The organism is Lysobacter daejeonensis GH1-9 (assembly GCF_000768355.1).
Lineage (GTDB): Bacteria > Pseudomonadota > Gammaproteobacteria > Xanthomonadales > Xanthomonadaceae > Aerolutibacter > Aerolutibacter daejeonensis.
Genome location: NZ_AVPU01000001.1, coordinates 113,434 through 171,104 on the forward strand (window position 1 = coordinate 113,434; position 57,671 = coordinate 171,104).

38 protein-coding genes and 1 pseudogene (2 of these 39 only partly in view) are annotated in these 57,671 nt (G+C 64.6%); 22 read left to right on the forward strand and 17 right to left on the reverse strand.

The window, feature by feature from the left end:
- From N800_RS00520 to N800_RS00540, 5 genes are all read left to right on the forward strand, one after another.
- Positions 1 to 762: the 3' portion of a glycosyltransferase gene (locus N800_RS00520; protein WP_036133498.1), read on the forward strand. Its footprint begins 609 nt before the window's first position; 762 of the gene's 1,371 nt are visible here — the last part of the coding sequence; its start codon lies off the left edge, out of view; its stop codon occupies positions 760 to 762.
- Complete coding sequence (locus tag N800_RS00525; protein WP_036133501.1) at positions 755 to 1,918, forward strand: glycosyltransferase; 1,164 nt, start codon at positions 755 to 757, stop codon at positions 1,916 to 1,918. Before N800_RS00520 ends, N800_RS00525 begins: the two co-directional genes overlap by 8 nt.
- 70 nt (positions 1,919 to 1,988) lie before the next feature.
- Positions 1,989 to 3,305, forward strand: a complete 1,317-nt coding sequence (locus N800_RS00530) for an O-antigen ligase family protein (RefSeq protein WP_036133503.1) — start codon at positions 1,989 to 1,991, stop codon at positions 3,303 to 3,305.
- A gap of 112 nt (positions 3,306 to 3,417) precedes the next feature.
- Complete coding sequence (locus N800_RS00535) at positions 3,418 to 4,821, forward strand: hypothetical protein (RefSeq protein ID WP_198032432.1); 1,404 nt, start codon at positions 3,418 to 3,420, stop codon at positions 4,819 to 4,821.
- A 421-nt stretch (positions 4,822 to 5,242) separates the two neighbouring features.
- Entirely contained in the window at positions 5,243 to 7,354 is a 2,112-nt protein-coding gene (locus N800_RS00540; RefSeq protein WP_198032433.1) for a choice-of-anchor Q domain-containing protein, read from the forward strand.
- 89 nt (positions 7,355 to 7,443) lie between these two features.
- Here the strand turns inward: N800_RS00540 and N800_RS00545 are convergent, their stop codons facing one another.
- From N800_RS00545 to N800_RS00570, 6 genes are read right to left on the reverse strand one after another with little or no spacing between them, the layout of a single operon-like run.
- A complete protein-coding gene (locus N800_RS00545) occupies positions 7,444 to 8,964 on the reverse strand; it encodes an oligosaccharide flippase family protein (RefSeq protein WP_084086998.1) in 1,521 nt (506 codons plus the stop codon).
- 48 nt (positions 8,965 to 9,012) lie between these two features.
- Positions 9,013 to 10,758 (reverse strand): glucosamine inositolphosphorylceramide transferase family protein, encoded by a 1,746-nt coding sequence (locus N800_RS00550; RefSeq protein ID WP_036133516.1) that lies wholly within the window; start codon positions 10,756 to 10,758, stop codon positions 9,013 to 9,015.
- Entirely contained in the window at positions 10,755 to 11,597 is an 843-nt protein-coding gene (locus tag N800_RS15120) for an alpha/beta fold hydrolase (protein WP_156962813.1), read from the reverse strand. The genes N800_RS00550 and N800_RS15120 overlap by 4 nt, the downstream gene beginning before the upstream one ends.
- The gene (locus tag N800_RS15125; protein WP_156962814.1) at positions 11,594 to 12,388 is read right to left on the reverse strand and encodes an alpha/beta hydrolase family protein; all 795 of its coding nucleotides are present in this window, start codon (positions 12,386 to 12,388) and stop codon (positions 11,594 to 11,596) included. Before N800_RS15125 ends, N800_RS15120 begins: the two co-directional genes overlap by 4 nt.
- Positions 12,378 to 15,713, reverse strand: a complete 3,336-nt coding sequence (locus N800_RS00565; protein WP_052107768.1) for a non-ribosomal peptide synthetase — start codon at positions 15,711 to 15,713, stop codon at positions 12,378 to 12,380. The genes N800_RS15125 and N800_RS00565 overlap by 11 nt, the downstream gene beginning before the upstream one ends.
- Positions 15,710 to 20,797 carry a type I polyketide synthase gene (locus tag N800_RS00570; RefSeq protein ID WP_084087001.1) on the reverse strand — a complete coding sequence of 1,696 codons (5,088 nt, stop codon included), beginning with the start codon at positions 20,795 to 20,797 and terminating at the stop codon, positions 15,710 to 15,712. Before N800_RS00570 ends, N800_RS00565 begins: the two co-directional genes overlap by 4 nt.
- Before the next feature lie 227 nt (positions 20,798 to 21,024).
- Here N800_RS00570 and N800_RS00575 point away from each other — a divergent pair, with 227 nt between their 5' ends.
- Both N800_RS00575 and N800_RS00580 read left to right on the forward strand, forming a co-directional pair.
- Positions 21,025 to 21,441: a J domain-containing protein gene (locus N800_RS00575; protein WP_036133520.1), complete on the forward strand. Its 417-nt coding sequence runs from the start codon at positions 21,025 to 21,027 to the stop codon at positions 21,439 to 21,441.
- A gap of 171 nt (positions 21,442 to 21,612) precedes the next feature.
- Complete coding sequence (locus tag N800_RS00580) at positions 21,613 to 22,413, forward strand: hypothetical protein (RefSeq protein WP_036133523.1); 801 nt, start codon at positions 21,613 to 21,615, stop codon at positions 22,411 to 22,413.
- Positions 22,414 to 22,462: 49 nt separating this feature from the next.
- On the opposite strand, the gene N800_RS00585 is transcribed toward N800_RS00580, so the two are convergent.
- Together N800_RS00585 and N800_RS00590 are read right to left on the reverse strand one after the other, a co-directional pair.
- Entirely contained in the window at positions 22,463 to 23,860 is a 1,398-nt protein-coding gene (locus N800_RS00585) for a TIGR03013 family XrtA/PEP-CTERM system glycosyltransferase (RefSeq protein WP_052107770.1), read from the reverse strand.
- 181 nt (positions 23,861 to 24,041) lie between these two features.
- Positions 24,042 to 24,845 (reverse strand): 4'-phosphopantetheinyl transferase family protein, encoded by an 804-nt coding sequence (locus N800_RS00590; protein WP_036133526.1) that lies wholly within the window; start codon positions 24,843 to 24,845, stop codon positions 24,042 to 24,044.
- A 180-nt stretch (positions 24,846 to 25,025) separates the two neighbouring features.
- Here N800_RS00590 and N800_RS16505 point away from each other — a divergent pair, with 180 nt between their 5' ends.
- From N800_RS16505 to N800_RS00640, 10 genes are all read left to right on the forward strand, one after another.
- Positions 25,026 to 25,412: a CopL family metal-binding regulatory protein gene (locus N800_RS16505; RefSeq protein ID WP_198032434.1), complete on the forward strand. Its 387-nt coding sequence runs from the start codon at positions 25,026 to 25,028 to the stop codon at positions 25,410 to 25,412.
- A gap of 160 nt (positions 25,413 to 25,572) precedes the next feature.
- Positions 25,573 to 27,477 (forward strand): copper resistance system multicopper oxidase, encoded by a 1,905-nt coding sequence (locus N800_RS00600; RefSeq protein WP_036133532.1) that lies wholly within the window; start codon positions 25,573 to 25,575, stop codon positions 27,475 to 27,477.
- Positions 27,474 to 28,367, forward strand: coding sequence for a copper resistance protein B (locus tag N800_RS00605; RefSeq protein ID WP_036133535.1), 894 nt, complete (start codon positions 27,474 to 27,476; stop codon positions 28,365 to 28,367). The genes N800_RS00600 and N800_RS00605 overlap by 4 nt, the downstream gene beginning before the upstream one ends.
- A gap of 251 nt (positions 28,368 to 28,618) precedes the next feature.
- On the forward strand, positions 28,619 to 29,062 hold the full coding sequence (locus N800_RS16510) for a DUF411 domain-containing protein (protein WP_232227503.1): 444 nt from the start codon (positions 28,619 to 28,621) through the stop codon (positions 29,060 to 29,062).
- Positions 29,063 to 29,091: 29 nt separating this feature from the next.
- Positions 29,092 to 31,449, forward strand: a complete 2,358-nt coding sequence (locus N800_RS00615) for a heavy metal translocating P-type ATPase (protein ID WP_084087003.1) — start codon at positions 29,092 to 29,094, stop codon at positions 31,447 to 31,449.
- A 61-nt stretch (positions 31,450 to 31,510) separates the two neighbouring features.
- A complete protein-coding gene (locus N800_RS00620) occupies positions 31,511 to 31,792 on the forward strand; it encodes a hypothetical protein (RefSeq protein ID WP_036133539.1) in 282 nt (93 codons plus the stop codon).
- 71 nt (positions 31,793 to 31,863) lie between these two features.
- Positions 31,864 to 32,274, forward strand: coding sequence for a hypothetical protein (locus N800_RS00625; RefSeq protein WP_036133542.1), 411 nt, complete (start codon positions 31,864 to 31,866; stop codon positions 32,272 to 32,274).
- A gap of 270 nt (positions 32,275 to 32,544) precedes the next feature.
- Positions 32,545 to 33,750 (forward strand): TolC family protein, encoded by a 1,206-nt coding sequence (locus N800_RS00630; protein WP_036133545.1) that lies wholly within the window; start codon positions 32,545 to 32,547, stop codon positions 33,748 to 33,750.
- Entirely contained in the window at positions 33,747 to 35,270 is a 1,524-nt protein-coding gene (locus tag N800_RS00635; protein ID WP_052107771.1) for an efflux RND transporter periplasmic adaptor subunit, read from the forward strand. The genes N800_RS00630 and N800_RS00635 overlap by 4 nt, the downstream gene beginning before the upstream one ends.
- Before the next feature lies 1 nt (position 35,271).
- Positions 35,272 to 38,391: an efflux RND transporter permease subunit gene (locus N800_RS00640; RefSeq protein ID WP_036133548.1), complete on the forward strand. Its 3,120-nt coding sequence runs from the start codon at positions 35,272 to 35,274 to the stop codon at positions 38,389 to 38,391.
- A 245-nt stretch (positions 38,392 to 38,636) separates the two neighbouring features.
- Here N800_RS00640 and N800_RS00645 read toward each other — a convergent pair whose 3' ends face one another.
- The 5 genes from N800_RS00645 to N800_RS00665 all read right to left on the reverse strand — a co-directional run bounded on the left by N800_RS00645 (position 38,637) and on the right by N800_RS00665 (position 45,985).
- Positions 38,637 to 40,472, reverse strand: coding sequence for a 2Fe-2S iron-sulfur cluster-binding protein (locus N800_RS00645; protein WP_198032435.1), 1,836 nt, complete (start codon positions 40,470 to 40,472; stop codon positions 38,637 to 38,639).
- Positions 40,469 to 41,161: a PepSY domain-containing protein gene (locus tag N800_RS00650; protein WP_036133553.1), complete on the reverse strand. Its 693-nt coding sequence runs from the start codon at positions 41,159 to 41,161 to the stop codon at positions 40,469 to 40,471. Before N800_RS00650 ends, N800_RS00645 begins: the two co-directional genes overlap by 4 nt.
- 80 nt (positions 41,162 to 41,241) lie before the next feature.
- On the reverse strand, positions 41,242 to 43,956 hold the full coding sequence (locus tag N800_RS00655; protein WP_036133556.1) for a TonB-dependent receptor: 2,715 nt from the start codon (positions 43,954 to 43,956) through the stop codon (positions 41,242 to 41,244).
- Positions 43,957 to 44,074: 118 nt separating this feature from the next.
- The gene (locus N800_RS16515) at positions 44,075 to 44,485 is read right to left on the reverse strand and encodes a CopL family metal-binding regulatory protein (protein WP_156962815.1); all 411 of its coding nucleotides are present in this window, start codon (positions 44,483 to 44,485) and stop codon (positions 44,075 to 44,077) included.
- Between the two features lie 198 nt (positions 44,486 to 44,683).
- Entirely contained in the window at positions 44,684 to 45,985 is a 1,302-nt protein-coding gene (locus N800_RS00665) for a hypothetical protein (protein ID WP_052107772.1), read from the reverse strand.
- A 134-nt stretch (positions 45,986 to 46,119) separates the two neighbouring features.
- Between N800_RS00665 and N800_RS00670 the strand changes: the two genes are divergently transcribed.
- From N800_RS00670 to N800_RS00680, 3 genes are all read left to right on the forward strand, one after another.
- Positions 46,120 to 47,637 carry a thymidine phosphorylase family protein gene (locus tag N800_RS00670; RefSeq protein ID WP_036133562.1) on the forward strand — a complete coding sequence of 506 codons (1,518 nt, stop codon included), beginning with the start codon at positions 46,120 to 46,122 and terminating at the stop codon, positions 47,635 to 47,637.
- A complete protein-coding gene (locus tag N800_RS00675; RefSeq protein WP_036133565.1) occupies positions 47,634 to 48,551 on the forward strand; it encodes a ribose-phosphate diphosphokinase in 918 nt (305 codons plus the stop codon). Before N800_RS00670 ends, N800_RS00675 begins: the two co-directional genes overlap by 4 nt.
- A 72-nt stretch (positions 48,552 to 48,623) precedes the next feature.
- On the forward strand, positions 48,624 to 49,397 hold the full coding sequence (locus N800_RS00680; protein ID WP_036133568.1) for an SDR family NAD(P)-dependent oxidoreductase: 774 nt from the start codon (positions 48,624 to 48,626) through the stop codon (positions 49,395 to 49,397).
- 117 nt (positions 49,398 to 49,514) lie between these two features.
- Here N800_RS00680 and N800_RS00685 read toward each other — a convergent pair whose 3' ends face one another.
- Positions 49,515 to 50,360, reverse strand: coding sequence for a universal stress protein (locus N800_RS00685; protein WP_036133571.1), 846 nt, complete (start codon positions 50,358 to 50,360; stop codon positions 49,515 to 49,517).
- A 157-nt stretch (positions 50,361 to 50,517) separates the two neighbouring features.
- Here N800_RS00685 and N800_RS00690 point away from each other — a divergent pair, with 157 nt between their 5' ends.
- A complete protein-coding gene (locus N800_RS00690; RefSeq protein ID WP_036133866.1) occupies positions 50,518 to 52,941 on the forward strand; it encodes a DEAD/DEAH box helicase in 2,424 nt (807 codons plus the stop codon).
- Positions 52,938 to 53,852: a ribonuclease H-like domain-containing protein gene (locus N800_RS00695; protein ID WP_084087011.1), complete on the forward strand. Its 915-nt coding sequence runs from the start codon at positions 52,938 to 52,940 to the stop codon at positions 53,850 to 53,852. The genes N800_RS00690 and N800_RS00695 overlap by 4 nt, the downstream gene beginning before the upstream one ends.
- 34 nt (positions 53,853 to 53,886) lie before the next feature.
- On the opposite strand, the pseudogene ligD reads toward N800_RS00695, so the two are convergent.
- From ligD to N800_RS00710, 3 genes and pseudogenes are all read right to left on the reverse strand, one after another.
- A pseudogene (ligD, locus tag N800_RS00700) lies at positions 53,887 to 56,405 on the reverse strand (DNA ligase D).
- 3 nt (positions 56,406 to 56,408) lie between these two features.
- Complete coding sequence (gene ku, locus N800_RS00705) at positions 56,409 to 57,353, reverse strand: non-homologous end joining protein Ku (RefSeq protein WP_036133574.1); 945 nt, start codon at positions 57,351 to 57,353, stop codon at positions 56,409 to 56,411.
- Positions 57,354 to 57,491: 138 nt separating this feature from the next.
- Positions 57,492 to 57,671 carry the 3' portion of a hypothetical protein gene (locus N800_RS00710; protein WP_036133577.1) on the reverse strand. It continues 261 nt past the right edge of the window, so only the last 180 of its 441 coding nucleotides appear in the window; the start codon falls outside the window, past its right edge; its stop codon occupies positions 57,492 to 57,494.

Consider the following 57,671-nt stretch of genomic DNA (forward strand, 5'->3'; position numbering starts at 1 on the left):
AGTCGGGCTCACGACATCTTCATAGATGACCACATGATGGCACGCAAGCTGGATGCGGCCGCCCTGGCCGTGACCATCACGGAACACAACGTCAGGTTCATGTCCAAGTGGGTGCCGGCAACGAGGGCGAAACCCATCCGGGTCGTGCACTCCTCGCTCAATCTGAAAGAATTTCCGTTTTCCCGAAGCGGACGCATGCCGGGGAAGCTGCTGTCGGTAGGCAGGCTCGTGCCAATGAAGGGGTTCGACGTCTTGCTGTCCGCGCTTGCGGAACTCAATGCACGGGGCGAGACCTTCTCTTGCACCATCATTGGCGAGGGACCGGAGCGGGCCAGGCTCGAGGCCTTGCGCTCTTCACTGGGACTTGAGGGCGTTGTCGACCTTCCGGGGGCGATGCTTCAGGCCGAGGTCGCGCGGCACATGACCGACGCGACGCTAATGGTGCTGCCCTGCGTAGTGGCGCCCAATGGCCAGTCCGACGGAATTCCCAACGTGCTCATGGAGGCCATGGCAAGCGGTCTTCCCGTCATCAGTACCCGGGTCTCGGGTATTCCGGAGTTGGTGGAGGACGGCGTCTCCGGGCGATTGGTCGAGAAGGGAGATGCTGGCCAGCTTGCACAGGCCATCGGCGCCCTGTTGGCCGATGCCGAGCGCCAGGACGCCTTTGCCCGAGCCGGTCGGTCGAAGGTGGAGCAGGATTTCAACGTGCAGATTGAGGCCGGACGGCTGTTGGCGCACTTCAGGGAGGCGTGCCATGGCTGAAAGACGTCGCGTCCTCCTGGTGATCGACAGCATGGAAGTGGGCGGAAGCCAGCGTCAGATTCATCAGCTGATCGAGGGCCTGGACCGGACACAATGGGATCCGGAACTGGCTTTCTTCCGTACGGATTCGTTCCTTGCGGAGTTGGTGCGCAAGACTGGCATTCCGGTGCACTTCCTCCCGAAGCGCGGCCGCGTTGACCTGAGGTTCGTGCTGTCGTTGGCCCGGCTGCTTCGTGGCCGGAACTACGCCGTGGTCCATGCCTACTCGCTGACAGCGGAAGTGTGGACCTTGGTGGTCAAATGGCTTTGCGGCCTGCGGTGTCCCGTCGTCGCATCCGAAAGAAGTGCCGCGCGCGCCGATCGTCCTGCGTGGTTCTGGCTCGTCAAGCGGTTGGCGCTTTCACGCAGTTCGGCGGTGATCGCGAATTCAGAAGTGGGAGCGCGCTCTACAGCCCAGCGAACCGGCGTAGATGAGGACAAGTTCACGACCATTGCCAATGCCGTTGAGGTGCCCGAGCCGCTTGCCCGGGATCACCAAGCGGACCTTCGGCAGTCGTTGTGTATCCAGGACGGGAAGCTGACGGCGCTTTTCGTCGGTCGCATGGTAGACGTGAAGAACCTTCCCTGCCTGGTCAAGGCGCTGTCGCTGATTCCATCCGATAGCCGCCCCCTGACATTGCTTGTTGGCGAAGGGCCTGCAATACCATCAATCCAGGGCTTGGCACGTAACCTAGGCGTCGAGTCTGACGTTCATTTCGTTGGCGCACGAGACGACGTCAGCGATTTGATGCAGGTCGTGGATTACCTGGTGCTGCCGTCGCATTTCGAAGGCCAATCCAATGCATTGCTCGAGGCCATGGCGGCCGGTTGCCCGGTGATTGCGTCGGCCGTCGGCGGCAACATCGAGCTGATCGATCACGAGTCAAGCGGATTCCTGTTCCCCGATGACGATGCCCAGGCGCTCGCCCATGCCATGCGTCGCATGGAGGATCCACGCGTCCGGTGCAAGTTGGCGTGCAAGGCGCTGGGCAACGTCGTGACACGGCACAGTCGCAGCGCATTGGCCGCTGCTACTGCCGATGTGTATCGACGATGCCTCGCGGAGGGAAACCAGCCTGCCGGTCGCATGCCGATCCGCATGGGGCACTCTGGCTGATCGACAACCGGCGGAAATTCGTCCCTGTCTCGTGGCCACTGTTGCACAACCTCACTAGCGTGGTGCGTCAATGCGCTTCCTCTACGCCATCCCTATCGTGCTGCTCCCCAACACGGCACACCTGCCGTCGGACGCCAGCGTCGGGGTTTCGCTGGCCGCGCTCCTCGTCGCGTTGCTTTTTGGCCGGAGGGATAGCGCGTCGATCGACCGGCAATCACTGATGTGGGCGCCACTTGTCGCATTGTTCATTGCGATGTTGGTGGGCTTCCTGGCGGCCCATTGGCACGACCTGTCCGGTGCGGAAAAGGATCTTCGGGAGGCCAAGGTGGCCGTGTTGTTCCCGCTTCTGTATTTGGCGTACCTGCGGTCGGGATTGGATCTGAAGGCAACGCGTCAATTGATCATCGTTGCGCTGGTTGTGGCGGTATTGGCCGGCTTGGAAGCCGTCTTCCAGGCAAGAAGCTTCAACCTCATGGAGTTTTCGGAAACGCAACGCGCGACTGGGCCATTCGGTCAGATCAAGATGGCCAACCGCGCTGGCGTTTTCTTCGCGATGTTCCTGCCCATGCTGGTGGCGATTGCCCTTGAGGCCGGGCAGCGCCGCAATGTTCGCGCCCTGGCTATTGCTGGAAGTCTGGTACTGGCGATGGCCATATTGTTCACCTACTCGCGCCAGTCCTACCTGATCGGAATGTTTGTCGTCATGATCCTGCTTGTCTGGCGCAGCATACCCGTGGCCCTGCTGGCGGCCACGGTGCTGGCGGCATCCGCCATCATTTTCCTCCCCAGCAGTGTCGTCGACCGTGTGCAGGACACTCAGCAAGTCGACGCAAGTGGCGCCGTGACGCTGGACGTGAGTACCGCCAGTCGCTTCACCATCTGGAGCGGCGCGGTCGATATGTTGCGCGACCACCCGGCGGGTGTTGGCTTGGGGCGGTTCTCCGAGAAAATCGGCAACTACACCACGTACTCGGGAAAGGATGCGCACAATGGTTTTCTGCTCACGTTGGCCGAACTGGGACCGCTGGGTCTCTTTGCACTCCTGTGGGTCTTCTGGCGGCTATGGCGTTTGAGCCGCTGGCTCCGCCGTTCGCCGGCGGCCGCCAGACCTGGTACGGGAACCCTCGAGCGTGGGTTCACACTGGCGGTGGTGGCCATGGCGCTCGGCAACCTGTACGGCAGTCCGTTTTTTGACAGCGTGGTGATGGCCAACTTCTGGATACTCTGCGGCTTGATGGAACGTTATGGCGCACTCAAGTTGAGCTCGGCGCTGGCCGTTGCCACGGCGACGATGCCGGCGCACCCGCCGGCACCGATGGGGCAGCGTTTCCCGCTGGCTTCGCGCGCCCTGCCCGGCCTCGCGAGGCCAAAGAATGCCTTGCGCTGACGCGTCCCGCGAAGTGGCAAGACGATCTGCATTGGCGCTGTTGCTTGCAGGGGCCAGCACCGCGGCCTCGACCCAAAGCGGGCCTTGGTGCGTAAGGCCCGCAGTCGCGCCCTTGAGCCCCCCGGTCAGTGCGGAAGTGACCCAAGGCACAACCTTTTACGTGCGCACTGATGGCGGCAATGCCGATCAGTGCGATGGTCGCGCCAATACCGGCTATCCGGGACGAGGGCAGCGGTTGACGTGTGCATGGAGCAGCCCTGAAGTTGCACTGCCCCGTTCTGGGAGCGCGCGGATTTCGCCGGGGGATACCCTGCGGATCGCCGCTGGTGTCTACAAGATCGGACGTGAGATGCAGGCCATTCCGAGCGGCCCCTCCCGGGCGGTGCCGACCCGCATCCTCGGGCAATCGGGACAAGCGCCGAAGCTGGTTGGTACCAATGGCATCCACCGCGTGGTGAACCTGGACGGGAGCTCGAACGTCGAGGTGGCCCATCTGGAGATTACCGACGACAGTGACTGCGTCTATCGCCATGCCGTGGCAGCGGCCCGGTGTTCCGATGGCATGCCATGGGCCCGCGTGGGCCTGTATGCCCGCGCTTCCGCGCATGTATGGCTGCATGACCTGAACATCCATGGGATGGCAGCGCGTGGGGTGAATGCCGGGGGGCTTGAGAACTGGACGGTTGAGCGTGTCAGGATCATCGGAAACGGCACGTCTGGATGGGATGGCAACGTTGGTGAACGCGGCTCCAACCGAGGTCGGATCGTCTTGCGCCATCTCGAAATCGCCTGGAACGGATGCGGAGAGCGGGTGCAGACCGGAAAGCCATGGGCGTGTTGGGCGCAACAGACCGGCGGTTATGGCGACGGACTGGGCACGACCGACACGGGTGGGCAATGGTTGATTGAAGATGTTGACGTTCATCACAACACCTCCGACGGCCTGGATCTGCGTTACATGGATGGTGCCGACGGAACCAACGTGGTCTTGAGGCGCATTCGTGCCGTGGCCAACGCGGGCAACCAGGTCAAAGTCAGGGGCAATGCCTTGCTGGAGGATTCGATCCTGGTGGGGCACTGCACCTACTTCCGCGGCAAGTTCAATATGACCGAAGGTGATCTGTGTCGATCGGATGGCAGCACGCTGCAACTGGTGTTGACGGGAGGGGATCGCGTGCTGGTCCGTAACAACACGCTGGCCGGTGAGGGGGGCGCGCAGATTGGTCATAGCGAGGGACAGGGCGGCACCGACGACGTCCGGATCCAGGGCAACGTGGTGATTGGTTTTCCTCACTACCTGCGCCCGGAGCAGATGTCCGCCTTTTCCGCGGGCAAGTCGAGCGCCGTCATCCGTTATGCCGACAACATGGGCTGGACGGTCGCGGGATGCCCTCGTGGCACAAAATGTGACGCAAATCCCAAATTGCGCGACATGTCGTTGGCGTCCTTCGATGCCCGGCCCCTCCCCGGAAGCCCGGCGCTGGGCAAGGCCGGCGCGATCCCGTGCATGAAGTGATCGGCGGCCAGCAGGCCGTTCCCCTGCCGGCGCCCCCTGGCCGGTAGTCATCACCGCCGCGAAAACCTGGCTTTTCCAGCGCAATCGCGCCTGAAAGCTCAATGGTGGGGCTTCATTTCTCGGAACACTGACTGAACCTTGCGGTGCGCGTCAGTCGCCTAGCCTTGTGTGTCGTGCCTCGTCAACTTCTGACTTGTGAGGGCGCGACAAAGTGTGCCCTAGCGCACAACTACCCCCCCTATCCCTATGTAGATTCCACCTCCGGTCGATGGGACGGAGCTCGTGACCGCTCGCCCTTTGTACTTCGGAGACACCTGTACCAATGTTCAATTCCCCCATCGGGCAGAACCTGCCCAAGCTCGCTCTCGCGCTATCGATTGGCCTCGGTGCCATTGGCTCGGCGCAAGCAGCGACCTACTACGTGCGCACGGACGGCGGTGACGCGAGTCAGTGCAACGGCTTGAGCAATGCTGCCTATCCGGGCAGTGGCACCGGCCAGTCCTGTGCTTGGAAGAGCCCAATCATCGCCCTGCCCGCTTCGGGTTCGGCGCGGATCGCGGGCGGCGATACGCTGCGCATTGTCCCGGGCACCTACCAACTCGGCAGCGGCGGCTATATGCAGCCGATCCCCAGTGGCCCCAGCAGGACGTCCAAGACGGTCGTCGTCGGCTACGGCGGCACCCCGAAGCTGGTGGGCGTTGGCGGCGCGCATCGCGTGCTCAACCTCGATGGCAGTTCCAACGTCGAGGTCGGCAACCTCGAAATCACCGACAACAGCGACTGCGTGTACGGCCATTCCGTATCGTCGGCAGCGTGCACCAGCAGCATGCCATGGGCTCGCGTGGGTCTGTATGCCCGTGCATCCAACTATGTCTGGCTGCATGACCTCAACATCCATGGCCTGGGTGCCCGCGGCATCAACGCCGGCGGTCTCAGCAACTGGACCATGGAGCGCCTGAAGATCAACAAGAACGGCAGCGCCGGCTGGGAAGGCAACATCGGCACTGGCGGGTCCAACTCCGGCAACATGGTCATGCGCGACATCGAGATCGCGTGGAACGGTTGTGGTGAGCGCGTGTCGACTGGCGAGCCGTGGGCCTGCTGGGCGCAGCAGACCGGTGGTTACGGTGACGGCTTTGGCACCACTGACACCGGCGGTAACTGGCTGATTGAAGATGCCTTCATTCACCACAACACATCCGACGGCCTGGATATGCGTTACATGGACGGCGCGGACACCACCAAGGTTACCCTGCGGCGGGTCTACTCGGTCGCCAATGCCGGCAACCAGGTCAAGATCAAGGGCAATTCGGTCGTCGAGAACTCCGTGCTCGTCGGTCAGTGCACCTACTTCCGTGGCAAGTACTACATGACGGAAGGCGATCTCTGCCGCGCGTATGGCAGTTCGTTGCTGCTGATCATGACCGGCAACGATACGGCCACCATCCGGCACAACACCATCGCGGGTGAAGGCGACGCGCAGATCGCTTACGGTGAAGGCACCAGCACCGACAAGATCTTCATCCAGAACAACCTGGTCGTGGGCTTCCCGTACTACGCCAATGCCTCGAACCAGACGTTGTTCAGTGGTGGCGGCGCTCCGGCGGCGAAGAGCTTCTCTGGCAACATGGGCTGGAAAGTGCGGTCCTGCCCGACCGGTGCGACCTGCACCCAGGATCCCCAGTTACGCAACATGACGTTGGCTTCGTTCGACGCTGAACCGCTGTCGGGCAGCCCTGTCATCGACAAGGTGACGATGAACAGTGCGGTCAACAGTGACTTCCTGCTCCAGCCGCGTCCGTCGGGTTCGTCCAGCGATGTCGGTGCTTACGAGGTGCAGGCGGGAGGTGCGGAGCCGACCCCGACCCCGACCCCGACCCCGACCTGCACCCGCGGCACGCCCACCGTAGGTTTGACTGGCCCGACCACCGCAGTGGCAGCCGGCACGGCGAACAAGTACTCAGTCAGCGTGAAGAACAATGACAGCAGTGGGTGCAGCAACACCACGTTCTCGCTCGCACGGAGCGTTCCTTCGGGTTGGACGGGCACGCTGTCAACGACGGGTCTTGCGCTGGCTCCTGGCGCGTCCGGTTCGGCGGTGCTGACGGTTACCTCGCCCGGTACCGCGTCCGCAGGCACGTACGGGATTGGTGTTGGCACGAGCAGCAGCGTTGGTAGCACCCATACCGCAAATGCTTCGGCGACGTACACCGTGGCAGCGCCGGCAGGCATGACGGAAGCGCTCTCGACCAGCAAGTCCAGCTACAAGGCCAAGGAGCGCGTCTACATCACGGCCAGGGTGATGCGCGGCACGGTACCTGTGTCTGGCGCATCCGTCGATCTGGTCGCACTCAAGCCCAACAACATCAACACGATCGAGTTGAGCGGGAAGACTGATAGTAACGGTTACGTAACGGTCTCGTTCATCTCGGGCTCCGGCACGAGTTCGATTGGCACGTACAAAGTGACGTCGACGGCTACTAGCGGCACCGACGTGGCCAAGGCGACCACCAGCTTCTCGGTTTACAAGTAAGCGATCGGCATTGCCAGAATGGGCCCCGCCATGCGGGGCCCTTTTTTTTCCGATGGGGCTGCGACCTCAAATCGTGTGCGCTCGCCCGTTCACAGAAGCCTTTCCTTGAGCCCTCGTGCAGTCGCTCGCAGCTTCGAGTCCAGCGCCAATGCTGGAATGGCATAGAGGACAACAAACATCAATCCGCCTGCAGCCAGCCTCGCCCAGACATTCTCCAGCCCAAACATGTCGAGCCCACGCGCAACAGCCACGAGGCCCGCCGCGCAGCCACAGGCAATCAACGCCGTCCTTGGCTCGGGGAGACGCGCAAGTCCCCGGGGGCATACCAGGAACTGCAGGATGCACAATGCGGCGTAGCTGGCAGCGGTGGCCCACGCTGCGCCCATGTAGCCCATCCTGGGGATCAGGAAAAAATTCAGGCCCATATTCAGTGCGGTTGCCAGTAACGTGATTCCAAGAACCGGGAGAGTCCGTTTTTTGAGCTGCAGGCCGTAGTTGGATATGGCAAACATCGCATAGATCGATATGGTGATGCCGACCACGACAAAGACTTCGCCGGACGCCGATTTGTCGCGGCCGCTCAACGCGATCAACAGGTCCTCTCCCGACACCAGCAACATCGCCACGATGGCGGTTACTGCGTAGGTCATTGGATGAAGGATGCGTGCCTTCAGTTCCCGGACGGCGCTGCTACCTCCGGCTTCGTACGTCCGCATGACCACCGGCGTGAAGGCTTCGGACAGGGTCGCGTTGATGAAGACGTTGAGTTGCATGGCCAGCGCGTAGCCGATGGCATAGATGCCAACCATCGAGAAATCGCCCGTGATGTGCTTGATCAGTACGCGATCCATGTTCGCCAGAACGCTTGCCGATAGCTCGTTGGCCATCAGGGGCACGCCATAGAGCAAGCCGTTGCGGAACGAGCGGACGTCGATATCCCCCATCGACACGGATACGTTCCGATACATCCAGTACGCCAGCCAGCCAAGCACCAGGACGATGGCGATTACTTTCCCCGCGTAGACGGATAGCGCGCTCTGCTGGACAAGGACGACGGCACCCAGCACGAAAACCAGTTCGAGGAAGCGGGCAATTATGCGGGTCGACATCAGGGTGTCTGATCGCTCGCTTGCACGCATCACCATTTGCACGATGTTGGTCACCGCGAGTAGTGGAATCATTGTCAGCGCGATCAGGAGCAATGGATGCAGCCCCCCATCGGCGCTCCACTTCACTACGACAAGTCCCGTTGCGAGGACGGCCCACATCGCAACGGACAGGACAATCGCCATCATCACGAAGTTGGTGCCGAAGCGGCGGAGCTCGGCCGCCCCACCTTCGTACGGGTAAAACCTGACAATGGCGTGCGGCGCGCCGAACTTGATGAGCGCGACGCCGAGCAGCATCAACGTGTCGTAGTAGCGGAGAATTCCAAACTCGGTGTTGTCCAGGAACCGCGTGAGAATTGGAAACGATATGAACCCAAGCAGCATCACAGCGCCATTCGTGACCGAGTAGCGTATGTAATGCGTCGCAATGTCCGGTCGCGGAGGAGGCGGTTTCCCCATGTCGTCCCCTGCGGCCGCCGCAGTGGCTGGTGTACTGCTCATCCGGAATGGATCTCGGCCCTGGGGGGCGTTCGGTGTGGCATGCCGGGTCTACCGCTCCAGTTGAATGGGACCAGGGACATCCTCGCGCGGGGCTGTCGCAGAGAACGGTGCTGAGGGTGATGAAACCTGATCCAGCGCATCCACAACGTGAAGGCAGGCTTGTCCGATCGGTGGCCGCCCAAACAGGTCGAGCACCTCGATCGGGCCATCCGCGTTGTAGGTGTGACACCCCATCGAGCCCCGGCCAATTTGGTGGGCCAGTCGCGAAATCGGGCGTTCACGGTAAATCCAGGGGCTCAACTCAAGCACCTCGTTGAACACAATGGCGTTGCCGTAGCATGGGCCGCAGTCCTGGGCCGGCCTTATCAGCTTTCCGTGGTGGACGAACAGCTTGCCGGCCATCCTTGCCCTACCGACGTCGCAAACGATCGGCGAGGCAGGATGTGGCCGATACGGACCGTCTATCGCATCCGACACAAAGAGGAAGAGGTCGTCGCTGGTGCTGGTCTCGTTCTCCGAAATGCTCGTGAACAGGTACCAGTGGCCATCCTGGTAGTGCAACGTCGGGTCTACGCATACCTGACCACTGACCAGGTCGCGAACCCGCGACCACGCCAATGGAAATCTGGTGGCGCGGTACAGGCTTATCCGTCGGTCGTAGCTCGACTCCACGGTCATGTACCACTGTCCTTGCCAGTGAAGAACTTGCGGGTAGGACAAGTGCCCGGGTTCGTCCAGTGCTGTCCCAAGACGGCGGGCCTGGCCGTCGGATATCTCCACACACGCGATGTTGGCGTTGTTCAGTCGGGGATCTTCCATCTCCTCAACGAATATCAGCCGTCTCTCATTGGCGCAGACAACAAAGGGATCCGCCCACCAGCCGACGTCGGGTCGAAGCAGTGCGTGCGACCCGAGCTCAGGCTTTGATGGGTCGATCGGCTGGCCAGACAGCCGGAGGGCGAGTGTCCAGCCGACACTGCCGTCCCGGCGCCTGCCCCGAGCGCGGCGTAGCGCGGCCTTGGCGATCAGCAGTAATGCACCCAAGCCAGCGGCGCGGCCCACGGGAGCCTGCGGCGGGAGACTCAGTTCTGCGACTGCGTGGTCCGGCAACGCTACGTCGTCGTGTGCGAGTCTGTGCAGCGCGCGCAGCAGCAGTGCAGGAAGCTTCCTGAAGGCGGCCTCACGTTGCCTGATGAAGGAACCCGCGCGGGTTTGTGTGGTTCCTCCCGCGAGGTCAATCGGGTCCCCACCCTCGGGCGTCAAGCGCAGCCCCAAGCGCGTGGTGAGATCGCCTCGAAGCATCGGTGACAGCAATGACAGCCCGGCGAAGCGCTCATCAAGCAGGCTGGGCTCCACGTGCCAGCAACCGTACAAGGCCCTGCTGGACAGCTCGTGGGTCCATGCACGTGGGCCCAGGAGGATGACCAGGTCGGGGCGCTGGGCTCCAAGGTGCTCAAACAATGAGGTGGGGTCCTGCCACGCGGCGGCGTCGCTACCTGCCCTGAAGGGCATCGCCACCCGAGAGAGCGCATGGCTGCGGCCCAGCGCGGCATGCTCGAGCGCCAGGGCCGCCCGGAGCATGATGCCCGGCCCGGGCACCACGGGCGCCAGTTCAGCAGCAGTTGCGGGATACAGGCTCAACCGGAGCCAGCCCTGGTCGGCGGCGAGCTCGTTGAGCTTCAGGACCCATGCGGGGACCACGGGAGGCACGACGATGGCCACGTTGAGCGGGTGGGTGCGCCCCTCCGGCATTTCGTACAGGGACGTCCTCGATGCGGTATTCGCATGCTTCATGACGGCCTCCCAGGCCGAAAGCCAAGCATCCAGTCGCTGGTTCTTTGGATCAAACGTTCGCGCTGCGCACGTCCAAAGTACGTGTGATCGCAATCGGGCCAGTAGTGGAGGGAAACGCCGGGAGCATTGGCATCCGGCCCGAAGCTCCAGGCGAACTGTCGATGGTGCAGGAACCGATCGGCATAGCCGCCACTGAAGATGCAGAGCATGCGAACGTCACGGGCCACCATCCTTGAGAATTGCTCCCGGGCTCGCGTCTTGTCGGGCCATGAGCGGAAGGCGCGGGAGTCGAGGCCGGCACTGGGCTTCAATTTGGCGGGCAGCCTGTTCGCGAAATGCTTCCACTCGCTGGGCAGCCGGCGCAGAAGCCCTAGCAATTTCGCGTAGTGGTACCAGGGCCCTGTAAACACGACGCCATCGAGCAGCAACAACCCACTGACCCTTGCGTCGCTGATCGTGACCTCCCAGCCGGTGTCCGCTGCGCTGCAGATGCCGCCGATGGCAAACGTGTGGCACCCATGGGCTGCCTGCAATGCGTCAATGGCCGCGATGCTCGCCTGCACGGCGTCGCATCCGGCAACACGAGGCGCCTCACCGATGCCGGGCGCGTCATAGCGAAAGCATTGCACACCGCTATTTGCGAGGTGCTCGGCCATCAGCACATGCAGCCGGAACGGCCCGGAGCGTGGCTGCAACCCAGCATTGGGCAATAGCAGGGTTGGACCGTCGTGATGCGCGCCGCTCAGGATTCCTGTCAGCCGACGCTCTGGGCCGAAACGAACAAACACCTCGCTTCCGGAAGCCGCATGCATTTGGCGTGCCTCCACGATCGCGTTCATGCGGCAGCATCCGTCAGCACAGCCGTACCCAGTCGAGCAACAAGCTCGCGCACAGTTGGCGTAAGGAAGAAGGTCGCATCCATGGCGGCGTCGATGGTGAACGCGGGTGCGTTGTCAGGAAGCGGAAGGATCCTGTCGAGGCCGCGGGGTGTTTCATCGATGCCGGCGCGCATTACCGCCCACGAGCGCGCCCTACCCCATCGCGCGCTTTCGACCCTGGCCTCCGCGAGGTCGGTGCGTAGCCGTGCGGACACCGGGAATCCCATCAGATCGCCGTCGTCTGCGGCCGCGACACGCGCGCCTCCTGGACGCGATGGGGGGCGGACGGTGCGCTCACGTGTATCGGCCTCGGTCAGCTGCCGCAGCCATGCGTCGCCGTCCGTGACTGGCTCCCACAGGACGATGAGGTCGGCATGGGCGCGCCCTGCCCAGCCATGGAGCGCGAGCGCGCTTCCACGCCATGCGAGTACGCACAGTCGGCTGATACCCGTGCGCTCATGAAGTGCCGAAGCCGCAAGGGTCAGGTCCGTGTTGATGCTGCTGAAGTCGAGTTCTTCGCCTTCGCCGCTGGAGTCTCCCGTGCCGTGGTAGTCAAAGCGCAGGCACGGCATCCCTGTGGCAGCAAGCTCGGCTGCGATCTCCGTCAGGAAGCGTCGGGTGCGCGGCAGTTCGTGCAGCAAGGGCGGAGCCATCACTATTCCAACGGAGGATGCACCAGGCGCCGGATGGAGAGCCGCGTACAGGCGACGCGGACCTGATGCGATCCAGAACGGCTCCCAGTCAATGCTCATCGCTTGCTCCCGAGGCCATGCCCAGCAGCCGGCGCAGCCCGCTGCCAAGTCGGGTGCCCGCCGTCCGGGTGGACGTCCGCGCCTCGGACGCATGCGGCAAGCCAAAGGCAACCTGCTCGAGCGTTTCGACGCCAAGACGTATCAGCTTGATGCGGTGCCCGGTCTCACGCTCGACCCGGGCGGCCATCTGCACGGCGAGCATGGAGTGGCCACCAAGTTCAAAGAAATTGTCATGGCTGGTTGCGGGAACACCCAGCAATTCGGTCCAAACCTCCGCCAGGTAGCGAACCCTGGGGTCGGCTTCCGCGGTGGGTGTGTCAGTGGCTGGGGGCTCAGTCTGGCTGGACGCGGGCGCGGGTAGAGCCGCCCGATCTACCTTTCCGTTTGGGAGATGGGGGATGGCATCGAGCACCACGAAGTGCTGGGGCAGCATGTACGCTGGCAACAGGCCCCGCAGATGGGTTCTGAGCGTGGCCTCGTCGACAACTTTGCCGGGTGCGGCCACGAGATACGCCACCAACCGCTGATCCCCGGGCCGGTCCTCGCGCACGATCACCAAAGCGCGCCCAACTTCGGGGCGGGATGCGAGGTTGGCTTCGATCTCCCCCAACTCGATCCGATAGCCGCGCACCTTCACCTGAGTGTCAAGGCGCCCCAGGTGCTCAAGGTGGCCGTCATGCCTCCAGCGGCCCCGGTCACCCGTGCGGTACAGCAAGGCGGGTACCTCCGGCGTCGCCGCGTTCAGTGACGGCGACGTGTATTGGTCGGCCACGAAGCGTTCTTCAGTCAATGCCGAACGGTTCAGGTAGCCCTTGGTCACACCCTGTCCGCCGATGCAGATTTCCCCAGGGACCCCACGCGGACAAAGCTCGCCGTGGGCATCGAGGATCCAGATGCTGGTGTTGGCGATGGGCGTGCCGATGTGCACGTCTGGCAGCCCGCCGTCCACGGAGGCGACGATATGCGCGCTGGTGGACCACACCGTGGTTTCGGTTGGCCCGTAGACATTCCACACCGAGCCACACCGGTTCACCAGTTCGGCCGCCAGGTCCGGCGGCATAGGCTCGCCGCCGCATAGGGCCTTGAAGCCACTCGCCCCGCTCCAGCCGGCGTCAAGGAGCAGGCGCCAGCTTGATGGCGTGCCTTGCATGACGGTCGCGCCGCAGGAGCCAAGCAGGGCAAGAAGCTCGGCTCCATCGCTGGCAGTCTCGTGGTCAGCAATGACGACGGATGCACCTACGCTGAGCGGCAACAGCAGCTCCAGCACCGCGATGTCGAATGACAGGGTCGTGATGGCGAGCAGTCGGTCCTGCGCTCGCAATCCCGGCTGCGCTCGCATGGCCGACAGGAAGTTGGATACAGAACGGTGCGGGACCACGACGCCCTTGGGCCGCCCTGTCGATCCAGATGTATAGATGACATAAGCGGCGTCTTCGGGCTTCGCTGCAGCCGCGTCCACCTCGAGCCGGGTGTTCGCTGCTAAGGCCACCAGCTCGTCCTGCTGGTCGAGCACCAGCAGGGGGCGACCGCGCAAGTCGAAGCGTTCGGCATGGTCACTGGTGGTCACCAGCATTGCCAGGCCAGCGTCGGCGGCCATGTAGGCAAGACGTTCGGACGGAAAGGCCGGGTCCAAAGGCACGTAGCCTGCACCGGTCTTCAGGATGGCCAGCATGGCTGCAACCATGTCTACGCCACGGTCCAGAGCGAGCCCCACCAAGGCCCCCCGTTTGACGCCGCCGGCGCGCAGGACGTGGGCAATCCGGTTGGCCTTTGCCTCAAGTTCGGCGTATGTCCACTGGCCGCCTCCGGCGATTATGGCCGTGTGGGCGGGCGTGCGATCGCATTGCCGCTCGAAGAATTGGTGCATGCCGCAACCCGCATCGTATGCGGTCGGGGCGGGCTGGAGCGCGTCGAGTTCGGCCCGGGCAAACGCATCGACCAGTGGGAGACGTTCCAGTGCAACGGCATCGGCCTGAACGGCCCCACGAAGCAAGGTTTCATAGGCGCCAAGCCAGCGCTCTATCGTGGCCCTGTCGAAGAGGTCGGTGTTGTACTGGCACTCCAGGCGCAACGTGCCCTTGGCCTGAACGGCGTTCAGGAACAGCTCGAACGTTTCGAAGCGCCTGGGGTTGCTGTCGAACTCCATCGACATTCCGGCAAACGCCGTGCTTTGCTGGTCCAGCGCCTGGTCGAGGTTGAACAGCACGCTGACCAGTGGCATGCGCGCCGGGTCACGCGGAATGCGAAGCTTGGTCAGCAGGGTGCCGAAGGTGCATGACTGGTGTTCGAGCGCGTCGAGCAACGTGCGCTGCGCGACGTCCACCAAGGTGCCGAACCCCTGCGACGCATCGACGTCGAAGCGAAGCGGCAATGTGTTGACACAGTGGCCGACCAGATCATCGTGCCCTGCGCTGGGCTGCCCTGCGGCCGGGATGCCAACGACGATATCGGTTTGTGCAGTCAGGCGGGCCAACAGGCCCGACCAGCCTGCAAGCAGCGTTGCGAACAGACTGGCCCCTCGCCTGGCGCCAGCACGGCGCAACATCGAGAGGAGCTGTTCGTCAAACACATGATCGACGCGGGCTGAAGCAAAGGTCCGAACCGGTGGCCGGGGATGATCGGTCGGCAACTCCAGGATCGGGGCGGGGCCAGGGAACCGGGCTACCCAATAGGCTTCATCGGCAGTGGGCTTCCCGTCTTGCCTGGACTCCTTCGCCGACAGCGCGTAATCGCTGAATTGCGCAGGTTCAGGCAATGCCTCGCCCGGAAGGCCAAGGCGACTGCCATACAACGCGCCAAGCTCGCGCACCAGCACCCACCAAGACCAGCCGTCACAGATGGCGTGGTGCGCGGTGAGCACGAGTATGTGGTCATGCTGCCCCAGGCGGAGCAACTCGGCTCTGAACAGCAGATCGACCGCCAAGGCGAAGGGCGTTTCCACCGATCGCAAAAGCTGCCGGCTTACCAGTTCCTCCTGCGCGGCTTGCGACAGGTTGGCGAGGTCGAGCATGTCAACCTGCAACGCGATTCGGTCGCGAATGCACAGCTCCCTTCCGCCAGGGGCGAGGTTGGCACGCAGCGCATCATGCCGATCCACCAGGTCTTGAAGGGCGAGCTTCAGGGCATCGACGTCGAGCGGACCGGTCATGCGCAGCGACACCGATAGATTGAAGGACAGTGACGCGTCCGCCCCCAACTGGTCCGCCAACCAGATCTCCTGCTGAGACTCAGTGGTGGGGACAACCAGCGACAGCTCGCCACCCTCGAACGGGTTGTAGTCCACTGGCTCCAGCGCAGGCGACGATGCGGCGGCTACTGTGCTCATGTGCCCACCTTCAAGAACTTTCCAGATCGATCCGGGTCAGGGATGAACCATCCTGGTTGCCCCCCTGGTTCACGCCCAAGCCGGGCCCCTGGCCACGGCGGCGACGCCGCGGCCATGACGCCATGCATGATTTGACGCACGCTGATCGCGGCGCCTTCGGCAAGCGACGGCGCACGGTCGACAGTCTTTGGTACATGGCCGGGCTCATCCGGCAGCTGCTGGTCCAGGTACTCGGCCAATCGGTCCAGGCTGCTGATATCGCTCATCAGCTGGCGAAACGTGATCCGCACCGGGAAGGTGCGCTGCAGCTGTAGGGCGACCTGGGTCAGCATCAGACTGTCCAGCCCGAGTTCCATGAAGTTGGCCTCCACCTCTGCATCGGCGAGGTTGAAGCCGGCGGTGTCTTCCAACAGGCACTTGAGCTGCTCGGTCAGCCGGGCACGCCGGCTTCCTGCGCCGGCACTGCCCTCCACGGTTCCCGGTGCTGCCTCGCCGTCCGGAGACAGTGGCGCTGCGGTCGCAGCGGCAACAGGGAGCGTGACCACGTTGTGCGCAGCCACGGCTTCGACCCAGAAGCGTTGGCGCTCAAACGGGTACGTTGGAAGCCGCACGCGGTGGCGCGACTGCCGACGGTCGAATACCGCGGGATCAAGGTCAACACCGCGCGACCACAGCTGTCCAGCAGCCGTACGCAGGCACGTCGCCTCCACCTCCGGATTGTCAGCGACGCTCGCCACGGCGTGGACATGATGCTGTTGTGCCGCAGGATGCTGACGAACCAGTGCGCTCAGTGTGGAGCGAGGCCCCACCTCCAGGAGCACTGGGGATCCGGATTCCGCAGCCGTCGCGACGGCCGAGGCGAAGCGCACCGGTTCCCGGAGGTGCGCCGCCCAGTAGTCAGGTGACACGGCTTGCGTGTCCTCCAGCCAATGTCCTGTGGCCGTCGAGACAATCGGAATGCGTGGCGGCGAAAGCTTGAGCGCTGCCACTTCGGCGCGGAACGCCCCGACCACGGGGGCCATCATTGCAGAGTGGAATGCGTGTGACGTGCGAAGCGGCCGGCAGGCAACACCCTCTGCTTCCAGCGTCTCCTTGAAGCGCGAGATGGCCTCCAGTGGCCCGGACACAACGCAATTGCCAGGCGCATTTTCTGCGGCAAGTGATAGCCCCGAGGGGAGCCTGGGCGTCAGCGCGTCCAGCGGCATGCGCACCGACAGCATGCCGCCGGCGGGCTGTGCCTGCATCAATGCGCCGCGCTTGGCGACCAGTCTCATGGCATCGTCCAGGCTGAACACCCCGGCCAGCGTCGCGGCGACAAATTCGCCGACGCTGTGCCCCAACATGGCAGCAGGCGAGATCCCGAGACTCATCCAGAGTTCCGCCAGTGCGTACTCCATGGCGAACGTCGCAGGCTGCATGATGGCAGTGGGGATCATCGCCAGCGGGTCGTCACTGAACATGCAGTCCCGAAGGTTGAACTCGCCCGCATCGCCGAACGCGTCCATGCACCCGTCAACGGCACTTCGAAACGCAGGCTCCTTGGCATACAGGGCCTTGCCCATGCCGGGATAGGTGGCCCCTTGTCCGGGGAACATGAAGACGGTATCGCTGGCACGCGCCGCCTTGCCACGAGCGATCATGGCTGCAGTGTCGGGGCTACGCAGCTGCTCGACAGCAGTTCGCGCATCGTTGGCCACGGCCGCGATGCGGTGTGGAAAGCGCTTTCGACCGACTGCGAGGGTCCACGCGACGTCCGCGAGGTTTTCGGCTGGATGCGCGTCCAGATGGTCTGCCAAGCGGGCCGCTGCGCGCGCCAATGCCGCGGGCGTGCGCGCAGACAGCGCGATCAACTGCGGGCCTTCCGTGGACTCGGAAGCCTGCAGCGGTGGTGCTTCTTCCAGCACGACGTGGGCATTTGTCCCCCCGACGCCAAAGGAGCTCACCCCCGCACGCCGAGGCACATCGGTGGCTGGCCACGGGCTCATCCCGGCGTTCACCAGGAACGGCGACGAGGCAAAATCGATGGCCGGATTGGGAGCGTTGAAGTGGAGGCTGGCTGGGAGTTTTTGCTCGGCCAGGGAAAGCGCGGTCTTGATCAGTCCGGTCGCGCCCGCCGCAATCACCAGATGGCCAACGTTGCTCTTCACTGAGCCGATCCTGCAAAAACCACGTGCATCCGTGCCCCTTCGGAACGCGCGGGTCAGCCCTTCGATCTCGATCGGATCGCCCACGGGGGTGCCGGTGCCATGCGTCTCGACGTAGCTGATGCTTCCCGGACTGACGCCTGCGCGTTGTTGGGCCATGGTGATCACGGCATCCTGGCCGTCACTGCTGGGCGCGGTGAAGCTGGCCTTTCCGCCGCCATCGTTGTTGACCGCGCCGCCAAGGATGACGGCAAAGATCTGATCGCCATCAGTGACGGCGTCGGATAGGCGCTTGAGCATTACCATGGCAGCGCCATCGCTGAACACCGTGCCCTGTGCTTGGGCATCGAACGCCCGCGTGCGCCCATCCGGAGACAGCATCGCGCCTTCCTGGTGCACGTAACCGCTCCGCGGCGGGCACGTGACCGTGATGCCACCCGCCAAGGCCATGCCACATTGGCCGAGCCGAAGGGCGTCCATCGCCTGGCAGACGGCCACGAGCGATGTCGAGCAGGCCGTGTGTACGCTGATCGCTGGGCCGGTCAGGTTGAGCTTGTAGGCTACGCGCGTTGCGATGAAGTCCTTCTCGTTGCCGAGCATCACCTGAAATGCGCCCACCTTGTCGATGAGGTCAGGACGGGCTGACACATGCCGCTGGAAATAGCTTGCATTGAACATGCCCGCAAACACGCCCACGGGAACTGGCGTGGCGTCGGGCACGTACCCGGCCCGTTCGATGCATTCCCAGGCGATTTCAAGCAGGATCCGCTGCTGGGGGTCCATCAGTTCCGCTTCCTTGGGACTGATCCCGAAGAAGGCAGCGTCAAACTGTTCAACGCCATCGATGATGCCGCGCGCCTTCACGTAGGCAGGGTCATCCCGTTCGGCGGCACTGATGGAAGTATCCAGCTCATCGGCGGCGAAGAAGGTGATGGTGTCTCGCCCTTCGCACAGGTTGTTCCAGAAGGCCTCGACGTCGGCGGCCCCAGGAAAACGCCCTGCCATTCCAATGATCGCGATCGGCTCCGCCAAGGCGGAGGTGGCTTGCGGTGCGGCTCGCGCTAGCCGCGACGGGTCGATGCTTGACGTGTCGCGCCCGTCCAGATGCCGCGCCAGTTGCGCGGGCGTGGGGCTACGGAACAACACCGACGTAGGAATATGGCCCGGGCCTTGCCAACCGTCGCTGGCGCAAAGCTTGTGGAGCAGGCGCGTGGCAAGCAGTGAGTCGCCGCCCAGTTCGAAGAAGTTGTCGTGGCGTCCTGGGCCATCGATTGCCAACACCTCGCTCCACAGGTGACAGAGCTGCTCCTCCAACGCCCCGATTGGCGCCTCAGCGGCGTAGGACAGCTCCGGTCGCTCCCGCGCGGGCGCCGGAAGGGCCCGCCTGTCCAGCTTTCCGTTTTCCGTAAGCGGCAAAGCAGACAGATGGACGAACGCGCTTGGGATCATGTAGTCCGGCAGAGCCGCGCCAAGGTGGGCGCGAAGCGCCGTCTGCGATAGCCGTTCCGCGGCGGGCACGATGTACGCGACCAATCGTGCCTCCGCCTCGGCGCCGTCCGCCCTGGCAACCACCGCGCATGCACGGACGCCAGCATGACGGGACAGGACACTCTCGATTTCGCCGGTCTCGATGCGGAACCCGCGGATCTTGACCTGTTGGTCGCTTCGGCCCAGGTACTCGAGGTCGTCGTCGGCCGTCTGTTTGGCCAGGTCTCCGGTCTTGTACAGCCGGACGGTGTCCCCATCGGGCGTTTGCCAGTCGAAAAACCGCTCCGCGCTCAGCTCGGGACGGTTCAGATAGCCTTGGCATACCCCTGCCCCGGCAACATGGAGTTCACCCACCTCCCCGGCTTCGACCGGCACGCGAGAGGGGTCCAGCAGGTACAACTGAAGGTCGGGAATGGGCCGCCCGATCATGCTTCCGAGGTTCCGCTCGATGTCTCCAAGGCCGATTGGCCGGTACGTCACATGGACGGTCGTCTCGGTGATGCCGAACATGTTGATCAACCGGGGGCGTTGCTCGCCATGCCGCTGCACCCACGGACGCAGCATCTGCAATTCAAGCGCCTCCCCACCGAAAATCACGTAGCGCAACGACAAGGCAGAGGGCTCGGTGCCGGACACCTGGTCGGCGTGAATGAGCGCCTTGAAGGCCGATGGCGTCTGATTGAGGACCGTGACGCCTTCACGCACCAGGAGGTCATGGAACAGCTCGGGCGACCGGCTCGTCAGGTAGGGCACGACAACCACCCGACCGCCATGCACCAGCGCCCCCCAGATTTCCCACACCGAGAAGTCGAACGCGTGGGAGTGGAAGAAGGTCCAGACGTCATCGGGCCCAAACTCGAACCAGGCTTGGGTCGACGTGAACAACCTCGCCACGTTGGCGTGGGTCAACAAGCAGCCCTTGGGCTTGCCGGTGGACCCGGAGGTATAGATCACATAGGCCAAGTTTTGACCCATTGCCACCGGTTCGGGGTCATGCCCCGGCCACGACGCAAACTCCGTCCAGTCTGGGTCCATCAGCAGGGTTGGCAGGTCGCGTTGGGGCAACAGCGGCAGATGCGATGCCGACGTCAACAGCGCGGTGGGCTTGGCGTCGTCCAGCATGAACTCGATCCGCTCGGCCGGGTACGCCGCATCAACCGGCAGGTAGGCGCCGCCGGACTTCAGGATGCCCAGCAGGCCCACCACCATTTCCGGTGACCGTTCCAGCGCTATCGCCACCAGCGAATCCGGGCCTACCCCCAGGCTGCGCAGGCGATGCGCCAACTGGTTGGCCCGGTGGTTCAGTTCGCCGTACGTCAGGATGGCGCCGTCGCAACTGACCGCGATCGCGTCGGGGGTTGCCGCCGCCTGCCGCGCCACCCGTTCATGAATGCAGCCCGCCCCGTCGGACACGCCTTGAGGCGGCAACGGCTTCCCGGATTGTTCGCTCATGCGCCCCTCCCAAGATGGCGCTAGCTCCGACCTCGACGAGGCTGCCGGTTAGGCCGTCTATCGCCGTTCCCCCCATTGGGGACGGCCTTCCACCGGCCGGTCATGATGATCGCGCTGACTTGTTTGGAAACGGGACGACCGTGGCCATGCGGCCACGCCGGAAGGCAGGGGCCCGGGCTTTACTCTGAGCGGGTGGTGGTCTTGAATGATCAGACGAGAAACGCCCGATGAAACCCGACCTGACATTGCTGTACTCGGAGTTGGGGCTCAGGCCGGACTGCACGCTGGCCGAGCTCCAACTGGCCTATCGCAGGCAGATCGCGGAGCTGCATCCGCACGGCGCATCGACTTCGCACCAATCCGCGGAGTCCGCCGCGGCATTGCGCGATCTGATCGCGTTGTACACGACGGCCAGCCGTTTTCATCGCAGGTACGGACGCTTGCCCGGCGCGCCGCCCCGTCGGGGCGGCGGGGCGCAACGAGCGCTGGCGGTGGCGTCCGGAGCCAACCCCGACCGTTTGCCCGTTCCCATGGAACATCACGATGAACCGCATGGCACCAGGATTACGCTGGGCGTTGCCGTTGTGTTCCTGGTGCTGGTGTTCGGGGTATTGGCGCTGGTTTCCGGCGAGTGGCTCAGATAGTGCATTGAGGACCACAGCCGGCGAACCAATCGCGGCCGATCGCTTCTCGTTCTCGCGGGGCTGGATGCTTGCCGCCCGTGTGACTCCTGACCGGACCTGGCGGGGGCTGGCGTTTTCACTCACGGAAGCAACGGCGCCCGGTGGCGTCCAACCCGCCCGGGGGACCCCCTGATGGAGACACCCAACATCCGGCTCGATCCATCGGTGATCTGCCGGCGCCTTGCCTGGGTGGCCGTGCTGCTGGTGGTCATCAATATCGCCATGCAGACCTACCGCCTTGCCGTCCAAAAGGAAGATGTAGTGGGTCTTGTGCTGATGAGCCTGGACAAGGAGAACAACGTTCCAGCGCTGTTTTCCACGTTGCTACTGTTCACGGCGTCGGCGGTACTTGCGTACATCGCCCTCTTCGAGCGTCGGCGCGGCAGCCCGGACGCGGCAAAGTGGGTCGTGCTAACGGGTGGATTCGCGCTCATGGCCGTGGATGAGTCGCTTTCCTTGCATGAGCGGGTCATCGAGCCGTTGCGCCGCCTGCTGGGCCAGGCCTTTGGAATGGAGCAACTGGGAATCTTCTATTTCGCCTGGGTTATTCCGGGTCTGCTCCTGGTCGCCGCGCTTGCGGTCTTCTTCGTTCCGTTCCTGTTCCGCCTTCCCCGGCGGACGGGTGTCATGCTCTTTGTTTCGGCGGCGATCTACCTTGGTGGCGCGCTCGGGATCGAACTCATGGAGGGCTGGTGGCGTGAAGACCAAGGTCACCGGAATATCGTCTATCACGCCATGGTCAGCCTTGAGGAAGGCATGGAAATGATCGGCGTCATCGTGCTCATCCATACCCTGCTCGACTTCATCGCCACGCAGCAAGGCGGGATCTCCATGGAGCTCGCGGCCACGCGGCGTGCGTCCTCGGTAGCGTCCGTGGGCCCGCAGACGCGTCAGCCTGGCGGCCAGGTGCTGGAGTCGGGTGGGGGCGAGTAACGCCGAAGTGCCCACCCCACCAATTCGCCTTCGGCACTCCACGCCCGCCTTATCGTGATCCGCGGTGAAACAGCACGATTTCCACCGTCTGTAGCAGGATCATCAGGTCAAATACCAGGCCATGGTTCTTGACGTAAAACAGATCGAACGTCAGCTTTTCTTCAGCGTCCTGCACCGACGCTCCGTAGGGATAGCGCAGTTGCGCCCAGCCCGTCAGGCCGGGCTTAACGCAGTGCCGAACGTTGTAGTAGCGGACCTCCTGGGCAAGCAGGTCGACGAATGGCGGCCGTTCGGGGCGTGGCCCGACGAAGCTCATGTCGCCTTTCAGGATATTGAACAACTGCGGTAGTTCGTCCAGCCGGACCAGGCGGATCAGGCGACCCACGCGCGTGGTGCGGTCATCGCCTCGGCTTGCCCAGCGGGCCACGCCGTCGGACTCGGCGTCCGTCCGCATGCTTCTGAACTTGATCAGCTCGAAATGGTGGCCGTTCTCGCCCACCCGTGTCTGTCGGTACAGGATGGGGCCGCGGGACTCCAGTGCGATACAGGCCGCAACAAGCAACATCACCGGCCAAGCCATCAACAGCAGCGTCCCGGCTGCGGCCAGGTCGAAGAATCGCTTGTTGAGGCGTCGCGGCACCGAGTGATCAAATCCACCCGAAAAGGCCAGCCAGGATGGATCGGCGATGTCCAACTTGACCATGCCGGCTTCCCGTTCGAAAAACGTGGAAAGGTCCGTGATGGTGATGCCGCGTTGCGCGCATTTCAGCATCTCCTCCATCGGCAGACCGCCTCGTCGTTCGTCTGGCGCGATGACGATTTCGTAGACCTGTAGCCACTCTGCGATTTCGGAAAGCGAAAAGTCGGTCTTGAGCAGCAGGTTCTGTTGGACATGAACGGGTTGCCCGCGCACCGGGAGGAAGCCCACCACCACGAACGAGGCGCGGTCGGACCGCCTGCGCATGCGATTGTTGATGAGGTCGGCGTTCTCCCCTGCCCCCAGCACCAGGATGCGACGCCGAAACACGTCCGTCCGGAGCAGGCGTTGGGCTGCCAGGCGAAGCAGGCCGATTCCGACAAAACCGATCAGTAACGCCATTGCCAGCACGCCACGGCCGATGTAGGCACGCGGAAGCAAGTAGTAGAACACCAGCAACGCAATGCCGCCGAATACGAATGAGAGCAGCAGCCGGATCACGAACTCCATCCGGTTGTGGCGCACGTGCACCTGGTACAGCCCGAAAGCCACCATCGAGACGGTGATGAACATTGAGAAGATGATCGACCGCGACAGGGCGTCCTGGGACAGGAACAGTCCATAACCTTCGCTGTCACCCATGAAGCGAAGCCACGCGGCAGCCGCCACGGCGGCGACCAACAACAGCACCTCCATCAGCCACAGCACCAATATGCCGCGGCTCTTGCGGCTGGCCAGGGCAATGCTCATTTCGTCCCCTCAGTTTGCAGCCGTCGCCCCTCGGAGCTCCGCCATGCGTGTGCCTTCGTGCCTCGTCAGGGCAAGATGCTCGCGATGACAGGGCGGTTGTCAGACATCTCTCGGATGTCTCCCTATCGGGTAACGGGGAGGGAGGAGCGCGTCGGCCGCCGACCGCGAGCGACGGGGCACATCAGCATGCGGCCTGATGGTTCTGCCCAGCCTGCTGCGCCGGACGCGGGTGCAACCAGGCACAGTGGATGGGCACTCCAGGCGTGCCGGCGATGGCCGCGACCCATTGCGGCCCCGCCTCGATGAGGCGCACCTCGCTCCAGCGGCCGTCCGGCAGAGGCAGCAATGCCTTGTCGGGTGCGGGGAACGTATTCATTTCACGGCTCATGCCCACCCCGGCGGCTTTCAGGAAGGCCTCCTTGCGGACCCAAAGCTCAAGGAGTGCCTGGCCGTATCCGCCCTCACCGCTGGCGGCGATTCCGTCCGCATCTGCCGGATGTCGGACCCAGTCGGCCAACTCTTGCATGATCGCGGTGCGCGTCACTGGCTCCAGATCGACGCCCACCGGGCCCGTCATGGTGATGGCAAATGCGGCCGCTCGACGTCCTGCATGACTCAGGCTGGTGGCGTGCAGGCAGCCAAGGAGCCGGGGGGCGCCCGCCTCGTCGCGGGCCACGGGAACCGCCGCGGCGTCACAGTGCAACGCCTGTCCCAGCAGCAGACGATGGAGGGCATAGGTCAAGGCCAGCGCCGATCGGTCGGCCGGCGAACGACAGCGCGCGACGCGATCGCGCTCGTCCGGGCTCAAGAGTCTGGTCGCCTCGTCTACCCACGGGTGCCACTCACCCAGGTCAACCAGGCCGATGAAAATGCCCCGCGCCGCAAGCTCGTCAATTGCGGATGCGGGTCTCGCACCGAGAAAGGTCGCCGTCAGGCCGCTGACCGGCAGCCGCCCGGGCAGCCCATGCGAATTCATTGCCAGCATGCCCGCACCGCCGGTGTTTCACGGGTGACTGCATGGGCCAACGTGGTGCCCGACATGAACAGGTCAGGCGATTGGCGCAAATGGCCCTTGACCGGTGCCGCCGCGGGAAGTCCGTTCAGCTCACGCGGCGGTCAGGTTCAGGAGTGACATGGACCCCGTCGGGCGTACACTATGGGGGCCATGCCTTGGGTGCGCCTGCTACCGCGATTGTTGTTGGTGTTGTGCCTGGTCCTCAATGGGATCGGGGCATCCATGGCGTCCCTGCGCATGCCGCTGGGCGCGATGGCGCCGGTCCTGCACACCGCCCAAGGCGATCACGCCAAGGCAACAGCAGCCACGCCCGACCACGCGATGGCGTCGGCGGACCACTGCAACGACCCGGACCCGGTGGATTGTTGCGCTCCGGACCAATGTGACGACGCCTGCACACAGATCGTGCCGGCCGTCGTCGTGCCAGCTCTGCTGGCGACCTCCTTCCCTGAAATGGCACCGCCGCCGGGGGAGCGACCCACGCGAGACCGCGTCGACCCGCCGCTTCCGCACCCGGTCCGGCCACCAATAGCCTGATTCCAGCTGGATTGTCCCCAGTCGCCGGCATCCGCGCGGCCCCAGGTTGCCTACAAGCGCGCATCGCCGGCCGTGCGCCCTTCCCTGCATGGGCCTCGTTCAAGCAATCAGTGGAGTTTCCGTGTCAATTTCCAAGTTCTCCGGTTCGGCAGGCCGCCCGATGGCAGACCTGTCGCGTCGTCGGTTCGTTACTGGTCTTGCCGTAGGCGGTGTCGCCTCCACCTTCGGGTTGGCGGGATGGCCGGCGCTCGCGGCGAAGGGCCAGACGGCTCCCGAGGTGCCTCAGCTGCGGGGCACCGAATTCGATCTCGCCATTGGCCGGTCGCCCGTGGATTTCACCGGACGTGCCCGGATGGCGACCACCGTCAATGGCTCGCTGCCTGCGCCCACCCTGCGTTGGCGCGAAGGCGATACGGTGACGCTGCGCGTGGCCAACCACCTGCGCGATGCCTATTCCTCCATCCACTGGCACGGGATCATCCTGCCCGCCAACATGGACGGCGTGCCCGGCCTGAGTTTTGACGGCATCGCGCCCGGCGAGACCTATACGTACCAATTCCAACTGAACCAGGCAGGCACGTACTGGTACCACAGCCATTCCATGCTGCAGGAACAAGCGGGGCTGTACGGCGCCATCATCGTGGATCCGCGGGAGCCGGCACCGTTCCGCTATGACCGCGAGCATGTCGTGCTGCTGTCGGACTGGACCGACATGGATCCGGTCGCCCTCTTCCGCCGCATGAAGAAAATGGCGGAGCATGACAACTACTACAAGCGCACCGTCGGCGACTTCATGCGCGACGTGCGCCAGGATGGCCTGTCCGCCGCGTTGGAGGACCGTGGGATGTGGGGACGCATGCGGATGACGCCAACCGACATCTCGGACGTCAACGCCCACACGTACACTTACCTGATGAACGGCGCAGCGCCTGCGGGCAATTGGACCGGCCTGTTCCGCCCCGGCGAGAAGGTGCTGCTGCGCTTCATCAACGGCTCGGCGATGACGTACTTCGACGTACGCATCCCAGGGCTGAAGATGACGGTCGTGGCCGCCGACGGCCAGTACATCCATCCGGTCACCGTCGACGAGTTCCGTATTGCCGTCGCGGAGACGTTCGATGTGCTCGTGGAACCCGCGGGCCAGGACGCGTTCACCATTTTCGCGCAGGACATGGGACGGACCGGCTACGCGCGCGGAACGTTGGCCGTGCGCAAAGGCCTGGAAGCCCCGCTCCCCAGCCTTGATCCGCGTCCGCTGTTGACCATGGACGACATGGGGCATGGTGGACACGGTGGACACGGCAAGGCGATGGAAGGCGGCTGCGGCGTTGCGATGGGCATGGGCAGCGCGCCTGCCGCCAAGGGCATGGAAGGTGGCTGCGGCGCTTCGATGAAGGGCATGGAGGGTGGCTGTGGTGCTTCGATGAAGGGCGCCGAGGGCAGTTGCGGTAGCGGCATGGCAGGGATGGCCGGCGGTGGCGGCACCTCCGCCCAGGACGCGCATGCCGGCCACGGCGTCGCCCAGGCCAGCGGCATGGTCCAGCATCCTGCCACCGAGAACGGCAACCCACTGGTCGACATGCAAGCGATGGCCGTTTCACCGAAGCTGGATGACCCAGGCATCGGTTTACGCAACAACGGACGCAAGGTGCTGACCTATGCCGACATGCGCAGCCTGTTCAACGACCCCGATGGCCGCGAACCCAGCCGCGAGATCGAACTGCACCTGACTGGCCACATGGAGAAGTTCGCATGGTCGTTCAATGGTCAGAAGTTCATGGATGCCGCGCCGCTGCGGCTCAACTATGGCGAACGCATGCGCATCGTGCTGGTCAACGACACGATGATGACGCACCCCATTCACCTGCATGGGATGTGGAGTGACCTGGAGAACGAACAGGGCGAGTTCCACCTGCGCAAGCACACCGTGGACATCCCGCCCGGCACGCGGCGCAGTTACCGCGTGCGTGCCGATGCACTGGGACGCTGGGCATTCCACTGCCACCTGCTGTTGCATATGGAAGCAGGCATGATGCGCGAAGTGCGCGTGGAGGAAGGCGCATGAACCGCTCCCCTGCTTTGGCATTGTTGGCGCTCTCGGTCGCCATGCAACTATCCGGTGCCGCCCTGGCACAGGACCATTCGGGTCACCAGGGCCACACCACCCCGCAATCGAGCCAGGAAGACCAGCACGCGGCCCATGCTGGCCATGCGAAGTCGAGTGAGGCTTCCGATTCCAGCGCGCCCATCACGCCAATCCCTGAACTGAATGACGCGGATCGCGCTGCAGCCTTCCCTGACCTGCACAAGCACATGGAGCATGCACCAGCGTTCAACTGGTACGTGGGCATCAATCGATTGGAGGGCTGGGATGCCGACGGCGGGACTGGTCAGGCATGGGAGGCCACCGCATGGTTTGGTACGGACCTCAATCGGCTCTGGCTGCGCAGTGAGGGCGAACGTCTCGGTGGCCACACCGAGTCCGCAGATATCGAAGTGCTGTACGGCCGCAGTGTCTCCGCTTGGTGGGACGTGGTCGGTGGTGTGCGGCAGGAGACCCGACCGGGTCCGTCACGTAGCTGGGCTGCGCTCGGCGTGCAGGGCCTCGCGCCGTACAAGTTCGAGGTGCAGGCGACCGCCTACGTGGGTGACGGTGGTCGCGTGGAGGCCAATGTCGAGGCAGAGTACGAACTGCTGCTCACCAATCGCCTGATCCTGCAACCACTGGTTGAGGTCGATTTTGCAGCCAAGGACGATGAGGCGCGTGGTGTCGGCAGCGGCCTGTCAAAGGCCGAGGCGGGCCTGCGTCTGCGCTATGAGTTCACCCGCCGCTTCGCACCGTATGTCGGCGTGGTGCATGAGCGCGCGTTTGGTTCGACTGCAGATCTACGCAAGGCAGAGGGCGAGCCCGTCACTGATACCCGGCTTGTCGTCGGATTGCGCACCTGGTTCTGAGGAGAACGAACATGTCCAGGCAACATCTACCACTATCCCTTGCCATCTCGCTCGCGCTGGGCGTTGGCCTGACGGGCTGCGGTGGCGCCTCCTCACCGCAGGCCGCTGGCGCTGCAACTGTGGATGCGGCTCCCGCGGCAAGCGGCGCCAGCCAGCCACCGTCCCCCGTCGTCGGAGAGGAGGCTGCGGCGACGCAAACCGTTGCACCCGCAGAGGCCACCGCCACCGTTGCGACGTCGGCTGCTGCGGACCTGCCCAACGGCATTGGCGGAGCAGCCGCGCCTGCGGTTGGCAAGGCGCTGTCGCCTGCGGCCTTGCCCCTGCTGGTGGTGACCAAGACGCCCAGCTGCGGCTGCTGCCACCTCTGGGTGGAGCATATGCAGGACGCGGGTTTCAAGGTTGAAATCCACGACGTGGACGATATGACCCCGGTGAAGGAACGTGTTGGCGTTCCTTACGGCAAGGGATCCTGCCACACCGCCGAAGTGGGTGGCTACTTCATCGAGGGCCATGTTCCGGCCGAGGATGTGAAGCGTCTGCTGGCCGAGAAACCCAACGCCAAGGGCCTCGCCGTCCCGGGCATGCCGCTGGGCTCCCCTGGCATGGAGACCCCAGATGGCCGCGTGCAGCCGTATGCGGTGGAGCTGGTGGCCCAGGACGGTTCCACTTCGCCATTCTCGCGCCACGGAAATTGACGGCGAACGTGACGTTCCAAGGAGGATGCATGAGCGGGCACGAACATCATGGGCATGGCCCAAACGGCGGCAGCTTGCGCGACAAGCAAGCGTCGTCTTCGGACGTCGTCGTCGACCCCGTATGTGGGATGAAGGTGAACCCAACGAAGACGCGCCTCCACGCCGAAAACGAGGGCGTTACGTACCACTTCTGCTCGGATCGGTGCCGGGAGAAGTTCGTCACCAATCCTGCGCAGTACCTGGCGGAAAAGCCCGCTGAACCTGCGGTCGTTGCGCCGATCGGCACGATGTACACGTGCCCCATGCACCCACAGATCCGACAGGACCACCCCGGCACCTGCCCGATCTGCGGCATGGCGCTGGAGCCGGAAATGCCCGGCATCGAGGGGGAAGAGAACCCCGAGCTGGTCGATTTCAGTCGTCGGTTCTGGTGGACATTGCCGCTGACACTGATCACGCTGGCATTGGCGATGCTCGGCCACCGTTTCCATGCGTGGCTGTCCACGGAGGCGCGCACCTGGTTGGAGCTGATCATCAGTGCGCCGGTGGTGCTATGGGCCGGCTGGCCCTTCTTCGAACGCTGCATGCAGTCCATCCGCAACCGTAGCCCGAACATGTGGACCCTGATCGGTATCGGTGTGGCCGCCGCGTTCGGTTACAGCGTGGTGGCCACCGTGGCGCCGGACATCTTCCCCGTGTCATTCCGCGAGCACGGACGCGTTGGCGTCTATTTCGAGGCGGCCGCGGTGATTATCTCACTGACGCTGTTGGGTCAGTTGCTGGAGTTGCGTGCCCGCTCCAAGACCGGCGCCGCCATCCGTGCCCTGCTCGGCCTTGCGCCCAAGACCGCTCGTCGCCTGCGCGATGATGGCACCGAAGAGGATATCGCCCTCAGCCACGTGCATGTGGGGGATCGATTGCGCGTGCGTCCGGGCGAGAAAGTGCCGGTGGACGGCAAGGTGCTTGAGGGCCACTCGAACGTCGATGAGTCGATGCTGACGGGCGAGCCGATTCCAGTGGAAAAGGCGGCAGGCGCGACCGTGATCGGTGCCACGCTCAATGGCACCGGCAGCCTGGTGATCCGTGCCGAGAAGGTCGGTTCCGAAACCGTCTTGGCGCAGATCGTGCAGCTGGTAGCGCAGGCGCAGCGCTCGCGAGCGCCGATGCAGCGCATGGCCGACAAGGTGGCGTTCTGGTTTGTGTTGGCGGTGTTGACGATTGCCGTGGCGACGTTCCTTGCCTGGGGCCTGTTCGGGCCGGAGCCGTCGTGGACCTACGCCGTGTTGAACGCTGTTTCGGTGCTGATCATCGCCTGTCCGTGCGCGTTGGGTTTGGCTACCCCCATGTCGATCATGGTGGCAACAGGCCGCGCGGCGCAGGTGGGCGTACTGTTCCGCGATGCCGAAGCCATCGAGAACTTCCGTCGTATCGATACGCTGATCGTCGACAAGACCGGCACGTTGACCGAAGGCAAGCCGGCCTTCCGCCAGGCCGTGCCGACCGCCGGCTACAACGAGCAAGACGTGCTGCGACTGGCAGCAAGCTTGGACCAGAACAGCGAGCATCCACTGGCCGATGCCATCGTGGCCGAGGCGCGTCGCCGCAAGCTGCCCCTGGAAACACCGGAGCGCTTTGAGTCGTCCACGGGCATTGGGGTCCGCGGCATGGTGGGTGGGCGCAAGGTCGCCATCGGCAATACCGAACTGATGCTCGAACTGGGCGTGGACGCCACTCCACTGCGCGGGCAGGCGGATGGACTCCGCCGCGACGGCGCCAGCGTGATGTTCCTTGCCGTGGACGGTGGACTGGCCGGCCTGCTGGCCGTGGCCGACCCCATCAAGGCCTCGACGCCGGATGCCATTGCAACGTTGCACGCTGCAGGGCTGCGCATCGTCATGGCCACCGGGGATGGCGTCGTCACCGCGCAAGCTGTCGCCCGCCAGTTGGGTATCGATGAAGTGCACGGCGAAGTGCGCCCGCAGGACAAGGTGGCGCTGGTCCAGCGGCTCAAGGCGGAGGGCCGCAAGGTCGCGATGGCTGGCGACGGGATCAACGATGCACCGGCGCTGGCCGGGGCCGACATCGGCGTGGCCATGGGGACCGGTACCGACGTGGCCATGTCCAGTGCGCAGGTCACGCTGGTCAAGGGCGACCTGCGTGGCATTGCCCGCGCGCGGACCCTGTCCGACGCCACGGTTGCCAACATGAAGCAGAACCTGATGTTTGCTTTCCTTTACAACGCACTGGGCGTGCCGATCGCGGCTGGCGTGTTGTACCCGGTCTTTGGCCTGCTGCTCAGCCCGATGATCGCGGCACTGGCGATGAGCCTCAGTTCGGTTTCGGTCGTGGCCAATGCGCTGCGGCTGGGGCGCACGCGCGTGGAATGAATGCCCGGCCGGGGCGGCATTGAGGCCTCGGCAATCACCTCATCACCTGCTGGAGAACACCATGAAGTACACAACGCTTGTCCTGTTCCTGACCCTGTCCAGCGCTGCGGCGCCCGCACTGGCGGATCACCGCGAACAGGGCGGCTCCCACGACCACGCCGCCCATTCCGCCCCGGCGGCGGCCAAGCCCACCGTGTCGCCTACGTTTGCCGCCTTGGACAAGGACAAGGACGGCTTCCTCTCGAAGGCTGAAATGGCCAAGCACCCGATGGCAGCCCATTTCGGCATGATGGATACCACCAAGGACGGGAAGCTGAGTCCGAGGGAATTCAGCAGCATGTGAATTCCGCCGGAGGCCCACAAATTGATCCCCGTCAATGCGTGGGCACTCGATGGACTTAACATCACAGGGCCATGAAACGCTTCCGCCGCCGGCAATTCCGCGCCCGCATCGCGATCCTCGCGGTGTTGGCGTTGCTGTGGTCGCAGGTGGTGCTGGCGGGTCATCCAGCCTGTTCCATGGGGTTCATGGCGCTCTCCGAGCTCGACGCCAGCGCACCGCTGGTCGTCGAAGGCGGTACGCACGGTTGCCATGAGGCACCCGCACCCTCCGACGATACGGTCTGTGCATCCCACTGTGGACAGGGCTCGCTCAGCAGCGATGTAGCCCGGGTGCCGGATGTGCCGGCACTTCCGGCCGCCATTCCCGTGGCAATGGCCGAGGTGGTCTTCCTGTCGGCTGACCTGCGCCGCCACCACGCCTTGCCGCCTCCCGTATCCTGGCACCGTCCCACACCGCATCCTGCGGCATTGTTGTTGATCTGATCCCGCCTGTCTGACGCGGCGCATTGCTTGCGCCCGTTCCTGTTTCATGGCGGCCGTGTTCGCACGGCATGTTCCCACCGCATCGGCGCTGCTCCTCCAGTTTGCGGCGCCCGCAGAGGTTGAGACATGGTGACCTACCCTGCTCCGGCAGGCCCGCGCGCCGAAACATCGCATCGCGATGTTTCGCCACGCCCGTACTCGGGACGACGGCGTCTGGTCGGATGGAAGGCTGCGGCCCTGCTGGGCTGTCTGCTACTAGCGCCCACCTTGATGGCGCAAACGGCCAATGACACGACGCCGGGCGCCGACATCGCGTCGATTCGTACCTGGGTGCTTCGGCACAATCCGGAATTGCGCGCCCTCCAGGCGGAGACCGAGGCGGCCGAGGCACGCATTGTTCCCGCAGGCGCCCTGCCCGACCCGATGGCGTCGGTCGGTCTGCGCGACATCGATCCCGATCATCCTGCCTTCCTGCCCGGCAACGTCGGCTCAACCAGCTACCAGATCCGGCAGCGCGTCCCCCTGTGGGGCAAGCGCGAGCTGGCTCGCGGCGTTGCCAGCTCACAGGCCCGTGCATTGGGCCTGGAGCGGAGCGCCGTCGCGCTTGACCTGATGGCAGAAGCGGAGTCGGCCTACGTGCGTTACTGGCACGCAGATGCCTCGCTGCTGGTCATCGATCGGCTGATCGCCCTGCTTGAACAGGTGGAAGAGATCGCGGGCGTCCGCTACGCGCTGGGCATGGCGCCGCAGCAGGACGCGATCCGGGCCCAGGTGGAGCGCACGTCCATGCAGCGCGAACGCATCCAGCGCCATGCCGGACGAGCAGAAGCCACGGCGATGCTCAATGTGGCATTGGGGCGCCGCGCGGATGCGGAGCTGCTTTCGCCCTCGGAACCACCCCCGTTGCCCGTGACAAGCCCGACCCTAACCGATGCACTCGCCAAACTGGATGCGGAGGCACACCCCGCGCTCCGATCCAGCCGTGCGCGGGTCAACGCCGCCCATGACGCCGTGGAACTGCAACGCCGCGCCCGCTGGCCGGACATCACTTTCGGCGTGGGCGCCATGCAGCGCGATGACCGCGTGGAAAGCTACGAGCTGATGCTGGAAGTGGAGATCCCGTTGCAACGCCGCGCCCTCCACGAGCGCGAGCGTGAAGCCCGGCGGATGGAGGATGCCGCCATCGCGCGTACCGACGTCGCGCGCAATGCGTTGGCCGGACGCCTTGGCGTGGCATGGACGCAGTGGCGGTCCGCCCGTGAACAACGGCAATTGATCGAGAAGGCGCAACTGCCCCAGGCCGAGGCCAATTTCAAATCCGCGCTCGCCAGCTACCAGGTGGGCGAAGTTGACTTCAACACCCTGCTTGAAGCGCTGACCGAATGGCAAGGCGCGGACCTGGCCCGCGTCGATGCCCTCCGTGACGAACTGCTTGGCGCCGCCAATGTGCGCGCCATCGAAGGAGATGCCCCATGAGCCGTACCCATTGGCCCCTGATTGCGATGGCCGTTGCGGCCGCACTTGGTGTCGGCGTGATGGTTGGTCGCGTAATGCGTCCGGACACACCAAAGGATGGCGGTGCCGAACCAACGGCCAAGGCCGCGCGCAAGCCCCTCTATTACCGCAACCCGATGGGTCTGCCTGATACCTCCCCTGTGCCCAAGAAAGATTCCATGGGCATGGATTACATCCCGGTCTATGCGGAAGACGACGCCGCGTCCGTGCCCGGGACAGTCGTGCTGTCGCCGGAGCGGGTACAGATGCTGGGCGTTCGCACCGAACAGGTACGGCTCAGGCCTTTGGAGCGAAGGGTCGAGGCCAGCGGCACGGTAGCCGTGGACGAAACGCGGCAATACGAGATCGCCCCTCGTTTCGAAGGCTGGGTGGAGCGCCTGCATGCCAACCAGACAGGTCAGGCGGTGCGCCGCGGAGAGCCGCTGCTCACCGTCTACAGCCCGCAGTTGATGGCGGCCCAGGAGGAGTACCGCATTGCCGATGCGGCGGCGCGACGGCTCAGCACTGGCGATGCGGATGCGGCCAAGCGCATGGGCCGGCTCCGCGACGCTGCCCGCGATCGTCTTCGCAACTGGGAGATCAGCGACGCGCAATTGGCGCACCTTGGGCACAAGCCATCCGGCAACCTGGTCCTCACGTCGCCGGCAAATGCGGTGGTGATGGAGAAGCCGGTGGTTCAAGGGGCGCGCTTCGAAGCAGGTGAGACCGTGCTGCGTCTTGCCGACCTGTCCACCGTGTGGGTGGTGGCGAATGTTCCGGCGTCGCAAGCGGGGTCGCTGCGTACTGGGCAGGCGGCGAGTTTCTCCTCACCTACCCTGCCCGGCCAGAGGTTTGACGGGCAGGTAACCTTCATCCAGCCGGTGATTGATGCTGCGACCCGGACGCTGGGAGTGCGCGTGGCCCTTCCGAACCGCGAGGGCGTGCTGCGCCCGGGATTGTTCGGCAACGTCGCGTTTAGTCGCGATGATGGTCCGGCGGTACTGGCCGTCCCACGCTCCGCGTTGATCGACAGCGGAACGCGTCAGATCGTGCTGGTGCAGGTGTCCGAGGGACGGTTTGCACCGCGACGCGTCGTCGTCGGACGACGTGCGGCTGACTCCATCGAGGTGCTGGAAGGCCTTGCCGAGGGTGAACGCGTGGTCGTGGCCGCCAACTTCCTCTTGGACGCGGAGAGCAACCTTCAGTCGGCCCTAGCGGGCATGGGAACATCGTCAGCGGAACCAGGCGAGCCCATTACTTCAATGCGTGCGGAGGCCGACGTCGTTCCTGCAGAACCCAGTGATGCAGCAGCGGGAGTGCAGAATCACGAACACTCAGGCCAGTCGGTGACCAGCCCCGGATCCAAGCCAACGCCCGGCGTGAAGCCGGTTCAGACACCTTCCGATCCGCATGTCGGCCATGGTGAGCACGACAGCCATGAGGAGCCGGCCGCACAGGGCGACCCGCACGCCGGCCACGACATGAGCGGCATGGAGCACTGACATGCTCAACCGCATCATCGAGTGGTCCCTCAGGAACGTATTCCTGGTTCTAGTGATGGCCGTAGCCATCACCGCTGGCGGTATTCATGCGCTGCTGAATACACCTCTTGATGCGCAACCCGACCTGTCGGACGTGCAGGTGATTCTGTACACGGAAGTCCCTGGCCAGGCACCCCAGGTGGTGGAGGACCAGGTGACCTACCCGCTCACCACCGCCATGCTCGCGGTGCCACAAGCCAAGGTGGTGCGCGGTTTTTCATTCTTCGGTGCCTCGTTCGTCTACGTGATCTTCGAGGACGGCACCGACGTCTACTGGGCGCGCTCGCGAGTGCTGGAATACCTGAGCTTCGCATCGAAGCAGCTGCCCGCAGGCGTCACGCCCACGCTTGGCCCGGATGCCACCGGCGTCGGCTGGGTGTACCAGTACGCACTGCAAGGCAAGCAGCAGTCGTTGGACCAGTTGCGTGCGCTCCAGGACTGGTACGTTCGCTATCAGTTGACTGCTGCACCCGGCGTGGCCGAAGTGGCCAGCGTGGGCGGGTTCGTACGCCAATATTCGGTGACGGTCGACCCGGCGCGGCTCCGGCAGTTCGGGATCCCGCTTTCCCGGGTCTCGGAAGTGATCGCACAGGGCAATCGCGATGTCGGCGGTCGCGTGATCGAGATGTCCGAGATCGAATACATGATCCGGGGCCGGGGCTACCTGCGCGGCATCTCCGACATCGAGGATCTTGTCGTCAAGGCCGAGGGCGGAACACCCGTGCTGATTGGCGACATCGCGAACGTCGAGCTCGTGCCGGACGAGCGCCGCGGCCTGGCCGAGCTCAATGGCGAGGGAGATGTCGTGGCGGGCATTGCCGTGGCCCGCTACGGCGAGAACGCGTTGGCGGTCATCGACGGGCTCAAGGAGCGGATCGCGGAAATCCAGGCCGGCCTACCCGAAGGCGTCAGCCTTCGCGCGGTCTATGACCGTTCCGAGCTGATCAAGCGGGCGGTGGCGACGCTGCGCACCACGCTCTTCGAGGAGAGCGCGATCGTCGCGCTGGTCTGCATCATCTTCCTGTTCCACGTTCGCAGTGCATTGGTCGCCATCATCATGCTGCCAGTGGGCGTGTTGATCGCGTTCATGGCCATGAGGGTGTTGGGAATGAACTCCAACATCATGAGTCTGGGCGGCATCGCGATCGCGATTGGTGCCATGGTCGACGCCGCCATCGTGATGATCGAGAACGCGCACAAGCACATTGAGCGAGACGATGGTAGCCGGCCGCGGGCAGAACTTATCGTTGACGCCTGCCGCGAGGTTGGGCCATCGCTGTTCTTCAGCCTGCTGATCATCACCGTGTCGTTCCTGCCCGTGTTCGCGCTGGAGGCGCAGGAGGGTCGGATGTTCAAACCTTTGGCCTTCACCAAGACATTCGCAATGGCCGGCGGCGCTCTGCTGTCAGTGACACTCGTCCCGGTGTTGATGCTTTTGTTCGTGCGCGGAAAGATCGTCCCAGAGGCGCGCAACCCCGTGAATCGCGCATTGATCGCGGGTTACCGCCCAATCATTGGCGCCGTACTCAGGCACAAGATCGCTACCCTGGTCGTGGCTGGCGTGGTACTGCTGGCTACCCTGTGGCCGGCGGCGCGACTGGGCAGTGAATTCATGCCCACCCTGAACGAAGGGACCTTGCTATACATGCCCGCTTCCCTGCCAGGCATGTCGGTGACGAAGGCGGCGGAGTTGCTGCAGCAACAAGACCGGATCATCAAATCCTTCCCGGAAGTGGAGTCCGTGTTTGGCAAGGCGGGACGCGCACAAACCGCTACCGACCCTGCCCCACTGGAGATGTTTGAAACGGTCATCAACCTGAAACCGGAGGGCCAATGGCGCGAAGGAATGAACGTGGACAAGCTGATCGCCGAGATGGATCAAGCGCTCAAGTTCCCGGGCGTTGCCAATTCCTGGACGATGCCGATCAAGGCGCGCACCGACATGCTGTCCACTGGCATCCGCACGCCCATCGGCATCAAGGTGTTCGGCACCAACCTGGATGAGATGGAGCGCCTGGCCAAGGAGGTCGAAGCTGCAGTCCGCGAAGTGCCAGGCACCACCAGCGCGTATGCCGAGCGTCTGACCGGCGGGTACTACCTCGACGTCAGCCCTGATCTGCGCCAGTTGGCCCGCTATGGAATCACCGTAGGCGAAGTGCAGGATGTCATCGCCACGGCGCTTGGCGGGCAAATGGTGACGACGACAGTGGAAGGCCGCGAGCGTTTTGGCGTGATCGTGCGCTACCCACGTGAGCTGCGTGCCGATCCCGACCAGATCGCCGAAAACGTGCTGGTAACGACGATGGATGGCGCCCAGGTTCCACTGGGGGAAGTTGCTTCCGTGCGCGTACGCAAGGGTGCACCATCGATCCGCACCGAGAACGCATTGCTGTCGGCCTACATCTATGTCGACACACGGGAAAGCGACCTTGGCGCTTATGTCCGCAAGGCACAGGACGCCGTCACGAGGTCGGTCAAGTTCCCGTCCGGCTACTACGCCACGTGGAGCGGCCAGTACGAGTACATGCAGCGGGCGGCGGCCCGGATGAAGATCGTGGTGCCTATTACCTTGGCGCTGATATTTCTACTGCTGTACCTGAATTTCCGTCGCATTACCGAGTCGCTCGTGGTAATGCTTTCGGTGCCTTTCGCACTGGTCGGCGGCGTCTGGCTGCTCTGGGCACTGGAGTACCACCTAAGCGTTGCCGTTGCCGTCGGCTTCATCGCATTGGCCGGAGTGGCCGCGGAAACTGGCGTGGTGATGCTGATCTACCTCGACCACGCGTTGCAGCACCGCGCGGCCCAACGTCGCGCGGAAGGCCGTGGCCTGGACGATGGAGACGTGCATGACGCCATCGTGGAGGGTGCGGTGGAGCGCGTCCGCCCCAAGATGATGACGGTGGTGGCCATCATGGCCGGACTGTTGCCAATCATGTGGAGCAGCGGCACCGGGTCCGAAGTGATGCGGCGCATTGCCGCGCCGATGGTAGGGGGAATGGTGTCGTCGACGGTGCTGACGCTGGTCGTCATTCCGGTGGTCTATGCGTTGATCAAACGACGCATGCTGCATCGTGAGGCGTGAATCCACGTGCTGCGTAGAGGTGGCTTGCGTTCGACATCGACCCACCATCCATCATCGTGATCGGCGCCCCATGTGGGCCGCCGATACGGAGTTTGAGTCAAACAGCTGAAAGACCTCCTCGGAAGTGGCCTTCACGCTTTTGCTGGATTTGTGGTGGGACAGGTACGTGGCAAGCCACCCACTTCTACTGGCCCTGACGTCGCTGGAGCTGCCCCCGGGCTCCAGCGACGTAGATTGTTCAGGGGTCAGATCTTGAAGTCGTCGAAGGCAATTCGATCATCCGCCACACCAAGCTTGGCCAGCAGCTGTCGGGTAGCAGACAGCATGGCCGGCGGCCCGCACAGGTAGAACTCGCAGGCGTGCAGGTCCGGGTGATCCCGCAGCAAGGCGTCATGGCTTGCTTCGTGGACCAAACCCGTGACCAGACCGGCTGCATGTTCGGCTTCTTCCGACAGCACCAGATGCCAGCTGAAGTTGGGGTGCCGCTGCGCCAGCTCGGCCATTTCCTCCAGGTAGGGGGCGTCGCGAAGATTGCGTGCGCCATACCAGAAATGGACGCGTTCCTGTGCCCCGCCATCAAGCAACGCATGGATCATCGATCGCAGGGGCGCCATTCCCGCCCCGCCGCCGATGAACACCTTTTCAGCATGGCCCGGCTTGAGCTTGAAATCACCGTACGGCCCGCTGAAACGCAATGGGTCGCCTGCCTTCAGCGAATACAGGTACGAGGAGCCTTTGCCAGGCGGATGGCGCCTGCGATCCTGCCGCCCGGGGCTGAAGCGCGCGAGCAGCGTGATGGCGCCGTTGGCCTGCTCCACAGGCATCGCCAATGAATAGCTGCGGCGAACCGGCTCGCGGGACGCGAACGCATCTGGCAGGTCCAGTGCACCCCAGTCACCGCGATGGTGTTCGGGGTGGTGCAGGTCCTGACGGGTCAAGTTGTACTCCGGGATGTGGACCTGAACGTATGCTCCCGGCGGTATCTGCAGTTTGCCGGGCTGATCCGGGCGGAACATGATCTCGCGCAGGAATGGCGTGATCGGCGTGACCCGCTCGACGGTGCCTGAATACTCAGCCCAGATAGCCGCGCCACCGGGCACTTCGACACCGAGGTCTTCATGCACGGGCAAATTGCACGCCAAGCGGCAGCCCTGCTTCAGCTTGGTTTCGCCCAGGTGCGTGCGATCCGCGCTGGTGGGTTCGGGCGCGTGGCCGCGGAAGCGTACTTCGCACAACCCGCAACTCTGTCCGCCACCGCAGTTGGAGGGCAACTGCAGGCCATTGCGCGCCAGTGCAACGTAGACGGTGTCGCCGGAGTGCGCCTCCACCGAACGCAACAGGCTGCCGTCGGGCGAAAACACGCTTAGCGTACGGCGCGGCCGCCAGCGCGACGGCAGGAACTCGCCCAGCCGGAAGCTGGCGAACAACAGCCAGATGCCAGTCAGCGCCATCCAGACGCCACCTACGGCAGCCGTCACGACCAGCGGATTGTTGAAGTTCTTCCGACCGGTGTAATCCATGATGTGTAGCATCCACACCACGTCGAACAGCCGCCAGGTATCGTTGCGTCGTTCCAGAACGCGGCCGTCGCGAGCCGAGACGTAGACGGTCGTGGAGTCGTCGTCCGAGAACGGCACGCGCCAGATCGGTCCGTCATGCTCGCGCGCCTCCAGATCTGCCGCGGACTGCAACTCCGGCGCTCCCGCCTTGCCGTCGCCTACGTAGTCCTTTCTTGCTATCGACAGCGCCACGTCCGCGTTGACGGGCACGGGCTCGCCCGAGACGGCATCAAGCAGCCACACATCGCCATGTTGGCTCAGGCGATATACCGCTTGGCCATCAAGCTGGAACGTCTCGATGGTCTGGACGTCACGGCCGGCCTTGGCCAGCACCGTCGCTGGCGCCAGGGCGTCAATCGGCCAAGTGGGCGACGGTGCCGCGGCGTGTGCACGGTGTGTGTGGCCCTGCACGGTGTCGTGGTCGAGCACGCTCATCACCAGTCCGCTGCCCAGCCACAGCACGAACTGGATCGCGATGATCAGCCCCACCCACTTATGCAGCCTACGGAGCCAGGGCGTCATGCCTTGCCTCCTTTGCGGAAGCTGTAGAACAGCAGCCATACCCCGCTCAACGCAAACACGAAGCCGATGGCGGCGGCAACACGCAACAGCGTGTTGTTGACGTCCTCCCTCGCCTCGTAATCCATGATGTGGAGCATCCAGAGGAAGTCGAACCAGCGCCACAGCTCATGGCGCTTGGCCAGCAGTTCACCGGTGGCCGGCGAGATGTACAGCGTGGTGCTTCCACGATCGTCAAACCGGGCCTGCCACATCGGCACCGGCCGGGAAGCCACCTCCTGCGGCGCCTCGCTCAACAATGCGATCGAGGCCAATGGTGCATCGCCCTGGTAAAGCGATTCAGCAATTCGCCGTGCTTCGGACTCGTCCAGCGGTCCAAAAGGCTCGCCGGTCATGGCGTCCACCAAGGTCGGACCCTCCTCGGTGCGCACTTCGTAGACTGCGCGGTCCATTACTTTCTTCAGGCGGAAGCCGAGCAGGCCAGGGTTGTCGGCAGCGAGTTGCGACGGCGTGACATAGTCGGTCGACGTCGACAGGGGTGCGGATGCGCCATGCGCCAGATGGTCGCCGTGGATGACATCGATCGAGATGATCGTCATGTACAGACCGCTGATCATCCACAGCAGCGCCTGGACGCCAACGACCAGGCCAATCCATTTGTGGGCCTTGCGGGCCCAGAAAGCGGGTTTCATTGATGCATTACCTGCAGAAAGGACGGACGATCGCATCGCCCGGCCGCGTTGGCCGGGCGATGCGCGATGGCACGATCAGGTCACCAGCGGTAGGTGAACTTCACGTTCCAGCGACGACCCAGCAGGTCGTAAGTCATCGTGTCGGTGTTGGCGTCGGTCCAGCTCTGGATGAACGGCGCCTGCTTGTCCCATAGGTTGTCGATGCCGAAGGCCACGTCGGCCACATCACCAAAGGCGTATTTCACCTGGGTATTGTGGTACGTGACGCTCGGGGCGTGGTCGCCGATGTCGCCCGGTGATGCATTGATGTCATCAGCCTTGCCGATGTACTGCACGCTGTAGCTGCCCGACCACACGCCACGCGCCATCGTCAGCGAGGTAAACGAGCGCCAGTGGGTGAAACTGCCCCGTCCGCCGGTGATCATGCCCGCGTAGCGGATCGGATCGGCGCCGTCGAATGGGCGAACATCGTATTCCTTCAGGTACGACACGTCCCAGCTCAACGTGCTGTCCCAACCGGCAAGGCCGAACTGGTACAGCGCTCCCAGGTCAACGCCCGATACCCGCTCGCTGGCGGCATTGACCGGCTGCGCCGACAGGAAGTCGATTTCGCCCGTCAGCGGGTTGCGGGTGAAGTTCTCGCTGCCGCAGAACTGGTGCGCCAGTCCTGGCGTGTTGTAGCAGACCGCGAGCTTGGTCGAGCCGTCGATGCGCTGGATGGCGTTGTCGATCCTGATGTTGAAGTAGTCCAGCGTCAGGGTCAGCCCATCGGCGAAGCTGGGCGTCCACACCACGCCTACCGTGGTGGTCTCCGCGTCTTCCGGCTGCAGGTCCTGGTTGCCGCCCACCGTGGTCAGTACCGTGTTGCCCAACTGGGTGTAGCCCACCGGCACGCCATCATCTTGGCAGTTCTGGTAGATCGTGGAAGAGGACGGCTGGCTGCTCCATCCGCTGCACGGGTCGGTGGTGGTCAGGTTGCCTTCGGACACGCCGCCAAACAGCTCAGGCACGTTGGGAATACGGAACGCCGTGGCGTAGTTGGCGCGCACCTTCAACGACGGCGCTACCTGCCAGTCAAGCCCCACCTTGTAGTTGGTGTCATCGCCAAACAAGTCGTAGTCGGAATAGCGCACCGCCCCGTTGAGGGTCAGCGAATCGGCGATCACGCTGTCCTGCAGCAAGGGGATGGCGACTTCGATGAACGCTTCCTTGGCCGTGTACTCGCCGGCGATGCGCTCCTGCTGGTTGGTGTTGGCAATGCCCAGGACGGTCAGCTGGTCGGGATCACGCCAGCCGCGCTCCTTGCGCACCTCCACGCCCGTGGCGACGCCGACCCAGCCGGCCGGCAGTTCGAACAGCTGGCCGCTCAGGTTGGCAGTGAAGCTCTTCTGGTCGTTGCCGCCGTTGTCGCGGGTGGTGAACATGATGTAGTCCAGCACCTCCTGCGTCAGGTCGCCGTAGCCAAGATAGTCGGCGCAGGGGATCGCCGCGCCAGGCGCGTTGCTGCATACCGTGGTGTTGAGTGTCTGGTCAACCCGGTCGAGGTTGGCCACGTTGGTGGATCCGTCGATTCCCGTATTGCGGCCCCAGTTGACCGCCATGCCCCAATCCCAGCCATCGCCGATCTGGCCGTCCAGCCCCAGTACGGCCCGGAAGGTATCTACCTCCTGGTAGAACTCACGCACTCCCGCTTCCAGCAAGCGGCGGCGCTGCAATGTCAGGTCCTGTCCGGTCGGATTGGTCGGGTGTGTTGCCGAGATGCGGATCGGCCGGTACTGGCCAATGGAGCCCGGCGTCGCCAACTGGTCGGACTGCCGGTTGGTGTACATCAATTCAGTGAATGCGCGCACGCTGTCGGTCAGCGCGTAGTGTCCAAAGGTGCTGAAGCTCACCCTCTTGAGTGGATTAACCGCATTCAGATACGGATTCGAGTTGAAGTTGTGCTTGGCTGGGGAATAGGTCTCGTAGAAGTCACCGCTACCGTTGGGATCCTGGTTGAAGTTCACGCGACTGCCGTCGGCCAGCACGGCACGGCCGCCAATCGTGGCGGAGCTGCCCACGCACACCAATTGCCCGCCCGATTCGCCCAGGCCACACGGAGCGCGATCAGCCATGTTCACCGTGCCGGATTCGGCGTAGTTGACCGCCGCCATGATCGCGCCGCGTTCGCCGGTGATGCCCCATGCGAAGTCGGCTGCGCCCTCCTCACCGTCCTGCTCGAACGTCTGGCCGTAGCGGATCGACGCCTCGGCCCCATCAAAGCTCTTCTTGGTGATGATGTTGACCACGCCAGCCACGGCATCGGCACCGTAGATGGCCGACGCGCCATCCTTCAGCACTTCGATGCGATCGATCAGCGCCACCGGGATGATGTTGAGGTCGACCGAGCTGTTGGCGCCCGTGCCGCCATTGACCACGCGGCGGCCGTTGAGCAGCACCAGTGTGCGGTTGATGCCCAGGCCCCGCAGGTTGACCTGCGTGGTGCCGTAGCCGTTGTCGGCCCAATAGGCATTGGTCTGGTTGCCAGCGAAACCGGCCGACGCCGGCAGGCGCTGCAGCAGGGTTTCCACGGAAATGGCGCCAGAGCGTTCGATGGTCTCGGCGTCGATTACGGTGACCGGGCCAACACCGGAAATGGCAGCGCGCTTGATGTGGCTGCCGGTGACGGTAACGGTGTCCAGATCGGTGGCATCGGCTTGGGCGGCACCGCCACCCTCCTGCGCCAATGCATTGGAAGAGACGCCAGCCGACAACAGCGCGGCAACTGCCAGCGCAAGATGGTTACGCTTGAACATGTGAATCCCCTGGAAAAACGCGTGATCGAAGTGATGGCTCTGCTACGCCATACCGCCGACCGGACCGGTCGCCGTGGCGTGCGGCTTTAGGTGTCGCCCGTGGGGCGCGGGTTTCAGATCACGCGATGGGAGGTCGGAATACCGCCGACGTTTTGATCTGTGCCGTCGAGGGCTCCTGCGCAATGGCAGGTTGGACGGCAAGCCGGTGTTGCGCAGCAAACGGCACTCGCTGCACGAGAAGCTTCACGGCGAATGCGCACGGGCAGCGGCAGCCATTCGCCTCTTCGCAATCGCAGTCTTCGTGCTGTTCGTTTGTCGACGTCGACACCGCCAGGCCTGGGCTCTCACACCCTTGGGCGCTGGTCGCGGCGGTTCCTGAGACGGGATCCGAAACCGTGCTCGCTGTCGCATTACTGGACTTGCTGGCCATATGCGCAGCCATTTGGCTGGCCTTCCACAACGACGCCCCGCCGTCGAGGCAGAACGCCACGATCAACAGGCAACGCAGTGCGAGCGCGGACCAAGCCATGAGCCGGAAAAGTGGAACCCCGAGGTGTTCCTCATCTGATACCACGGCAAAATTTAGCCTGTCAATGAACCAACTTTGTTTCAATTACAACCATCCGGGCGTGAGGTGACGGCTTAAGCAACAATGCCGGCGGCATTCGGCAATACCGGACTACTTGCCGGCCGGATATTCAGCCCGGCCCGCATGGCGATGAGGCGTTTAGCGCACGGCCGTCAGCACAGGCGCAAATCCGCCTCCGGGGGTGCGGAAGTTGGTCGTCTGCCCCTGGTAGAGCCGTGCGGCAAACAGCAGCGGTTTGCCCCCATACGCATAGCATCGGATGTCCGCCTTCAGCGGGGTGCCCTCGCCGCCCATGTGGCGCTCGCTGGGCGCAACGAGCGCCTGGGCGATGTAGATGCCCGCCGCCATCTCGTCCCACACGCGTCGCGTCAGCTTGTCGCCACGGTAGCTGGCCTTGCTGCCGAAACCTGACGCGGGCTTGAAGAACAGTTGGCGCCGCCGGCTCCACAACTCATCGCGGTTACTCGCAGTGACCTGCGTGGTCGCCGGCACCGTCTTGGCCAAGATTTCAACTGTCGTCGCGTCGGCACCGGCGTGATCCAGGAACGTTGGGTCGCCCAGCAGCATCAGGTTGCGTTTGTCAGCGTAAAGCGCATGCGCGCGAGGGTGGGGGCTGAGGGCGACGTGTCCAGCCAGGTAGGCAGCGCGCAGTGCCGCGTGCTCGGGGAGGGAGAGGGGGAAGTCCGTGAGCCGGTTGTAGATCATGTCCACCCGCTCGCCTCCGGCCCACAGCGAGCCGTCGCGGTATTCAAGCTCTTCCGGGGCACAGATCAGTGCCTTTAGCCCGTGGCGCGAGAACAATTCGCGGAACAACAGGAATTCCGGGAACAGGTACTGCGAACTCGGCGTCTCATCCACGATGGCGATGACCTGCAACGGACGCTCGCCGCGCTGTAGCCGCCATTCTTCGCGCATCAGGTCGATGACCGCACGTTCCGCGGCGACGGCATCGGTGGGGGCCACGACCACGCTGGGCATGCAAACGTCCTGCACCTGCCCCATCAGCGTGTTCAGCAGCATGCCCCCGGGGTTGGTGTTGATCTCGATCAGGCGTGGACCGTCCGGCGAAAGGTGGAAGTCCATCCCCAGCAGCCCACCCGGCGATCCCGGGTTGTACTGCGCGATGTCCGGCGCCCACGAGAGCGCCTGCGCGCGGTATTCCGCCAACCCGGTCGCGGCCTCGATGGCGCGTACCGCCGCCTCCACGCGTTCGATGTTCTCGCGCGAGACATAGACCGGAAGCCCCGCGAACAGGTGGGGATGGGTTTCGGCCAGTGTGCCGGGCACGCCGTGGGCCCCCAGCGCCCCCAAGAGCGCATCATGCAGCTTCCCCGGATCCACCGACACGCAGAAGCAATACTGGTTCAGCGCCTCCATGGACAGCGGGTTGGCACACCGGCTGTCAAAAAAGGGCGTGGTCGAAGGAGATTCGATGGCCATGGGGCAACCCGGTACAGGTACCACTACTTTACCGCGCAGGGGCTGGAACTGACCTGACTCGGCCTTGCTTCCGATCAAACCAGGGGCGCCCTCCATGCGGCATGCTATGGACTCGCCAGAGTCCGTGGGGACAGATGAACAGCGACGCGGACAGGATCAAGCTCCGGGTGATACGCGCCGGCATCGATACCTACCAGCAGCCGGTGGTCTACATGCATCGCGACTGTGAGGTGTGCCGGTCGGAAGGGTTCGCCGCGCTCACCCGCGTCAGCATGCGCATCGACCATCGCGAACTGATCGCCACGCTCAACGTGGTGGTCAGCGACCTGCTGCCGCACGATGCCGTTGCCCTGTCCGAGGCAGCCTGGAACGCCATCCAGCCAGAACCGGATGCCATGGCCACGTTCCATCACCCGGAGCCGCCCCGCTCCGCTGGCGCACTGCGCGCCAAGGTATTTGGCCAACGGCTGGAGGAGTCGGACTACCTGGCCTTGATGCAGGACACCGTGCAGCAACGGCTTTCTGACATCGAGCTGGCGGCGTTCGTCACCGCTTGCGCTGGCGAACGCCTGGACCACGGCGAAACTACCGCTCTCACCCGGGCCATGATCGCTGTGGGCGACCGGTTGGACTGGGGCGAAGGTCCAGTGCTGGACAAACATTGCGTCGGTGGTTTGCCCGGCAATCGCACGACACCAATCATCGTTGCCATTGTCGCGGCGCTGGGCTATCGCATTCCCAAGACATCTTCGCGTGCCATCACCTCCCCTGCCGGCACGGCGGACACCATGGAGGTGATGGCGCCGGTGGAGCTGGGCCTGGCGGCGATGCGTCGCGTGGTCGAGCGCGAAGGCGGATGCGTGGTCTGGGGTGGCAATGTACGCCTCAGTCCTGCCGATGACGTATTGATCCGCGTCGAGCGCCCATTGGACTTCGACAGCGATGGCCAGCTGGTGGCCAGCATTCTTTCGAAGAAGGTGGCGGCCGGTTCCAACCATGTGTTGATCGACATGCCCGTCGGCCCCACGGCCAAGGTGCGCTCCGCCGCCGCAGCCGATTCGCTCACCGGGCGGCTTGCCGGCACTGCCGCAGCGCTGGGCCTCCGGATTGCCGTGAACCGGACCGATGGCCGGCAGCCGGTGGGCTATGGCATCGGGCCGGCATTGGAGGCCATGGACGTGTTGAAGGTGTTGCGCGGCGATGCGGATGCGCCTGCCGACCTGCGTGAGCGTGCCATCGCGCTTACCGGCGAGCTGCTGGATCTGGTGCCCGGCAACGTCATTGGCCGGGGGCAAGCGCTGGCCGAACAAACGCTCGTGTCGGGCCGTGCTTTTGCCAAGTTCATGGCCATCTGCAATGCACAGGGTGGGTTCACCGAGCCGCAACCGGCACGGTTCCGCGCCGACGTATCCAGCCAACGCGGAGGAGTCGTCGTCGCCATCGACAACCGCCGCCTCGCGAAGGTGGCCAAGCTCGCGGGTGCGCCTGTATCCCCGGCCGCCGGACTGGTGTCGCGGCTGCGCATTGGTGATCGTGTCAATGCCGGCGAGCCCGTGTTTTCGGTGCACGCGCAGTCCAAGGGCGAACTGGAGTACGCGCTGGACTACGCACGAAGCTGCGCCATCTTCGATCTGCAGGACATCGGGTCATGAGCACCGTGCTGCTTCCCTTCCCCGCCCAGCGCCCGCTGGCCGAGGCGATGGCGAGTGCGATGATGGCGGCGGCGGACGCCCCTGGTGCGGTCCGCATCGGCCGCCTCGACTGGCGCCGCTTTCCTGACGGCGAATCCCTCGTCGCCATCGACGAGCAACTGGCCGGGGCCGACGTGGCCATCGTCGCAAGCCTGCACGATCCGGACGTGATGGCGCTGGCGTTGCGCTTCGCCGGGGAGACGGCACGGGAGTTCGGGGCCCGCTCGGTGGGCCTGGTGGCGCCTTACCTCGCCTACATGCGCCAGGACATCCGTTTTCATCCTGGCGAGGCCGTGAGCGCGCCGCTGTTCGCGCGGTTCGTGTCGCAGAGCTTCGACTGGCTGGTCACGGTCGACCCGCACCTGCACCGCATCCACGCGTTGGAAGACGTGTACACCATTCCCACGCGCAACGTGGCTGCGGCGCAGGCCATCGCGGAATGGATCCGCCGCGAAGTGTCGTCGCCCGTCCTGATCGGACCGGACAGCGAAAGCGAACAGTGGGTGTCCGCCATTGCCACTCTGGCCGACGCACCGCACCAGGTGCTCGAGAAACAGCGACTGGGTGACCGCGAAGTCCGTGTCAGCCTGCCCGATGCTGCATCCGCACAGGGGCGCACACCCGTTGTCGTCGACGACATCGTGTCGTCCGGTCGCACGCTGATGGAAACGCTGGGGCATCTGCAACGCCTTGGGCTGCCGCCGGCCACCTGCATTGCCACCCACGCGATTTTCGCGGGGGATGCGTTCGCGCAACTGCAGGCCGCCGGCGCGGCACGCGTGGCCAGTACAGACACCATCGCTCATCCCTCCAACGCCATCAGTGTGGCCGGGCTACTGGCAGAGGCCACGTTGAAGATGCTGCCGGGCTGCTGACAATCTGACCCCGATCAAGTCCCGGGGTCCGTGTTGCGGGATCATCCCGTCAACCCCTTGAGGAGATCACGCATGAACCGAGTCGAAGGCAAGACTTGCATCGTGACCGGCGGCGCCGTCGGCATTGGCCATGCCTGCGTGCAGCGGCTGGCGGAGGAAGGGGCCGCGGTGGCCATCTTTGACCGCCAGGATGCCGAGGGTGAGGCCCTTGCCAACGCGATCAACCATGCCGGCGGCAAAGCCCGTTACTGGCACGTGGACGTCACCCGTGAGTCCGACGTGGCCCGGGCCATCGCCGAAGTCGCTGATCACTTTGGTGGCGTGGATGTGCTGGTGAACAACGCCGGCATTTCCGGCAGCACCAAGCTCACCCACGAGATCACCGAGGAGGAGTGGGACCTGGTGCAGGCGGTCAACGTGAAGGGCGTGCTGTTCTGCACCAAGCATTCACTGCCGCTCATGAAGCGTGCCGGAGCGGGCAGCATCATCAACCTGTCGTCCATCTACGGCCTGGTCGGTGCGCCAGACGTGCCCGCCTACCACGCCTCCAAAGGCGCAGTACGGCTCATGAGCAAGACCGACGCGATGATCTACGCGCCGGACCGTATCCGGGTGAACTCGATCCACCCGGGATACATCTGGACGCCGATGGTGGAGCACCACCTGCAGGCCAGCGGAGCCACTGACATCGCCGCAGCCCGCGAAGAAGTTGGCAAGCTGCATCCGCTTGGCCACATGGGCGATGCGGACGACATCGCCTGGGGCGTGGTGTACCTCGCGTCGGACGAGTCCAAGTTCGTCACGGGCTCGGAACTTGTCATCGACGGTGGTTATTCCGCGCGCTGATCTCCGCGCTCTGCGCCACCGCTATTACGGGCTGCCATTCCTGATCGAAATGGCGGCACTGCAAAGAAACGGGGCGCCCATTCGGGCGCCCCGTTTCCACCTCCCCCCACTACCCATTCAATGGGAGAACAGCACCGGCAGGTGCGTGCTCTCCAGCAGCTCGCGGGTGGCGCCACCCAACGCCCATTCGCGGAACCGCGAGTGACCATACCCACCCGCGACCAGGAGGTCCGCACCGGACGTACGCGCGTGCTCCAGCAGCGTGGCGGCTACCGAGCGCGAGCCCCGCTGGAGTTGCACCACGCTCACCTTCAGGCCCTGCCGCGCCAAGTGGTTGGCGATGTCGGCGCCAGGCTGTTCGCCGTCGCCGGACTCTCCACTGCGCGGGTCAACCACGACCACATCAACCGTAGCGGCGCGCCGCAACAACGGCAGTGCGTCGCGCAACGCACGTGCGGCTTCGGAGGTGGGGCGCCACGCCACCACGGCGTGCCCCGCCGGGAGTGCAGGTTTGCTGGACGGTGGGATAACCAGCACGGGACCACCCGATTCCATCAGCAACTCGCCGAAGTACGGGTGGATCATGGCGGCACTGTCCGCATCGCCTGGCGCGGCTCCGCTGATGATGCTCATGTCCGCATAGCGTGCATTGATGGCGGCGGTCCGCGGCGGCTCCACGAACAGCGACTCCACCACACGCACTTCCCCCAGCACGCCGGCGGTCTTCAGCTTTTCGCGCCATTTGGCGGCGCGGGTTTCGGACTGGGCACGCAACTCGTCGTACAGGCTGGCCATCGACGCATCCGGGACCATGCCCCACGGCCCGGGCACCGGCACCGGCAGGTTGACCAGTTCCAGCAGGGCCAGATGGGCGTCCTCCGCTGCGGTCAGGTCCAGCGCGGCGGCTACCGCATTGGCGTCTCCCGGGGTCCCCGTCAGGGGCAGGACGATGTCTTTGATCATGGCCAAGGCTCCAAAGGTGACGCATGCCATTAGCGCGCTGACACGGGGACGAAACGTTGATCCGGGTCAATTCCCTGCCCATCTCATCGGGTGAGACGGTATTGCCCTACAAACGCGGCCAGCCTTTCGGAATCGCCCCATGTCCCGCGCCGCTTCCCTGCCCTCTCCCGCCATTGCGGATGCCTTTCCCACCGCCCCGCGGCCCGGGGGTGCGCACGATGGGGGGCGATTGGCCGCACGGTTGGGCTCCAAGTACGCCAGCCGGATCACCGGAACGCTGCTGGTGCCGGGGCGCGAAGGCGATTACGCGCCGTTGCCTGCGGGCCTGCCCCCGGCATTGGCCACCGCGCTGGCCGGACGCGGCGTCACGCGCCTGTATCGCCACCAGGCGCTGGCATGGGAGGCCGTGCAGCGTGGCCAACACGTGGTGGTTGCCACGCCCACGGCCTCCGGCAAGAGCCTGTGCTACACGCTCCCGGTGGTCAGCGCCGCCATGCAGAAGCGGGCCAAAGCGCTGTACCTGTTTCCGACCAAGGCGCTGGCCCAGGACCAGGTGGCAGAGTTGATCGAACTGTCCAGGGCCGGCGACCTTGGGGTCAAGGCGGCCACGTTCGATGGCGACACCCCCGGCGACCAGCGCCAGGCCATCCGCCTGGCCGGCGACATCGTGGTCAGCAACCCCGACATGCTCCACCAGGGCATCCTGCCCCACCACACCAAGTGGGCGCAGTTCTTCGAGAACCTGCAGTACGTGGTGATCGACGAGATCCACAGCTACCGCGGCGTGTTCGGCTCGCACCTGGCCAACGTGCTGCGGCGGCTCAAGCGGGTGTGCGCGTTCTACGGCGTCAGCCCGCAGTTCATCCTGTGCTCGGCGACCATCGGCAACCCGCAGGCACACGCCGAGGCGCTGATCGAAGACGACGTGCATGCCATCACCGAATCCGGCGCTCCCAGCGGCGACAAGCACGTGCTGCTGTGGAACCCGCCGGTGGTCAACCCAGATCTCGGCCTGCGCGCCTCCGCCCGCTCGCAGACCAACCGCATCGCACGCATGGCCATCAAGGCACGGCTCAAGACGTTGGTATTCGCCCAGTCGCGCACCATGGTCGAAGTGCTGACCAAGTACCTCAAGGACGTGTTCGACCACGACCCGCGCAAGCCTGCGCGCATCCGCGCCTACCGCGGCGGCTACTTGCCCACCGAGCGGCGCGAGGCCGAGCGCGCGATGCGCGATGGGCGCGTGGACGGCATCGTCTCGACCTCGGCGCTGGAGCTAGGCGTGGACATCGGCAGCCTGGACGTCGTGGTCCTCAACGGCTACCCCGGCAGTGTGGCGGCCACATGGCAACGCTTCGGTCGTGCCGGCCGCCGCCAGCAGCCGTCGCTGGGCGTGCTGGTCGCCAGCTCCGACCCGCTGGACCAGTACATCGTGCGCAACCCCGAGTTCTTCAGCGCGCACTCGCCCGAGCACGCGCGCATCGCCGCCGACCAGCCGGTGATCCTGCTCGACCATATCCGCTGCGCCGCCTTCGAGCTGCCGTTCCTCAAGGGTGAACGCTTCGGCGGGCGCGACGGTGCCGTGGACCCGCAAGTGTACCTGGAACTGCTGGCCGAAGACGGCGTCATCCACGGCGAGGGCGACCGCTGGGAGTGGATCGCCGACAGCTACCCGGCCAACGCTGTCAGCCTGCGCTCGGTGGCCGACGGAAACTTCGTCGTGGTGGACCGCACCGACGGCCGCCAGACCATCATCGCGGAAGTGGACTACAGCTCCGCGCCGCTGATGCTGTACGAGGGCGCCATCCACATGGTGCAGTCCACGCCCTACCAGGTGGAACGGCTGGACTGGGAGGGTCGCAAGGCCTACGTCACCCGCACGCACGTGGACTACTACACCGACGCCATCGACTACACCAAGCTGAAGGTGCTGGAGCGCTTTGACGGAGGCAAGGCGGGTGAAGGCAGCAGCCACCATGGCGAAGTGCATGTGGTACGACGCGTGGCCGGCTACAAGAAAATCCGCTACTACACCCACGAGAACATTGGCTACGGCCCGGTCAACCTGCCCGACCAGGAAATGCACACGACCGCCGTGTGGTGGCAGCTGCCGCAATCCGTGCTGGAAGCGCGCTTCGCTTCACGGCAGGACGCGCTGGATGGCTTCCTGGGCGCGGCATACGCGCTGCACGTCGTCGCCAAGGTGGCAGTGATGGCTGACGGCGCCGACCTGCAGAAGGCGGTGGGCAGCGGCGACGGTGCATGGTTCGCCAGCGGTGACGGTCGAGGGCGTGGCCAGCTGCGGGGCCTGGACGGCAGCCTGACCTCGCCGGACGCGCACGATGCGTTCACCCCAACGGTCTACCTCTATGACAACTACCCCGGCGGCGTGGGTCTTAGCGAGCCGTTGTGGCGGCGCCAGCGTGAGTTGGTGTCGCGGGCCCGGGAACTGGTACAGGGTTGCGATTGCCGCGCGGGTTGCCCGGCCTGCGTGGGGCCGGTGTTGGCTGCGGATGAGGAACTCGTCAACTCACCCAAGCGACTGACGTTGGACGTGCTCGACGGGCTGGCCTGCGCATGAGCATCAGCCTGGCCAAGCTGCAGCAACTCAAGCACCAGAGCGGACAGCCAGGTGGTGCACGCGTGCCGACCGGGCCATCGGCCGTGGGTACCGTTGCCGCCCTGCCCCCTTCCCTGTCCATCGCGCGGGCCCATCCGCTTGTATACGAGGCATCGGGGGATCCAGAGGCATCCCTTGAGCGTCTGCGCACGTTGCTCCGGGTACGCACACCCCGCACTGTTCGAGGGGGCACGCACCACGATCGCGATGTCCCGGGTGACGAAATCGCCCCCGGCGTCCGCCTTGTTGAGCGAATGCAGCGCTGCGAGCCGGTGCCCGAGTGGCTCGATGGTGCATTCGACCGCAAAGGGGCATTGCGCTCCCGCGACCTGTTGTTCTTCGATACCGAGACCACCGGATTAGCCGGCGGCACCGGCACCCGCGCCTTCATGATCGGTGCCTCAGACTGGGCGGACGGCGGCCTGCGTGTACGCCAGTTGTACCTGACCACCATGGCAGGCGAGAGCGCGATGCTGGATGCCTTCGCCGGTTGGTTACGGCCGACCACCACGCTGGTCAGCTACAACGGCAAGTGCTACGACGCACCCCTGTTGGCTACCCGCTATCGGCTGGCGCGGAAAGTGAATCCGCTGATGGGTTTGGCGCACGTCGATCTCCTGTTCCCGAGTCGTCGGCGCTGGCGCGGGACCTGGGAGAACTGCCGGTTGGCGACCATCGAGCGCGAGGTGCTGCGCGTGGTGCGCGAGGATGACCTGCCGGGCGCCGAAGCGCCCGCCGCGTGGCTGGAGTACCTTCGCGGAGGGGCCGCCGACAAGCTGCGGCGGGTCGCCAAGCACAACCATCAGGACGTGGTGTCGCTGGCGAGGCTCATCGAAGTTCTGGCGGCGGGTCATCCCGACATCAGAGATTGATGGTCCGCTTTGGCGCCCCGCATCATCCCAACTGCTAACCACGCGCCTTGGAGAACCGTTGCAACACCTCCGCCAAGCCTTGGCGAACCTGTCGGTATTCCCCCCACGGATGCGTCGACATCCTTGCCATGCGTCGGGGCGCTGAAGTCAGGTCATATGCGCCGCCCCCCTTCACGCGACCCAATTCCTCCCACTTCAGCGGCATCGCAACCGGGGCCCCTTCGCGCGCCCGTAGCGAGAACGACGCCACGCTGGTCGCCCCGCGCCCATTGCGTAGGTAGTCGATGAAGATGTGTCCCCTGCGGAACTTCTTGGTGGCCGTGGCCACGAACGCCAGCGGGTCCATCGCCACCATCGACTCGGCGAACGCATGGGCAAACGCCTTCACCCGTGACCACTCGCAGGCGGGCTTGAGCGGTACGAACACATGCAGCCCCTTGCCTCCCGAGGTGCGCACGTAGGAAACCAGCTCCAACCCCCGCAGCCGATCCCGAACCTGACGGGCCGCTTCCACGACGCGTTGCCACGGCACGTCCGGGCCCGGATCGAGGTCGAAGACCATGCTGTCTGCCTGATCTGGCGCGCTGGCCAGTGCACCCCACGGGTGGAACTCCAGCGCATTGAACTGGACCAGTTCCAACAGTCCCGCCTCGTTGCCGACCACCAGGTAATCGGCGCGAGTGCCACCGTCTTCCTTTAGCGTGACTGCGTGCACGTGCTCCATGCCGGAAGTGTGGTGCTTCTGGAAGAAACAGGGCCGCTCTGCTCCCTGCGGGCAGCGCACCACAGACAACGGCCTGCCCTTGATCTCCGGCAGCAGCCATGGCGCCATGGTGCGGTAGTAGCGGAAGACGTCTGCCTTGGTGAATCTGGTGCCCGTGAATACAACCCGCTCGGGATTGGTCAGTTCGACTGGCGGCGCCGATGTCTTCCTGCGACGGCGCGTTGGGGGCACGGCTGTCTCCAGTGTGCTTGCAGTGGCCCCCTTGGCTTGCAGATCCGTAGCCGTCCTGTCGCGGTGGATCGTCTTGAACACAGGCTGGCGCAGCAGCCCTTGGTTGCCGAGACCGTGGTGGAATACTTCCGCGACCCACGTGGGCCGAACCCAATGTGCCCGGCACAATTCAGGGTCGTCCACGTCCACCTGCACCGTGGGCTTGGCGCGGGTCGATTTGGACAGCTGTGCAACCAGCGCTACCAGCTGATCGTGGCTCATCCCCGTCCCTACCCGCCCGGCGTAGCGCCAACCATGGTCCGCATCCGGTGAGGCCAACAGCAGCGCCCCCAGTCCCTCGCGGTTGCCTTTGGGCAGCGTGTAACCCACCACCGCGAACTCGTCCGAATCTCGTTGCTTGATCTTGCGCCACGTGTCGCCACGTCCGGAGTGGTAAGGCGCATCGGCGCGCTTGGAAATGATTCCCTCCAGCCCGCGCTCCACCGCCATCGCCAATGCGTGTTCACCGTTGCCGATGACGTGCGTGCTGTAGGCCAGGTGTCCCGGCGGATGCTTCAGGATCTCCGCCAGCAGCAGCTTGCGCTGGTACTGCGGGCTACGCGACACATCCACGCCGTCCACCTGCAGGACGTCAAACAGCACGTAGGTCAGCGTTGCGTTCTTTTCCCCCGACAGCGTGGCCTGCAGCAGCCCGAAGTCTTCCTGGCGACCGGAGCCTGCGATCAGCTCGCCGTCCAGCACCGCGTCGGCAAGATCCAGCGCCTGCAATGCCGCCACGATCTCCGGCACCTTTGCCGTCCATTCGCGTTCGTTGCGTGACCACAACCGCACCTTGCCCCACCGATCTGGGCGATCAGGCGATAGCCGTCCCACTTGACCTCATGCAACCAATCCTCACCGGCGGGCACGCGATGGAACAGCTTGGCCAGTTGGGGCGGGCGGAACGCGGGACGGTGGTGCCCAGCCCTCGCGCCATCCAGCTTGGCGGCACGCTTCGCCCAGCGATGCGGCGCGACGAGTTCCTTGGACTTGCGCGTGGTCTTCCGGGCTGGCCGTCGCACCACGGTGCCCGGTGGCGCAGCGACGTCGTCCAGCAGGTCGTCGGCCTCGCGGGGGGCGGCATGCTCATCCGCATCCTTGAACAGCAGCCATTGCGGCTGGCGGTCCGCCTTATGCGTGCGTACCAGTTGCCAGCCGCCCTTCATCTTGTCGCCGAACAGCTCGAACCGCAGATGCCCCTTGACCAGTTGTGCCTCCGGGTCGCCATCGGTCGTCCACACGCCGCGATCAAACGTGGCCACGTGGCCGCCTCCGTACTGGCCCTTGGGGATGTTGCCTTCGAAGTCGGCATAGGCAACGGGATGGTCTTCCACCTCCGCCGCCAATCGTTTCACGGCCGGATCGAAACTCGGTCCCTTGGGCACCGCCCAGCTCTTCAACGTGTCGCCTACCTGCAGTCGGAAATCGTAATGGCGGTGACTGGCATGGTGCAGTTGCACCACGAAGATCGGGCGTTCACCACGCGCAGCCCGCCGATCCGCCGACGGTTCCGGCGTCCGGTCGAATTGGCGCTTGCGACGGTAGTGCTGCAGGCCCACGGTTCACCCTTTCGCTGCCGTTCGGGGGGCGCGTTTGGCCGGCGCCTTTTTCGCAGGTTTCGCCGTGGCCGGCTTGCGCGCCGTAGATTTGGCCGCGCTGGTCTTGCGGGCGGGCGCCTTGGTCGTCGTCTTCTTGGCCGGCGTGCGCTTGTTGCTGTCCAGGCTCTTCTGCAGCAAGGCCATGAAGTCCACCACGTTGGTCGTGGCGTCGTGCCGTTCGTGGGGCCCTTCCTCGGCGATCCGCGTGGTGGCGCCCTTGGCCTTGATTCGCTTGCGGATGATTGCCTCCAGCCGCTTGCGGAACTCGTCGTGGTAATCATCGGGCTGCCACTTCGCAGCCATGGATTCGATCAGGCTCTTGGCCATCTCCGTCTCCTTGGCGGTGATGCGGAAATCGGCGGCCTTGCCCGAAGGCAGCTTGTACTCATCCGGCTCCACCAGTTCCTGCGGGTAGCGCAGCATCATCAGCACCAGCGCATCGCCCTCGGGGATCACCGCACACAAGTACTCACGGGTGCGGATCACCACGCGGGCCACGCCCACCTTGCCGGTGTTCTTCAGGGTTTCGCGCAGCAGCACGTAGCCCTTTTCGGCCTTCTTGCCAGGCACCAGGATGTAGGGCTTCTCGTAGAAGCGCAGGCCGATCTCGTCGCGGCCGACGAAGGCCTCCACGTCCACCGACTCGTGGGTCGCCGGGGCGGCGGAGGCGATGTCCTCCTTTTCCACCACCACATAACTGCCCTTGTCGTACTCGAAGGCCTTGATGATGTCCTTCCAGGGCACTTCTTCGCCGGTTTCGGCATTGACCCGTTCGAAGCGGATCGGCTTGCGATCGCGCGAGTCGAGCATGCGAAAGCTGAGGTCGACCTTGCGCTCGCCGGACATCAGCGAAACAGGAATGTTGAGCAGGCCGAACGACAAGGTTCCTGACCAGATCGGGCGGGCCATGGGGCAGCTCCGGGCAGTGGTTACCCCCGAATCTTCACGCTTGGGAAGGGAAACCCACGTGAATTTCCGACATCACGCCCCGATTTCGGACCGGCAACACTGGTTGAACAGCGCCGTCCCTGCAGGCAAACGCGCGACTCAAACCGCGTTCGCGGATAGCGGAGACCAGGCCTGTCGCGTACCAAGCAGATGGAGCGTGCCAATCACCAGGCAAATGCCGGAGCTCCACCACCAGAAGGCGACGCTGCGCTCACCCGGCGCGAACATCGCCAGCCCCAGTCCCGCGAATCCGCGTAGCAGATAGACCGCGGTAATGGC

Excerpts from the sequence above, each read along its gene's own strand:
- N800_RS00585 (WP_052107770.1), bottom strand. The coding sequence starts at position 23,860 with ATGAGCATTGCCCTGGCCAGCCGCAAGAGCCGCGGCATATTGGTGCTG.
- N800_RS00590 (WP_036133526.1), bottom strand. The coding sequence starts at position 24,845 with ATGCTGGCAATGAATTCGCATGGGCTGCCCGGGCGGCTGCCGGTCAGC.
- N800_RS00615 (WP_084087003.1), top strand. The coding sequence starts at position 29,092 with ATGAGCGGGCACGAACATCATGGGCATGGCCCAAACGGCGGCAGCTTG.
- N800_RS16515 (WP_156962815.1), bottom strand. The coding sequence starts at position 44,485 with ATGGCTTGGTCCGCGCTCGCACTGCGTTGCCTGTTGATCGTGGCGTTC.
- N800_RS00640 (WP_036133548.1), top strand. The coding sequence starts at position 35,272 with ATGCTCAACCGCATCATCGAGTGGTCCCTCAGGAACGTATTCCTGGTT.
- N800_RS00605 (WP_036133535.1), top strand. The coding sequence starts at position 27,474 with ATGAACCGCTCCCCTGCTTTGGCATTGTTGGCGCTCTCGGTCGCCATG.
- N800_RS00625 (WP_036133542.1), top strand. The coding sequence starts at position 31,864 with ATGAAACGCTTCCGCCGCCGGCAATTCCGCGCCCGCATCGCGATCCTC.
- N800_RS00680 (WP_036133568.1), top strand. The coding sequence starts at position 48,624 with ATGAACCGAGTCGAAGGCAAGACTTGCATCGTGACCGGCGGCGCCGTC.
- N800_RS00600 (WP_036133532.1), top strand. The coding sequence starts at position 25,573 with ATGGCAGACCTGTCGCGTCGTCGGTTCGTTACTGGTCTTGCCGTAGGC.
- N800_RS00570 (WP_084087001.1), bottom strand. The coding sequence starts at position 20,797 with ATGAGCGAACAATCCGGGAAGCCGTTGCCGCCTCAAGGCGTGTCCGAC.
- N800_RS00630 (WP_036133545.1), top strand. The coding sequence starts at position 32,545 with ATGGCGCAAACGGCCAATGACACGACGCCGGGCGCCGACATCGCGTCG.
- N800_RS00620 (WP_036133539.1), top strand. The coding sequence starts at position 31,511 with ATGAAGTACACAACGCTTGTCCTGTTCCTGACCCTGTCCAGCGCTGCG.
- N800_RS00635 (WP_052107771.1), top strand. The coding sequence starts at position 33,747 with ATGAGCCGTACCCATTGGCCCCTGATTGCGATGGCCGTTGCGGCCGCA.
- N800_RS00580 (WP_036133523.1), top strand. The coding sequence starts at position 21,613 with ATGGAGACACCCAACATCCGGCTCGATCCATCGGTGATCTGCCGGCGC.
- N800_RS00575 (WP_036133520.1), top strand. The coding sequence starts at position 21,025 with ATGAAACCCGACCTGACATTGCTGTACTCGGAGTTGGGGCTCAGGCCG.
- N800_RS00565 (WP_052107768.1), bottom strand. The coding sequence starts at position 15,713 with ATGAGCACAGTAGCCGCCGCATCGTCGCCTGCGCTGGAGCCAGTGGAC.
- N800_RS00675 (WP_036133565.1), top strand. The coding sequence starts at position 47,634 with ATGAGCACCGTGCTGCTTCCCTTCCCCGCCCAGCGCCCGCTGGCCGAG.
- N800_RS00545 (WP_084086998.1), bottom strand. The coding sequence starts at position 8,964 with ATGAGCAGTACACCAGCCACTGCGGCGGCCGCAGGGGACGACATGGGG.
- ku (WP_036133574.1), bottom strand. The coding sequence starts at position 57,353 with ATGGCCCGCCCGATCTGGTCAGGAACCTTGTCGTTCGGCCTGCTCAAC.
- N800_RS00655 (WP_036133556.1), bottom strand. The coding sequence starts at position 43,956 with ATGTTCAAGCGTAACCATCTTGCGCTGGCAGTTGCCGCGCTGTTGTCG.
- N800_RS15125 (WP_156962814.1), bottom strand. The coding sequence starts at position 12,388 with ATGAGCATTGACTGGGAGCCGTTCTGGATCGCATCAGGTCCGCGTCGC.
- N800_RS00530 (WP_036133503.1), top strand. The coding sequence starts at position 1,989 with ATGCGCTTCCTCTACGCCATCCCTATCGTGCTGCTCCCCAACACGGCA.
- N800_RS00685 (WP_036133571.1), bottom strand. The coding sequence starts at position 50,360 with ATGATCAAAGACATCGTCCTGCCCCTGACGGGGACCCCGGGAGACGCC.
- N800_RS00650 (WP_036133553.1), bottom strand. The coding sequence starts at position 41,161 with ATGAAACCCGCTTTCTGGGCCCGCAAGGCCCACAAATGGATTGGCCTG.
- N800_RS00695 (WP_084087011.1), top strand. The coding sequence starts at position 52,938 with ATGAGCATCAGCCTGGCCAAGCTGCAGCAACTCAAGCACCAGAGCGGA.
- N800_RS15120 (WP_156962813.1), bottom strand. The coding sequence starts at position 11,597 with ATGAACGCGATCGTGGAGGCACGCCAAATGCATGCGGCTTCCGGAAGC.
- N800_RS00550 (WP_036133516.1), bottom strand. The coding sequence starts at position 10,758 with ATGAAGCATGCGAATACCGCATCGAGGACGTCCCTGTACGAAATGCCG.
- N800_RS00525 (WP_036133501.1), top strand. The coding sequence starts at position 755 with ATGGCTGAAAGACGTCGCGTCCTCCTGGTGATCGACAGCATGGAAGTG.
- N800_RS00665 (WP_052107772.1), bottom strand. The coding sequence starts at position 45,985 with ATGGCCATCGAATCTCCTTCGACCACGCCCTTTTTTGACAGCCGGTGT.
- N800_RS00670 (WP_036133562.1), top strand. The coding sequence starts at position 46,120 with ATGAACAGCGACGCGGACAGGATCAAGCTCCGGGTGATACGCGCCGGC.
- N800_RS16505 (WP_198032434.1), top strand. The coding sequence starts at position 25,026 with ATGCCTTGGGTGCGCCTGCTACCGCGATTGTTGTTGGTGTTGTGCCTG.
- N800_RS00645 (WP_198032435.1), bottom strand. The coding sequence starts at position 40,472 with ATGACGCCCTGGCTCCGTAGGCTGCATAAGTGGGTGGGGCTGATCATC.